Origin of the sequence: Streptomyces sp. DvalAA-43 (assembly GCF_900091725.1) — a bacterium.
Taxonomy (GTDB): domain Bacteria; phylum Actinomycetota; class Actinomycetes; order Streptomycetales; family Streptomycetaceae; genus Streptomyces; species Streptomyces pulveraceus.
Map to the genome: position 1 here is coordinate 1 of NZ_FMBW01000014.1, position 57446 is coordinate 57446.

General features: G+C 68.9%; 48 protein-coding genes and 4 pseudogenes (1 of these 52 running past the window's edge). 27 read left to right on the plus strand and 25 right to left on the minus strand.

Annotation, left to right across the window (positions count from 1 at the left end; genetic code table 11):
- On the plus strand, positions 1-4243 hold a 4243-nt coding region (locus tag GA0115234_RS03110), incomplete at its 5' end, for a non-ribosomal peptide synthetase (RefSeq protein ID WP_141718380.1).
- Positions 4244-4446: 203 nt separating this feature from the next.
- Here GA0115234_RS03110 and lgt read toward each other — a convergent pair.
- Entirely contained in the window at positions 4447-5427 is a 981-nt protein-coding gene (gene lgt, locus GA0115234_RS03115; protein WP_093539280.1) for a prolipoprotein diacylglyceryl transferase, read from the minus strand.
- Positions 5428-5690: 263 nt separating this feature from the next.
- Complete coding sequence (locus GA0115234_RS03120) at positions 5691-7208, minus strand: alpha/beta fold hydrolase (RefSeq protein WP_093539281.1); 1518 nt, start codon at positions 7206-7208, stop codon at positions 5691-5693.
- 343 nt (positions 7209-7551) lie between these two features.
- Between GA0115234_RS03120 and GA0115234_RS03125 the strand changes: the two genes are divergently transcribed.
- Positions 7552-8277 carry a hypothetical protein gene (locus GA0115234_RS03125; RefSeq protein WP_093539282.1) on the plus strand — a complete coding sequence of 242 codons (726 nt, stop codon included), beginning with the start codon at positions 7552-7554 and terminating at the stop codon, positions 8275-8277.
- Positions 8278-8407: 130 nt separating this feature from the next.
- Here GA0115234_RS03125 and GA0115234_RS03130 read toward each other — a convergent pair whose 3' ends face one another.
- Positions 8408-8791 (minus strand): VOC family protein, encoded by a 384-nt coding sequence (locus GA0115234_RS03130; protein ID WP_093539283.1) that lies wholly within the window; start codon positions 8789-8791, stop codon positions 8408-8410.
- Positions 8792-8931: 140 nt separating this feature from the next.
- Positions 8932-9531 (minus strand): ArsR/SmtB family transcription factor, encoded by a 600-nt coding sequence (locus tag GA0115234_RS03135; RefSeq protein ID WP_093539318.1) that lies wholly within the window; start codon positions 9529-9531, stop codon positions 8932-8934.
- Positions 9532-9650: 119 nt separating this feature from the next.
- On the opposite strand from GA0115234_RS03135, the gene GA0115234_RS03140 reads away from it, so the two are divergent.
- Positions 9651-9923 (plus strand): hypothetical protein, encoded by a 273-nt coding sequence (locus GA0115234_RS03140; protein WP_093539284.1) that lies wholly within the window; start codon positions 9651-9653, stop codon positions 9921-9923.
- Positions 9924-10061: 138 nt separating this feature from the next.
- On the opposite strand, the gene GA0115234_RS03145 is transcribed toward GA0115234_RS03140, so the two are convergent.
- Positions 10062-10814, minus strand: coding sequence for an aminoglycoside adenylyltransferase family protein (locus GA0115234_RS03145; RefSeq protein WP_093539285.1), 753 nt, complete (start codon positions 10812-10814; stop codon positions 10062-10064).
- Positions 10815-10947: 133 nt separating this feature from the next.
- On the opposite strand from GA0115234_RS03145, the gene GA0115234_RS03150 reads away from it, so the two are divergent.
- Entirely contained in the window at positions 10948-11184 is a 237-nt protein-coding gene (locus GA0115234_RS03150; RefSeq protein WP_093539286.1) for a hypothetical protein, read from the plus strand.
- Positions 11174-11431 carry a hypothetical protein gene (locus tag GA0115234_RS03155; protein ID WP_093539287.1) on the plus strand — a complete coding sequence of 86 codons (258 nt, stop codon included), beginning with the start codon at positions 11174-11176 and terminating at the stop codon, positions 11429-11431. Before GA0115234_RS03150 ends, GA0115234_RS03155 begins: the two co-directional genes overlap by 11 nt.
- A gap of 131 nt (positions 11432-11562) precedes the next feature.
- Here GA0115234_RS03155 and GA0115234_RS03160 read toward each other — a convergent pair whose 3' ends face one another.
- Positions 11563-11937, minus strand: coding sequence for a winged helix-turn-helix transcriptional regulator (locus GA0115234_RS03160; RefSeq protein WP_093539288.1), 375 nt, complete (start codon positions 11935-11937; stop codon positions 11563-11565).
- 77 nt (positions 11938-12014) lie between these two features.
- On the opposite strand from GA0115234_RS03160, the gene GA0115234_RS03165 reads away from it, so the two are divergent.
- Positions 12015-12425, plus strand: a complete 411-nt coding sequence (locus GA0115234_RS03165; RefSeq protein WP_093539289.1) for a RidA family protein — start codon at positions 12015-12017, stop codon at positions 12423-12425.
- 136 nt (positions 12426-12561) lie between these two features.
- Here the strand turns inward: GA0115234_RS03165 and GA0115234_RS03170 are convergent, their stop codons facing one another.
- Positions 12562-14094, minus strand: coding sequence for an amidohydrolase family protein (locus GA0115234_RS03170; RefSeq protein ID WP_093539290.1), 1533 nt, complete (start codon positions 14092-14094; stop codon positions 12562-12564).
- A gap of 386 nt (positions 14095-14480) precedes the next feature.
- Between GA0115234_RS03170 and GA0115234_RS03175 the strand changes: the two genes are divergently transcribed.
- Both GA0115234_RS03175 and GA0115234_RS03180 read left to right on the plus strand, forming a co-directional pair.
- Complete coding sequence (locus GA0115234_RS03175) at positions 14481-15200, plus strand: 2-phosphosulfolactate phosphatase (protein ID WP_093539291.1); 720 nt, start codon at positions 14481-14483, stop codon at positions 15198-15200.
- A 328-nt stretch (positions 15201-15528) separates the two neighbouring features.
- A complete protein-coding gene (locus GA0115234_RS03180; RefSeq protein ID WP_093539292.1) occupies positions 15529-16320 on the plus strand; it encodes a DUF2785 domain-containing protein in 792 nt (263 codons plus the stop codon).
- A gap of 186 nt (positions 16321-16506) precedes the next feature.
- On the opposite strand, the gene GA0115234_RS03185 is transcribed toward GA0115234_RS03180, so the two are convergent.
- The 3 genes from GA0115234_RS03185 to GA0115234_RS03195 all read right to left on the minus strand — a co-directional run bounded on the left by GA0115234_RS03185 (position 16507) and on the right by GA0115234_RS03195 (position 20058).
- Entirely contained in the window at positions 16507-17790 is a 1284-nt protein-coding gene (locus tag GA0115234_RS03185; RefSeq protein ID WP_093539293.1) for a hypothetical protein, read from the minus strand.
- A gap of 343 nt (positions 17791-18133) precedes the next feature.
- The gene (locus GA0115234_RS03190; protein ID WP_093539319.1) at positions 18134-18814 is read right to left on the minus strand and encodes a class I SAM-dependent methyltransferase; all 681 of its coding nucleotides are present in this window, start codon (positions 18812-18814) and stop codon (positions 18134-18136) included.
- A 497-nt stretch (positions 18815-19311) separates the two neighbouring features.
- The gene (locus GA0115234_RS03195; protein WP_237541053.1) at positions 19312-20058 is read right to left on the minus strand and encodes an alpha/beta fold hydrolase; all 747 of its coding nucleotides are present in this window, start codon (positions 20056-20058) and stop codon (positions 19312-19314) included.
- A 418-nt stretch (positions 20059-20476) separates the two neighbouring features.
- On the opposite strand from GA0115234_RS03195, the gene GA0115234_RS03200 reads away from it, so the two are divergent.
- Both GA0115234_RS03200 and GA0115234_RS03205 read left to right on the plus strand, forming a co-directional pair.
- Positions 20477-20653, plus strand: a complete 177-nt coding sequence (locus GA0115234_RS03200; protein WP_237541054.1) for a hypothetical protein — start codon at positions 20477-20479, stop codon at positions 20651-20653.
- Between the two features lie 149 nt (positions 20654-20802).
- Positions 20803-21372: a GNAT family N-acetyltransferase gene (locus GA0115234_RS03205; RefSeq protein WP_093539320.1), complete on the plus strand. Its 570-nt coding sequence runs from the start codon at positions 20803-20805 to the stop codon at positions 21370-21372.
- 370 nt (positions 21373-21742) lie between these two features.
- Here GA0115234_RS03205 and GA0115234_RS03210 read toward each other — a convergent pair whose 3' ends face one another.
- Positions 21743-23086: an MFS transporter gene (locus GA0115234_RS03210; protein ID WP_093539321.1), complete on the minus strand. Its 1344-nt coding sequence runs from the start codon at positions 23084-23086 to the stop codon at positions 21743-21745.
- A 472-nt stretch (positions 23087-23558) separates the two neighbouring features.
- Between GA0115234_RS03210 and GA0115234_RS03215 the strand changes: the two genes are divergently transcribed.
- A complete protein-coding gene (locus tag GA0115234_RS03215) occupies positions 23559-25262 on the plus strand; it encodes an amidohydrolase (RefSeq protein ID WP_093539295.1) in 1704 nt (567 codons plus the stop codon).
- A gap of 31 nt (positions 25263-25293) precedes the next feature.
- Positions 25294-26070, plus strand: coding sequence for a helix-turn-helix transcriptional regulator (locus GA0115234_RS03220; RefSeq protein ID WP_093539296.1), 777 nt, complete (start codon positions 25294-25296; stop codon positions 26068-26070).
- A 55-nt stretch (positions 26071-26125) separates the two neighbouring features.
- Here GA0115234_RS03220 and GA0115234_RS03225 read toward each other — a convergent pair whose 3' ends face one another.
- The 3 genes from GA0115234_RS03225 to GA0115234_RS03235 all read right to left on the minus strand — a co-directional run bounded on the left by GA0115234_RS03225 (position 26126) and on the right by GA0115234_RS03235 (position 30416).
- Positions 26126-26686, minus strand: coding sequence for a hypothetical protein (locus tag GA0115234_RS03225; RefSeq protein ID WP_141718381.1), 561 nt, complete (start codon positions 26684-26686; stop codon positions 26126-26128).
- A gap of 209 nt (positions 26687-26895) precedes the next feature.
- Positions 26896-28989 (minus strand): DUF6351 family protein, encoded by a 2094-nt coding sequence (locus GA0115234_RS03230; RefSeq protein WP_237541055.1) that lies wholly within the window; start codon positions 28987-28989, stop codon positions 26896-26898.
- Between the two features lie 284 nt (positions 28990-29273).
- Positions 29274-30416 (minus strand): mandelate racemase/muconate lactonizing enzyme family protein, encoded by a 1143-nt coding sequence (locus GA0115234_RS03235; RefSeq protein ID WP_093539298.1) that lies wholly within the window; start codon positions 30414-30416, stop codon positions 29274-29276.
- 234 nt (positions 30417-30650) lie between these two features.
- On the opposite strand from GA0115234_RS03235, the gene GA0115234_RS03240 reads away from it, so the two are divergent.
- The 8 genes and pseudogenes from GA0115234_RS03240 to GA0115234_RS03275 all read left to right on the plus strand — a co-directional run.
- Entirely contained in the window at positions 30651-31652 is a 1002-nt protein-coding gene (locus GA0115234_RS03240; RefSeq protein WP_256088586.1) for a LacI family DNA-binding transcriptional regulator, read from the plus strand.
- A 134-nt stretch (positions 31653-31786) separates the two neighbouring features.
- The gene (locus tag GA0115234_RS03245) at positions 31787-33127 is read left to right on the plus strand and encodes an ABC transporter substrate-binding protein (protein ID WP_161275559.1); all 1341 of its coding nucleotides are present in this window, start codon (positions 31787-31789) and stop codon (positions 33125-33127) included.
- A 7-nt stretch (positions 33128-33134) separates the two neighbouring features.
- Complete coding sequence (locus tag GA0115234_RS03250) at positions 33135-34085, plus strand: carbohydrate ABC transporter permease (RefSeq protein WP_093539301.1); 951 nt, start codon at positions 33135-33137, stop codon at positions 34083-34085.
- Positions 34082-34960 (plus strand): carbohydrate ABC transporter permease, encoded by an 879-nt coding sequence (locus GA0115234_RS03255; protein WP_093539302.1) that lies wholly within the window; start codon positions 34082-34084, stop codon positions 34958-34960. The genes GA0115234_RS03250 and GA0115234_RS03255 overlap by 4 nt, the downstream gene beginning before the upstream one ends.
- Positions 34961-35135: 175 nt before the next feature.
- Positions 35136-37427, plus strand: a complete 2292-nt coding sequence (locus tag GA0115234_RS03260) for a hypothetical protein (protein ID WP_093539303.1) — start codon at positions 35136-35138, stop codon at positions 37425-37427.
- A gap of 12 nt (positions 37428-37439) precedes the next feature.
- Positions 37440-39662: an FAD-dependent oxidoreductase gene (locus GA0115234_RS03265; protein ID WP_093539323.1), complete on the plus strand. Its 2223-nt coding sequence runs from the start codon at positions 37440-37442 to the stop codon at positions 39660-39662.
- 25 nt (positions 39663-39687) lie between these two features.
- A complete protein-coding gene (locus GA0115234_RS03270) occupies positions 39688-40554 on the plus strand; it encodes an NAD-dependent epimerase/dehydratase family protein (protein WP_237541057.1) in 867 nt (288 codons plus the stop codon).
- Between the two features lie 112 nt (positions 40555-40666).
- Positions 40667-41198, plus strand: a pseudogene (locus tag GA0115234_RS03275) (phosphotransferase); the annotation flags it as partial.
- Positions 41199-41841: 643 nt separating this feature from the next.
- Here GA0115234_RS03275 and GA0115234_RS03285 read toward each other — a convergent pair.
- Positions 41842-42558 (minus strand): TetR/AcrR family transcriptional regulator, encoded by a 717-nt coding sequence (locus GA0115234_RS03285; RefSeq protein WP_093539324.1) that lies wholly within the window; start codon positions 42556-42558, stop codon positions 41842-41844.
- 102 nt (positions 42559-42660) lie between these two features.
- Between GA0115234_RS03285 and GA0115234_RS03290 the strand changes: the two genes are divergently transcribed.
- The 4 genes and pseudogenes from GA0115234_RS03290 to GA0115234_RS03310 all read left to right on the plus strand — a co-directional run bounded on the left by GA0115234_RS03290 (position 42661) and on the right by GA0115234_RS03310 (position 46498).
- Positions 42661-43839, plus strand: coding sequence for an FAD-dependent monooxygenase (locus tag GA0115234_RS03290; RefSeq protein WP_093539305.1), 1179 nt, complete (start codon positions 42661-42663; stop codon positions 43837-43839).
- Between the two features lie 553 nt (positions 43840-44392).
- Positions 44393-45190, plus strand: coding sequence for a DUF5707 domain-containing protein (locus GA0115234_RS03300; protein WP_093539306.1), 798 nt, complete (start codon positions 44393-44395; stop codon positions 45188-45190).
- A gap of 271 nt (positions 45191-45461) precedes the next feature.
- On the plus strand, positions 45462-45671 hold the full coding sequence (locus GA0115234_RS43175; RefSeq protein WP_237541058.1) for a hypothetical protein: 210 nt from the start codon (positions 45462-45464) through the stop codon (positions 45669-45671).
- A 192-nt stretch (positions 45672-45863) separates the two neighbouring features.
- Positions 45864-46498 (plus strand): annotated as a pseudogene (locus GA0115234_RS03310) (HD domain-containing protein).
- Positions 46499-46546: 48 nt separating this feature from the next.
- Here GA0115234_RS03310 and GA0115234_RS03315 read toward each other — a convergent pair.
- Positions 46547-46744, minus strand: coding sequence for a hypothetical protein (locus tag GA0115234_RS03315; protein ID WP_141718383.1), 198 nt, complete (start codon positions 46742-46744; stop codon positions 46547-46549).
- Positions 46745-46994: 250 nt separating this feature from the next.
- Here GA0115234_RS03315 and GA0115234_RS03320 point away from each other — a divergent pair.
- A protein-coding gene (locus tag GA0115234_RS03320) for an IS5 family transposase (protein WP_107405769.1) occupies positions 46995-47871 on the plus strand; the annotation gives its coding sequence in 2 pieces (ribosomal slippage) (positions 46995-47777 and positions 47779-47871; 876 coding nt in all).
- Positions 47872-47920: 49 nt separating this feature from the next.
- Here GA0115234_RS03320 and GA0115234_RS03325 read toward each other — a convergent pair.
- From GA0115234_RS03325 to GA0115234_RS03365, 9 genes and pseudogenes are all read right to left on the minus strand, one after another.
- Positions 47921-48685: a GNAT family N-acetyltransferase gene (locus tag GA0115234_RS03325; protein ID WP_093539308.1), complete on the minus strand. Its 765-nt coding sequence runs from the start codon at positions 48683-48685 to the stop codon at positions 47921-47923.
- 772 nt (positions 48686-49457) lie between these two features.
- Positions 49458-49844 (minus strand): hypothetical protein, encoded by a 387-nt coding sequence (locus GA0115234_RS03330; protein WP_093539309.1) that lies wholly within the window; start codon positions 49842-49844, stop codon positions 49458-49460.
- 158 nt (positions 49845-50002) lie between these two features.
- A complete protein-coding gene (locus GA0115234_RS03335; protein WP_093539310.1) occupies positions 50003-51316 on the minus strand; it encodes a serine hydrolase domain-containing protein in 1314 nt (437 codons plus the stop codon).
- Positions 51317-51598: 282 nt separating this feature from the next.
- Positions 51599-52090, minus strand: a pseudogene (locus GA0115234_RS03340) (IS110 family transposase); the annotation flags it as partial.
- A gap of 242 nt (positions 52091-52332) precedes the next feature.
- Entirely contained in the window at positions 52333-52998 is a 666-nt protein-coding gene (locus GA0115234_RS03345) for a DUF4232 domain-containing protein (protein WP_093539311.1), read from the minus strand.
- A gap of 111 nt (positions 52999-53109) precedes the next feature.
- A pseudogene (locus GA0115234_RS43180) lies at positions 53110-53312 on the minus strand (kynureninase); the annotation flags it as partial.
- 187 nt (positions 53313-53499) lie between these two features.
- Positions 53500-54267 (minus strand): FAD:protein FMN transferase, encoded by a 768-nt coding sequence (locus GA0115234_RS03355; protein WP_093539312.1) that lies wholly within the window; start codon positions 54265-54267, stop codon positions 53500-53502.
- Positions 54260-54694 carry an FMN-binding protein gene (locus GA0115234_RS03360; protein WP_093539313.1) on the minus strand — a complete coding sequence of 145 codons (435 nt, stop codon included), beginning with the start codon at positions 54692-54694 and terminating at the stop codon, positions 54260-54262. The genes GA0115234_RS03355 and GA0115234_RS03360 overlap by 8 nt, the downstream gene beginning before the upstream one ends.
- A gap of 10 nt (positions 54695-54704) precedes the next feature.
- The gene (locus tag GA0115234_RS03365) at positions 54705-56069 is read right to left on the minus strand and encodes a ferredoxin reductase family protein (protein WP_093539314.1); all 1365 of its coding nucleotides are present in this window, start codon (positions 56067-56069) and stop codon (positions 54705-54707) included.
- A gap of 173 nt (positions 56070-56242) precedes the next feature.
- Here GA0115234_RS03365 and GA0115234_RS03370 point away from each other — a divergent pair, with 173 nt between their 5' ends.
- Together GA0115234_RS03370 and GA0115234_RS03375 are read left to right on the plus strand one after the other, a co-directional pair.
- On the plus strand, positions 56243-56977 hold the full coding sequence (locus tag GA0115234_RS03370; protein WP_093539315.1) for a response regulator transcription factor: 735 nt from the start codon (positions 56243-56245) through the stop codon (positions 56975-56977).
- Positions 56974-57446, plus strand: the start of a protein-coding gene (locus tag GA0115234_RS03375; protein WP_093539316.1) for a sensor histidine kinase. The gene runs 952 nt beyond the window's last position; only the first 473 of its 1425 coding nucleotides appear in the window; its start codon is at positions 56974-56976; the stop codon falls past the right edge of the window. Before GA0115234_RS03370 ends, GA0115234_RS03375 begins: the two co-directional genes overlap by 4 nt.

Consider the following 57446-nt stretch of genomic DNA (forward strand, 5'->3'; position numbering starts at 1 on the left):
CGACCGGCGCGCCCTGCCGGCCCCGGACCGCACCACCGCCCTGGAAGTGTCCTACCGGGCCCCGCGCACGCCGGACGAGCAGCTTCTGTGTGAGACGTTCGCCGACATTCTGAGCCTTGAGCGGGTGGGTATCGATGACAACTTCTTCGAGCTCGGCGGGCACTCCCTTCTCGCGGTGACGCTCACGGAGCGGTTGCGTTCGCGCGGCATGTCCGTGTCGGTGCGGGCGTTGTTCCAGACGCCGACGCCCGCTGGTCTGGCCGCGGCTGACGGGGCGGGTCCGGTGTTCGTGGTCCCGGAGAACCGGATTCCCCGTGATGCCACGGTTCTGACGCCGGAGATGGTGACGCTTGCCGAACTGACCCCAGCCGATCTCGACCGGATCGTCGAGGCGGTTCCGGGTGGTGCGGCGAACATTGCGGACATCTACCCGCTGGCGCCGTTGCAGGAGGGGATCTTCTTCCATCACCTGCTGGATGCGGAGCAGGGCCGCGATGTGTATATCGTGCCGACGGTGCTGGGGTTCGATTCCCGGCAGCGCGTCGACGACTTCATCACCGCGTTGCAGCACGTCGTCGACCGTCATGACATTCTGCGCACGGCGGTGCTGTGGGAGAACCTTTCCCAGCCCTTGCAGGTCGTCCAGCGGCAGGCGACTCTTCCCGTTCACGAAGTGACGCTCGCACCCACCACCGACGGCGACACACCGGCCCTGCTGCTCGCGGCCTGTCCGGCATCGATGGACATCCGACTGGCACCGATGATCGACGTGACGATCACCCAGGACACCCGCGACGCCGACGGGGATCGTTGGCTGATGGCGTTGCGGACCCATCACCTGACCCGTGACCACCAGGCGCTGGAGATCCTCCTCGACGAGGTACGCGCTCACCTGGAACACCAGGAGGCGGGGCTTGCCGAGCCTGCTCCGTACCGTGACTTCGTCGCGTACTCGCGCCTGGCCGTCTCGCAGGAGCAGCACCGCGCCTACTTCGAGCGGGTCCTCGGCGACGTAGAAGAGCCGACCGCCCCTTACGGTGTCATGGACACCCATGGTGACGGCAGCGGCACCGGCGAGGCCGTACTGGCACTTGCCGCGGACACGGCCGAACGGCTGCGCGTGCAGACGCGCCGCCACGGCGTCAGCGCGGCGGCGTTCTTCCACCTCGCCTGGGCGCGGGTGGCTGCCGCGACGACCGGCCAGACCCACCCCGTCTTCGGCACCGTTCTCCTGGGCCGCATGGACGCGGGCGGGACGGCCCATCGCACCCCCGGCCTGTACATCAACACGTTGCCGATCCGGATCGACGCGACCCAGACCCTGGACCAGGGCCTGGGAACCGTACAGGCCCAGCTCGGCGAACTGCTCCGGCACGAGCACGCCCCCCTGGCCCTGGCACAGCAGGCCACGAGCCTCCCGGCCCAGAGTCCGCTGTTCACCTCACTCCTCAACTACCGCCACAGCCCGGGTGCCGCAGACGGCAGGACCGGCCTCGCGGGCATCAAGCTCCTGTACGGCCATGAGCGCACCAACTACCCGCTCACGGCGTCGGTCGACGACACCGGCACCGGGTTCCGGCTCTCCGTACAGGCCGGTCACCCGATCGATCCCGAGACGGTCTGCGGGCTGCTGCACACCGCCATCGAGAACCTGGTCGGTGCCCTGGAGGAGCGCCCGGACACCCGGCTCGACCGGATCGGCGTCCTCGACGACTGGCAGCACGAACAGCTGCTCACCACCTGGAACGACACCAGGTCCGAGGTTCCGGCCGCGACGATCCCGGAGCAGTTCGAGGCGCACGTCGCACGGACGCCGCAGGCGGTTGCCGTGGTCGCCGACGGGGTCGAGGTGTCGTACGCCGAGCTCGACGCGAGGGCGAACCGCCTTGCGAGACTGCTGGTCTCACGGGGTGTCGGCGCGCAGTCGCTGGTTGGTGTCTGCCTTGAGCGCGGGGTCGAGCTGATGGTGTCGCTGCTGGCGATATCGAAGGCGGGCGGCGCGTACATGCCGATCGATCCGGCGTACCCGGCCGACCGCATCGGCTACATGCTGGCAGACGCGGCGCCCGTGATGGTGCTGGCTTCCTCGGGCACGGCGTCGGTGCTGCCGGATTCCGCCGTGCTGGTGGACGCGCCGGAGACAGTGGCGGAACTCGCGGGCCTGGACAGCGGTGCGCTGGTCGACCGCGTGGTGAGGACTGCGGATGCGGCGTACGTGATCTACACCTCCGGTTCCACGGGCCGGCCCAAGGGCGTGTTGGTCTCGCACACAGGTGTGGCTAGCTTGGTGGCGGGTCAGGTGCGCTACCTGGGGGTCGGTGCCGGGTCGCGGGTCGGACAGTTCGCCTCGGCGGGCTTCGACACCTTCGGCTGGGAGTGGTTCATGACTCTGCTGACCGGTGCGACCCTGGTGGTGATCCCGCAGGACCGGCGTCTGGGCGAGGCGTTGCCGCGCTTCCTCGCGGAACAGAGCGTGACGCATGTGACGCTGCCGCCGGCCGTTCTGGCGACGCTGGACGAGCGGTCGATCGCCGAGGACGTGGTCCTGGTGACCGCCGGCGAGTCGTGCCCGCCGGATGTGATGGTGCGCTGGACGCGGGGTCACCGCGTGTTCAACTCCTACGGCCCGACCGAGACGACGGTGGATGCGACGCTGTGGCGTTGCGATTCGTCGGCGGGAGAGGTGTCGATCGGTTCGCCTGTGGTCAACACCCGGGTGTTCGTGCTGGATGAGTTCCTGGCCCCGGTCCCGGTGGGCGTGGCCGGTGAGATGTATGTGGCCGGTGCCGGTCTGGCACGCGGTTACCTCAACCGTCCGGGTCTGACGGCGGAGCGTTTCGTGGCCTGTCCGTTCGGTACCCAGGGCGAGCGGATGTATCGCACGGGTGACCTGGCGCGTTGGCGTGCGGACGGGACGCTGGATTACCTGGGCCGTACGGACGACCAGGTCAAGATCCGTGGTTTCCGTATCGAGCTGGGCGAGATCGAGGCGGCGCTGCTCGACCGGCCCGGTATAGCCCAGGCCACCGCGATCGTCCGCGAGGACATCCCCGGCGACAAGCGGCTGATTGCCTACGTCGTGCCCGCCGAAGGCACGGCCGCGGCCACGGACACCGTGGACACGTCCGGGATCCGGGCCGATCTGGCGGCGGTGCTGCCGGACTACATGGTCCCGTCCGCGATCCTCGTACTGGACACGCTACCGCTGACGGTCAACGGCAAGCTCGACCGGCGCGCACTGCCCGCCCCGGACCACACCACCGCACTGGAGGCCTCCTACCGGGCTCCACGTACGGCGGACGAGCGGCTGGTCTGCGAAGTGTTCGCCGAGGTGCTCGGCCTGCCGCGGGTCGGCATCGACGACAACTTCTTCGAGCTCGGCGGGCACTCGCTCCTCGCGGTGACGCTGGTGGAGCGGCTGCGCTCAACGCTCGGAGTCGCGCTGGGGATCCGGAACCTCTTCGAGACCCCGACAGTCGAGTCCCTCGTGCGCGGGCTGAGCCGACCGTCCGGCGTCGGCGGGCTCAAGGTGCTGCTTCCTCTTCGAGCGGACGGAACTCGGCCGCCGTTCTTCGCGGTGCACCCTGCCGGTGGCCTCAGCTGGTGCTATGCGCCGCTGACCGGGATCATGCCCGAGGAGTGGCCGCTGTACGGCCTTCAGGCACGCGGCCTGAGCGAGGAGGGTGCGCTGCCCGGCTCCGTCAAGGAGATGGCCGCGGACTACATCGAGCAGATCCGCCAGGTGCAGAAGACCGGTCCGTACCACCTGCTGGGCTGGTCCCTGGGAGGCGTCGTCGCACACGAGATGGCGGTGCAGTTGCAGGAGGCCGGCGAGGAGGTTGCCGCGCTGGTGGTGCTCGATGCCTATCCGTCGGTCAGCCTGGAGCAGGGCGTCGACCAGCACGAGCAGCTTGAGGTGGTCGACTGGACGGACGCCGTCCTACGGGTCGGCGAGCGCTTCGGGCTCGACCTCTCCGACGAGGAGCTCGCCCTGGCCGAGGGCGTGCGGTCCAACAACGTCGCCATCGCCACCACACACATTCCCCGTGTGTTCCAGGGCGACCTGATCCATGTGGCGGCTCTGCTGGGCAAACCCGCAGGGGCGGCACTGGGGGACCGGTGGAAGCTGTACGTCACCGGAGAGGTGGTGCAGACCGCCCTGCCCTGCCAGCACCACGAGCTGGCCCAGCCGGAGGCGCTGCGTTCGGCCTGGGACGCGACAACGCGGTGGTTCGAGCGCTAGAAGCGGACGGCACGGGCCCGCCGTTCAACCGGCGGGCCCGCTAGCCATTCGTCCACTGGCTTGGCACCAGTTCACCGGCTCGCCGTCCGCCTGCTGGATTGGCACCAGTACGTCATCCGGGAATCCTGGAAACGCCAAGGCCGGTGGTTCCGTGGTGGAGGAATCCACGGAACCACCGGCCTTCTGCCCGGCTGCGGGGGAAGTCAGCCCTTCTCGGTCTTGACCGCCGTTCCCCCGGACTTCTCGGATTCGGAATCGGATGCGGACTCGGAGTCGGTTCCGGACTCGCTGTCGTCCGCGTCCTTCTTCTTGAGGTCCGCCTTCTTCTCGTCCTTCGGTCCCTCATCGTCCGAGTCCGACTCGGCCGCCGCTGCCGTCTCCTGAGGCTCCACGATCTCCTCGCGGCCCGGTCGCACCTTCGCCGAGACCACGAAGTACACGACGGCGAGGATGAAGACGAAGATCGCGGTCCAGACGTTGAGGCGCAGGCCCATGATGTGGTGCGCCTCGTCGATCCGCAGGTACTCGGTCCAGACGCGCCCGGCGCAGTAAGCAGCGACGTACAGCGCGAACGCCCGCCCGTGCCCGAGCTTGAACTTCTTGTCCGCCCAGATGACGAGCAGCCCGACACCGACGCACCACAGCGACTCATAGAGGAAGGTCGGGTGGAAGGTGCCGTTGTCGAGGCCGTTGTCGATCTTCAGGGCCCACGGGACATCGGTCGGCTTGCCGTACAGCTCCTGGTTGAACCAGTTGCCCCAGCGGCCGATCGCCTGCGCGATCACGATGCCGGGGGCGAGCGCGTCGGCGTAGGCGGGGAGCGGGACTCCGCGGCGGCGGCAGCCGATCCAGGCGCCGACCGCGCCCAGCGCGATCGCCCCCCAGATACCGAGGCCGCCCTCCCAGACCTTGAAGGCGTCGATCCAGTTCTTGCCTTCACCGAAGTAGAGCTCGTAGGTGGTGATGACGTGGTAGAGGCGGCCGCCGACAAGGCCGAACGGCACCGCCCAGATGGCGATGTCGGCGACGGTGCCGGGCTGTCCTCCCCGCGCCCGCCACTGCTTGGAGCCGATCCAGATGCCGACGAAGACACCGATGATGATGCAGAACGCGTAGCCGCGCAGCGGAACCGGTCCGAGATGGATCACACCGGTCGAGGGGCTGGGAATATAGGCAAGGTCCATGGCGGACCCAACGCTACCCCGCCGACTGTGTGCCGGGTGAAGCCGCCTCGCAACGTATGAGTAACGACACACTCGCGCCCGGAACGGCGAGCCAGACTCGCGCAACTCCCCTTGGTGCAAAGGGTTCTGACCGGAAATGATGTTCCCGCCAGGCGTGTACGGAGAACGGTGGGTGGCTGCCCGGCGGACGGTGCGGTCAAGCGTTCCGTGACAACGGGAAGCCTCCCACTCTTCGGGTCAGCCCTTCGGGCCAGTCCCTCGGGTCAGCCCTTCGGACTGGTGAGGTAGGTGTCGATCACTCGCATCGCCTTCTCCGTCCCGCCTCTGCGGTAGAGCCAGTGACCCACGACGTCCATCGTGAACAGCGAAGCCTTCGGGAAGGAGTTCGCCATGCGCTGCGCGCCCGGCAGCGGAGTCGCCAGGTCGTGGCTGGCGTTGGCCACGAGGACGGGCGGGAGGTCGCCCTTCGCCCGGACGGGGGCGGCCTTGGGCGGCATGGTCCAGCCCTGGCAGCCGAGGACGGTGTCCAGCGACTGGGCGTTGTAGCGGACGTGTGGAGCGGCCTTCGCGACCCTCTTGCGGATGGCCAGGTACTGGGCGTAGTCGCGGATCCGGAAGTCGTAGTCCCGGCACAGGACGAGTTGTGAGGCGGAGTCGGTACCGGCGGCGATCCAGTAGACCTCGCCCTTTCCTGTGTACAGGGCGGCCAGCTGCTCTGCCGTCACCTCCGGGCTGCCCTTGCCGAGTGCGAAGGTGAGAAAGTCGGACAGCTTGTCGGCGTCGACCTTGGTCCGCGTCGGCCCGTTCGGGCCCGGGTCACGGAGTGTGCCCGCGTCGGCGCGGGCGAACAGCTCGTCGGTGACGGCCGTCAGGTCCTTGCCCTTGAGTGCGCAGGCCGCGTCCTTCTTGCACCAGGCCGCGAGCCGCTTCAGGGTGTTGTCGATGGTGACGCTTCCGTCGGTGAGATAGCGCTCGGCGTCGGGTCGGCTCGGGTCCATCGCACTGTCGAGGGCCAGTGCGCGCAGCCTGCCCGGGAACAGACGTGCGTAACGCTCGCCGAGGAACGTGCCGTAGGAGTGGCCGAGGAAGCTGATCCTGCTTTCGCCGAGGGCGGCCCTGATCGCGTCCATGTCGCGGGCCACGCTCTCGCCGTCCATATGGGAGGCGAGCGGCCCCGTCCGCTTCAGGCAGCTGTCCGCCAGCCGGCCGTTCAGGGTGCGCATCCGTTCGAACTCGACCGCGTTATGGGGGCGGGTCGGGACCGAGTCGGCGATCGACTCGTCGCACTCGGCGTTCTGGCTGCGGCCGATGCCGCGCGGGTCGAAGCCGATCATGTCGAAGCGCTGGAGCATGGCCGGGGTGTAGCCGCTGATGGGGTCGTCCGCGTACAGCGCGTCATCGGAACCGGGCGCTCCGGGGCCGCCCGGGTTGGACATCAGGACACCGATCCGCCGCGCGGGGTCGGTGGCCGGGTAGCGGGCGACGAAGATGCCGACCTTCGGGCCCTTCGGCTTCGACCAGTCCAGCGGCACCTTGACCGTCGCGCACTGCGCCTTCGGGCTCGGGTCGGGGTACGGCGGTTCGGCCTCGGGGCAGGCGCCCCAACGGATCGGCGGGACTGGGGCGGTGGCGCCCGACGACGCTCGGGCGAACGCCGGGCCGGGCACGACCAGGGCGGCCGCCGAGGCGGACAGGGCCAGGAGTACGGCGGTGGTGGCCCGCCGTACTCCTGGCTTCGGGATGGTGTTCGTACGCAGGCACTTGCGCGGGCTCTTGTTCATGCGCGTCACTGTTTCGGCCCCGTATGACGGTGCCTCCATGAGCACATGGTGAGAACGTAACAAGGCATTCCGGCCGACGTGTTCAGGATCGGCCGTCCACAGCGGAACCACTGGTTCACCCCCGGTTCCGAGTACGCCTCCGGCGCACGGTGCACGAGGCCTACCTGCACGCCGCCCGGCTGACCACCAGCCTGCCCGAACAACGCCACCTGCTCAAACGGGCCGACCGGCTCTCCCGAACTGCTGCGGCACGCGCCCCGGTCGGGCCGTGACGCCGCGGGCCGGCGGAGGTCGATATCCCTCGGGTGCTCCCGGTGGAGGGCCACTGCATAGGATCCGGCGCATGGGTTTCTATGATCTTCGATGCGCCGTCACCGGGATCAGTCTGCGCGGGACCGACGCGGTGGCCGTCGGGCTGATGGCGACCGAGGGCGGGTACCGCCCGGTCACCCTCGGCATCTCCGGCTGCTACAACCGGCTCGGCTCCATCGACGGCATCGAGGAAGACCTCAACACCGACCTGGTGTTCGCGTACTTCTCCCGCAGTGCCCGGGGCGGTGACTTCATCACGGACACGGAGTACGCCGACGCGTACGGCGATCCACCGCGGGACATCGAGGCTCTGCTGAGCTACTTCGAACGGAACGTCAGCGACTCGTCCGAGGTGTGTCCGGCGGCGACCCTCTTCGGCCGCCGTGTCTTCTCCGCGCTCGTGGCACGCCCCGTGTGGCACGCACTGGCCGATGCGTTCGCCCCGGCCGACGGTACGCCCGAGGCCTGGTGCGGGGAGGTCTTCGGCGATGGGCCGGAGCCCGAGGAGATGTACCGGGGCCGACGCGCGGAGTTGGTCCCCCACATCCGCGCGCTGACGTCGGTGAACCGCTTCCTCGGTGCTCGGGGAACAGGCTGGACCCTCCCCGATGATGATGAGATCGGCAGTCAGCACTTCGGCTCCGAGATGCGGGAGTTCCTGGACGGGGCCCGCGCGCGCCTCCGGGACGTCCCTTCGGCACTCGGGGCTCTCGACGTGTACGCCGAAGAGGTTGGCGAGCTACTCGAAGACAACTGAGACAACGGAGACAACCACGACAGCTGAGGCGACTGGGGTGACCGAGACAGCTGAGACGCCTGAGACAGCGGAAGCCACCGGGACGGCCGCGTGGCCAGCACAGCTGCGCGGCCAGGGTGGCGCGTGAACTTCAGGAATTCATGGCGGCCCGGTCGGACTCGCTGCGAAGAACACAGAATTCATTGCCTTCGGGGTCGGCAAGAACGGCCCAGCCAGAGCCATCGGGATTCCGGTGGTCGGTGACCAAGGTGGCACCGATCCCCAGCAGCCGTTCCACCTCCTGCTCACGCGAGGTCTCAGGACGCAGACACAGATGAATCCGGTTCTTGACCTTCTTGGGTTCGGGCACCTGGTTGAAGTACAGCATGGGCCCCTCCGTCAGCAGCAGCTGAGTCTCCCGAGCACCCGGCCTGTCCTCCGGGTGCAGTGGCCGACCGGTCACCCTGCTCCAGAACCGGGCCAGCTCGTAGGCATCCGCACAGTCGATCGCCACGTTCTGCACCACCGAAACCATGCGTGCCAGCCTTCCTGATCCCCGCTCCGGACGCCATTGGCCTGAGGTCATCGGTCTGCGGTCATCGGCCGTGCGCCCCGGATCGGGCGCGCATCACCAGCGTAGTGGGCCCCGCCGACACCACTCGGTGGTTCCTGCCGTCACAGCTCCTCGCACGGCGGCGCCGCGGGCCTGCCGCCGTCGTCGGGCAGCATGACCAGGCGTACGGCCATCTGCCGTGCGTCCGGCGGGTGTTCGCCGGGTGCGCTCGTGTACTTGCGCAGCAGCGCCTGGTACTCCTCGGTGAACGAGGCCACTTGCTCCTTCGTCATCCGCAGACCGGCGCGGTAGATCTGGTTCCACCCCGCCGAGGCGTCGTATCCGGCGTACGCCTTCACGACCAGGTTCAGGTCATGGGCCATCTTGAGCGCACCGAGCTTCACGGCGGCCTCGCGCTCGTCCTCGGTCATCTCCAGACCGGGCGGCGTGAAGATGTTCGTCATCAGCGACTTCCACCAGCGCTCCCGCCCGGTGGAACGCTCCTCGATCTCCGCGATCAGCTTGAGGTCGGCGAGCTTGCGCAGGTGATAGCTGGTGGTGCCGGTGGATTCGCCGAGGGCCTTGGCGACGCTGGTGGAGTTCGCCTCGCCGTGCTCGCCGAGATAGCTCAGGATGTCGCGGCGCACCGGGTTGGACAGCGCCTTGTAGAAGGCCTTGAGGTCCGGGCCGGTGAGCACTCTCGTCTCGGGACGCTCGACCATGCCCGCCAGCATAGTGCAGAACTTCTCTGCAATCATTGCAGAGACTGTTTGCAGAACTTCTCTGCAATGATTACCGTGGTCCGGGAGGCGCCGCCGGGTGCCGGGATTCGGGGGGACCCATGTCTGATTCGCTGGATGCCCGGACACGGGACGAGATCGACGACCAGGTGGCGGAGGCGTTCGACGCCTATCTGTCCGACCGCCTGACGGAACGGGGGCCGCTGCGCACCGCCCTGACCGCGGGGCGCGGTGCCCGGGTCGTCCTGGGCACGGTCGCCCTCGGCGCCCTGGCAACGGCGCTCGCACCGGGCGGTGCTGCCGCCGTCTACTGGATCTGGGGCGTGATCGCGGCGATCGACATCACCTGGCTCCGGGCCGCCCACCGGCGCTGACGGCCCGTGGGCCCGTAGGCGGCACGGCCCGCGCGGAAGGCGGGCCGGGAACGACGAGATCCCGTCCAGTCCTCTGACCGGACAGGATCTCGTGTGCGTGGTGAAGATGCCCGAGCCCGTGCCGGAGCCGCACCCCTGTCAGCGCAGTTCGTCGATACGGATGAGGACTTCGTTCACGTACGGGCGCACTTGTGCCGTCAGTTCGTGACTCCAAGTCTCTTCCGCGTAGTGGCAGTTGCGGTACAGATACCTGGCGTGCTCCAGGACAGGACGGTGTTCCGGAGGCAGGCGGGAGAGAGCCCAGTCCGCGGCTGCGTCCTTGGGCTCGATCCTGCCCGTGGCGAGGGTTGCCCAGACGCGGGCCAGGGTCAGCAGGACGTTACGGGTGTCGTCGGCCAGGCTGTCGAGGAGCTCGGGGATGCCCGCGACGCTTGCCCGGACGAGGTCGGTGTGCGGCACGGGGTCCAGGAGCTGGGCGGAAGGTGGTCCGGTGAGAGGGCGGTCGCCGGCCAGGGCCATGGTGAGCACAAGGGCCAGGTCGGGCATCGGGCCGGGCTGCGGAGGCCCGCTCTCCCGAAGCTCTTCGCGGAGCCACTCGCCGTACAAGAAGTCCCCGACCGGCGGGAACCGCCAGGGGCGGACCTCGGACTGGACGACGACGGTGAGTTCGACCGGACGGACGGTGGCCGTGAGGCCGGAGATCTCCAGCAAGCCCTCAAGGAGCGCCCGCCGCTTCCGGCCGTCCAGGCTCTGCCGTGTGACGGCCAGGATGTCCAGATCGCTTGCCGGGTTGAGGCGCCCGAGCACGGCGGAGCCGTGGAGGTACGTGCCGAGGAGATCCGGCGCCAGGACGCCGCGGACGAGCCCGACAACCTGCTTGAGTTGATCCATTACGTCAGTGTCGGACACCACCCGGGACCCGTCGTCCGCAGCCCCGGGGCCGGATCGCCCGTAACGGGGGTCCCGAGGCCCGGCCCGGCGATACGGTGGTGACACAACGCCAGATGACAGCCAGGAGCCCCGGATGAGCCAGCAGCCGGCCAGCGCGCCCGTGCCCGACCGTCAGCCCCTCGACGAGCACGCCGCCGCGTCCGTCCGCGCGTACGCTGCCGACCAGCGCGCGAAGGTCGATGTCCTCGCCTCCGTGCTGGAGGACATCGCCGCGAACGGCTATCCCTCGCCCGAGACCGGCATGCCGTGGGAGACGGCCCGGGACGAGCACCTGGCCCGTCTCGCGGAAGAGCGGCCTCGTGTCGCCTGAGCCCGGCCCGCGCCGCTCGCACGTCATCACGGTGGAGCCCGCGCTCACCCAGCTTTCCAAGCTCACCGCGGGCGAGACGCACCGCCTGGACCGCGCGATCGTCGCGATCAGCGTCAACCCCGAGCTGGGCACCGAGGTGCCCGGCACCCTGCTGCGCGACTACACGGACGAGATCGACGGCGTACGGGTCATCTACTTCGTGACGGCCCTGAAGACGATCACGATCGTGGCGTACATCGAAGCCTGAGAACCCAACACCAGGCGCAGTGCCCCGGACCCGTTTCTCTGGAGCCTGACGCCCATCGAGTCCCACCCCACTCCACTCCACCCCCAGCCCTACCCCCTTCTGCCCCCGCCCCGAGGCGGGGGAAGAAGGGGTCAGAAGCCTGTTTCCTCTTCCCGGGTGTCGAAGTCTTCGCGTGCGCGTGTGATGGCGGGCATGTTCTGCGAGGCCCATGCCAGCAGCATGTCGATGGGCGGCCGAAGGGTCTTGCCGAGGGGCGTGATCCGGTATTTGACCGCTACCGGGCGGGTGGAGACGACCTCGCGCCCGACCACGCCGTTCCGTTCGAGCCGTCGAAGTGTCGCGGTGAGCGACTTCTGTGTGACCTGGGGGATGGCCCGGCGCAGTTCGTTGAAGCGGCACGGGCGTTCGCAGAGCTCGTTGAGGACGCTGAGCGACCACTTGTCGAGGATCTGGTCGAGCAGTTCGCGGTGCGGAGGGGAGATGCGGAATTCGTCGTCGGTATCCATGGCGAAACCTGGTCTCGTTGAAGTGTCCTTCTTCCACTAGGTAGCTTACGGATACCTAGTTCAAAGGAGAAACACCCATGACCGTTCAGCACTTCACGCCGGAAGGCATGCTGCAACCGGTCCCGTACCACCACGTGGCCGTGGGCACCGGGTCGAAGCACGTCCATGTCAGCGGACAGGTCGCACGCCGGGCCGACGGGACTCCGGTCGCACCCGGCGACCTGGCCGGTCAGGTCGCCCAGGCACTGCGCAACACCTCCGTCGGCCTGGCGGGCGCGGACGCGTCGTTCGCGGACGTGCTGCGCCTGACGTTCTACGTGACCCGGTGGAGCCCGGAGAAGATCGGCGACTTCATGGCCGGTGTGGAGGCCGTCGCCGACGAGATCGGACTCCGGCTCCCCATGCCACCGGCCTCCCTCATCGGTGTCGAGTACCTCTTCGAGCCGGACGTACTCGTCGAAGTCGAAGCAACCGCACTGCTCGGCTGATCCCTGAGACGGACGCTGCCCGGCCTCGTCCTGACGCGGTCGCCGTCTTGAGGGCGTGAAGACTTGAGGGCTTGAAGACTTGAAGAGGCGACGCTGGCCGGCCCACCGCCGCCCCGCGAGGACGGGCGCCGGTCGGTCAGTGGGCGCAGATGTGGGGAGCCGCTACGCCCGTCGCCGGGGGCTCGCTCGCGGCAGCGGCGCGCGCCACGTCGGCCAGCAGGCGCAGGCGCTCCGCCCGGTCCAGATAGCGGCCGTCGACCAGGACGGAGTGGATCCGCTGCGTATGCCGGATGTCGGTGCGCGGGTCCGCGTCCAGGACCAGCAGGTCGGCGCGGTCGTCCGGCAGGCCGAGCATCCGGGCGGGCGCGGTGGTCACCGCGTGGAGCACGTCCCGCGTGGGCAGCCCCGCTTCGACGAGCAGTTCCAACTCGTGGTGGAGGGCGAAGCCGGGAACCGCGTAGCCGGTGCCGGTGTCGGTGCCCGCGATCAACTGCACACCGGCCCGGTGGAGTTCCGCGACGAGGTGCAGCCGGTGTTCGTAGATCCGGTGGATACGGGAGACGTCCTGCGCGGTGCGACCTGCGGTCAGGGAGGACCAGATGGTGGGCCAGGACTCGGTCAGCCAGCCGGGCAGGTACGCGAACTCCGGTGAGTCGGTGGGCAACTGGTCGGTGCGCTCCAGCGAATGGTGGACGGTGAGGGTCGGGACGACGCGGGTTCCATTGGCGGCGAGCCGGTCGAAGAGGGCACGGGTACGGCCGACGTCGTACGTCTGCACCGCCTCCCACTCCACCGCGTGCACCTGCCGGAACCAGCTCGCGTAACGCTCGAAGCTGGTGCCGAGGGCGGGGTCGATACGGATCTTCGCCATGGCCCGCCTGATCTCGGCCTCCCGGGCCGAGGTGGCGAGGAGGAGGGCGTGCAGGTGCTCGATGGACTGCTGCCCGGTGTCGCTCGCGCGGGCGATGGGAAGGGTGTCGGGGCAGTGGCCCGCGTGACGCAGACCCTGCCGACGGGACTCGTCGGCGATCGCCTCGTACGCCTCTGGCGTGAGCCGCGAGTACACCTTGACGAAGTCCGCACCGCTCGCCTTCGCCTCGCGCACCGCACGGCGCGCGGACGGGGCGTCGGCGACCTCGACGACGCGATCGCCGGTGTCATTGGCCCACAGTGAGGGCCGCCCGTCGATGATCGAGCTGGAGATCACCCAGCGCGGGCCGAGGAGCTTGCCCGCGCGGACCTTGTCACGCCACTCGTGGTGCAGGGGGCTGCCCCACATCTCGCGGACCGCGGTCACACCGTTGAGCGGGAAGAGGGGCGGCAGCACGGTCTCGGGCCCTTGGTTGTGGACATGGGACTCGACGAGGCCGCCCATGACGATGTACTTGCCGGTCAGGTCGTACGTCGTCGTCCCGTGCGGAATCGGGACCTCGGCCGAACGGCCCGTACGAATGATGCGGCCGTCGCGTACGAGCACGGTGCGGTCGGCGCCCGCGCCCAGGACGGTGGCGTGGGTGAGAGCGATGGTGTTGCCGGGGTGCTGACCGGAGGCAGCCGTCGTACGGTCCGGAGTCGTGCGGGGGACGGCCGCCGCGGGCGGTGCGGCGGACAGGAGGGCGCCGCCGGTGAGGGCGGCCGAGGTGGCGAGGGCTTCGCGTCGAGTGGACATGGCACCACTCTGGTCCGGGCCGGATCCTTGGTCACTGGCGCCAGGCAGTGGGTACGGGGTGCTGGTGGCACCACCATGGGGAGTGGCACCACCATGGGGAGTGGCACCACCACGTGAGCGGCCCCATCGGCCGGCGGGACGTGCACTCCGGAAACCCGGGACTCCGGAACCCCGAAACGTCGGAACCCTGAAACCCCGGAACCTCGGCACCTCTCGCCGAAACACAACACCCTGCGGCTTCGACGACCCGGTTCGGAGGGCGGGACGCGGCCGAGGACTCCGGGCAGGCACCGAGGCCCTCCGCAGCTGCGGACGCGGCGCGGCCCTTCCGACGACAGCCCGCCCACTCGTGCCTCTCGGTGGTCCAGAGGCGTCAGAATGGTGCGATGGACCATCACTTCGTGGGCATACCCGAGTTGACCGGCGCTCCCCGCGTCGCTGTCGTCATCGACGTCATGCGCGCCTTCACCGTGGCCGCCTGGGCCTTCTCGCGTGGTGTCGAGAAGATCGTCCTGGCCTCGACGCTGAGCGAGGCACTTGCCTTGAAGGAGAGCCACCCGGGTTGGCTGGCGTTGAAGGACGGAGCTCCGGCAGCGGGCTTCGACGCGGTGAACTCACCTGGCCTGCTCAGGTCATGCGATTTCACCGGCCGCACGCTGGTGCAGAAGACGACGGCAGGGACCGTGGGCGCGTTGGCCGTCGCGAACGCACCGCTGGTCCTGTGCGCGAGCTTCGTGGTGGCCGGCCCGACCGCGCGATTCCTGCAGACCAAGGATCCCGGCCCGGTGACGTTCGTCATCACCGGCGAGGACGGCCGGGCCGACGAGGACCTGGCCTGCGCTGAATACATCAGTCGATCCATGGCCGGAGGCGAAGTCGAGGCGGCCCCGTATCTCGACCGCGCGAGGACTTCTCGTGCCGCGGCCGATCTTGCCGGTGGACTGCGGAGCGGATACCACCCCGACGATGTCGATCTCTGCTTGGAAATCGACAGGTTCCCCTTTGCGATGATGGCTCGCCAGGAAGAGTCTCTGACGGTGCTCCGTCCCGTTACGGTGCCTGACATCCCGGATGCCCGATACCTGACTTCACTGGGCGGCACCTGACTCCACCGGTCGGAACCAACCGGGAACCCCGTCCGGTAGGCCGCCGGAGTACCGGACGAGGACCTCATCCACTGGGGTGTGGCGCGAGTTCAGCCGGTGAGAGCTTCCAACGAATCCCGTCTCCGGGCGGCCGCCTGTGCTGGACACACACGATCATCGGCTTCGCGCGCTGGACCGGGCCGCCGCGCATCATCCTGTCCGGCGCCGACGGGCAGGGTCATGCGGGCGCAGGAACTACCGTGTCTGGCCGGGAAGTTGACAGGTTGGGGTGGATACCCGGACATAATTCACAGGCGCGCGGCCGCGGGAAGGACCTATTCTGCCCGCCATGACCGACTGGAAGAGTGTCGAGGCCGCCGACTGCGCCGTGCCCACCGACCGGCCCATGGACGACCTCGTCCGCGAGCTGTCCCATGCCCTGGCGGATCCCGATCCGCTGATCCGGGACGGCGCGCCCTACACCGTCCTCGCGACCTGGATCGCCCGCGGGACGATCGGGACGTCCCGGCGACTGGAGCTGGGGGACGAGATGGCCACCCGGTTCACCGACCCGCGGGTCGAGGCCCGCACTTTCGCGCCCCTCGTGCTCGACATGCTGGTGGCCGCGGGGGACTTCAAGGGCGGCTGGGTGGACGCGTTCGAGCGCTGGTACCCGGCGGAGCAGGATCTGCGCGGCCACGACGAGACGCTCGGCTGGCTTCACGCGGTGGCGCACGGCGCGGACCTGCTCGCCTGCTTCGGTCGCCATCCCGAGGTGGCGCCGGTGCGGATGCTGGACCTCGCCGCCGCTCGGCTGACGGCGCCCACCGACCACGTCTACGACCAGATGGAGGACGACCGCCTGGCTCGGGCGATCGCCCGGGTCCTCACCCGCACCGACCTGAGCGAACGCGACGCCGTCGGCTGGCTGGACGAGATAGCCGACCGCTTCGGGGCCGACCGCATCAGCACCCCGGTGCCCGCTCACCTCAGCAACTGCCTGCGCACCCTGCGTCTGCTCTACATCCTCGCCGACCGAGGCGTGCGCCCCACCAGCGAACTGCCCGCAGAGCCCCTCCACCACCGCGACGCGGTCAAGTCGGCCACCGCCACCGTCCTCGACCGGATCGTCAGACGCTGACCGACGGCACCCGGTTCCGCCGGGCGGACCGGCGTGCACGCCCTCCACGGACGACGCGGATGATGCTGATCGCACACACCGGCCTCGTTCCCCGCCGACGGCGCTGTACTGCACTGTGCTGCACTGCGCTGCGCTGCGCGCGCCGATCACTTCCGCTTCAGCGCGGCCGGCCGCAGCTCAAGCTGGTCAATGGGCTTCCCCCAGGCAGCTCAGGGCTTGGCGGAAGTCATCGAGGGCGGGCCTGAACTCGTGGACGGCGGCGTGGAAGGTCGATCGGTCGATCAGGCCCCTGGCCAGTTTTCGCCTTCCTTCCGCCGGGTCGTGCTGAGACAGCCGGTGGGCCAGGGTCACCCCGCCGTCGAACAGGGAGCGCACGTGCTCCGCGAACAGATGGGTGCGCTGCTCCCAGTAGACGGCGGAGCGGACGGTGAGGACCCGATGCAGGCGGACCAGCTCGGCCAGATGCCGGTCCGGATCCTCGGTGGCTCGCGGAGCGAGAGCGTCCACCTCTTCGCGGAGGGCATGACGGCTGTCGAAGTAGCGCCGCTTGGCATCGGGTGACCACCACATGGGCGCCGCTCCCGACGGCGGACGCGGCTCGCCGGGCGCAGGGCGATCGCCTTCGGCACCGGAGATGGTCAGCAGCACCGCCCAGAACGACGTCTGATAGCCACTCCAGGATTTTCGCTCACCGTTATCGGCCAACTCCGTCAGCAAGGCGAGTGCCTCTTGCCGCACGAGGGCCGCCTGCTCGCCTCGGCCATGGGTGTCGAGCATCTGTGCGTACCCGATGAGCGAGTAGAGATGGCAGGCCATCGGGACGCGGTCATTCGCGGCTTCGACCGCTTCCGTGCTGACGAGAGTCCCGAACGCGGCGAGTGCTTCACCGGACCGGCCGGCGTCATGGAGAGCGGCGATCCACTCCAGGAGTGACCAGGCGAGACTTCCGTCGCCGGGCCCGTTGGGCAGGATCGCTGCGACCAACTCGGTCATGGCATCGGCAGCCTCCGCGTACCGGCCTTCCCCGGAGAGACCGGCAGCCCATTCATGCAGCCCCTTGACCACGAGGTGTCCGGACCGTTCGGCCTGTGCACGGCCCATGGCGAGCATCTCGGCGCGCATGGCGAGCCCTGCGGCGCGCCGACCCAGGTCGTACAGCTCTCTCTGGCAGGAGTTGAGGGCCCCGTACAGAACATCCGCACGGGCAGGTTCGGCCGGATCGATGGCCCGCGCCGCGGCCACCGCCTCCTCGCACAGCGCGAGACAGGCCGCATGCTTCTTTCCCGTGCCGGTGTCGTAGCTCAGGCGTTGCAGCGCCCTGGCCAAGAGCGGCAGGTATGAGGCGGGGCTGACCTGAGCGAGCACCCGGTAGGCGTCGACTTCCTCGCGCGGCGTGCGGCGTCCCGACGCGAGCAGCACATTCCGCGCCCGCATGATGTCGTCCTGATCGACTTTCCCCGAGTGATTCATGACGGAGATTCTGGGCGCCTCGGAGGAGGCCGGACAAGGCTGGTCACCTGTGCCGTTCCTCCTACGAAAACGCCCTCTGACCTGTCATGATGGATGTGACATCACTTCCCCGGGGCGCCGGGTGCTGAGCTTCCTGTATCGATGGGCCTCGAAGGAGATGTCGACGGTATTGCCGCAGCGGATGCCACGGCTGCACCACCCGGTACTCCCGTGGCCCGCCCCGGGGCCGGAACTGCCGCATCTTCAGCTGGATATACGCCCCCGCACGGCGTCAAGGGCGTCCGAGGAGAAGGCCCGGTGCGGATGGGCGTATGTTGCGGGGGCCTGCCGCGAGCGAGGGGTCTCAGCGCAGTCGGCGCGCGCGCAGCACCAGGTCGTCGGTATGGTGCGCGCCGGCACCGCCCTCGGGTGTCACCCGTGGCCGCTGCTCGTTCACCTCCACCTCCCAGTCGTCGTCGAGCAGAGCGGTGACCATCGAGGGCCAGACGTAGTCGGCCGGGTCGAAGCCGCTGTCGTTCGCGTGCTGGTTGTCCATCCCCGCGTGGTGGACGAGCAGCAGTACGCCGCCGGGCGCGACGGCCGCGAGCAGTGCTCGCTCGGCTGCGGCGTCGGGGGTGCGCAGCAGGGCCGGGTACTGCGCGGAGACCAGGTCGAAGGAGGCCGGCGGGAGCATCGCCTCCGTCAGTGCGGCGTGTACCCAGCGAACGGCGAGGCCGGCGTCCCGCGCGTGCCCGGCCGCCCGCTCCAGCGCCACGCCCGAGACCTCGACCGCGGTCACGTCCCAGCCGTTGCGCGCGAGCCAGACGGCGTCCGCGCCCTCGCCACAGCCGACATCGAGCACCCGCCCGGGGGTGAGCCCGGCGGTCTCGGCCACGAGCGCACCGTTGGGCCGGCCACTCCACAGCTGTTGTCGGTCGGCGTACCGGCTGTCCCACTCCGCCCGCACGGCGGGGTCTCCGACGTATCCGTCGACAGGCGAGGGGGTGTCGGACATAGGTGTTCCTGCTGCGATGTTGTCGGTCACGGGCCCACCGTCGCCCATCGCGTTCGGGTCAGGCCACTTCTGTTGCCGGTCCGGCAAAACGGTGTCCAGGGGGACGGCTGACCTGCCGCAGCCAAGGCTGAACGCTTCTCATCGCAGGCTGAGTGCCGAACGGAGCGATGGCTCCCGAGGCGGAGGCGCTGAGTGCGGCGCTGAGGTGAGTACCCATGCTGTCTGCAGGAGTTGAGCCCGTCACGCACCCGATCCGGCCTGTCCGGGGAGTGGGACTCGCCGAAAGGTCGGTGAGACGGAGCTGCTCCGACTCAGCCCACTCAAACGATGAGACACGATCCCCACCACCTGCGGATCGGTGTCCAGAGGAGCGAATTGACCCACCTGCTCGGCACGATCGTTGAAGCCGAGTCCGACCCCGTTCGGCGCGAGTTCCTGGAAGGGTTCCCGGAAGGCTTCGCGCTCCTTGACGGTGTCTGGAAGCAGGTCCTGAGGACGGAGCGGAGACCGTCGACCTGCCACACACGTCATCCGCGTGCGGTGGCCATCTTCTCGATCTCGCTGAGAACGAGGCCGGGGCGCTCGCTCGGGATGTCGTGCGAGCTGCCCTCAGCGGTGACGAGTGTCCGGTCAGGGCCGGCCTTCGCGAACGCGGTGGCGGCGTCCCGCCAGAGCTGGGCATCCTCGGGGGACCCGTCGAACGGGGTCTTCTCCGACACGATGACGGTGGCGGGGACGCTGCCGGGCCAGGAGACCTGGTGGTACGCCCGGTGCATCGGTGCGTAATTCTCCGCGGTGGCGATCAACTGACGGTTCTCCTTCGTGGAAGGGTCCGCCTTCGCCGCATCGACCTGCGGTTTGTTCGCGGCTACGAGACGGGCGATCTCCTTGTCGGTGTAGAGCTCCGGCAGGCTCGCGTCGACGAGCACCGCACCAGAGACCAGCCGCGGGTTCGCGCGGGTGAAGTAGGTCGCGACCTCGCCCGCCTGGGAGTGTGACACCAAGATGACATTCCGGGTGACACCGAGTTCGCGCAGACCGATCTCCAGATCGCTGACGGCGCTCTCCACCTTCCAGGGGCCCGGCACCTCGTCACTGTCACCGAGCCCGGCCCGGTCGTAGGTGATGATCTCGGAACCGGTGGCTGCCGCGAGCTTGGGAACCAGATTCTTCCAGTACGAGGAGTCCAGGCCCCCGCCCGCGTCCAGGACGATGGCGGGAGAATGGCCGGGAGTGACATGGAACGCCAGACGGCGGCCGTCGTCATTGATCATATGCAACGTCGGGTCGGCTGCCGGTTTCGAAGCCGACGCGGTCGGCGCCGCTGAAGCCGACGAGGCGGAATCCTCCGGAGCGGAAGCGCCGGTTTCGCTACAGGCCGTGAGTGTCCCGGCAGTGACGGCCAGGAGGAGCATCGTTGGCAGCACCCGGCGTGCGTGTCGGCGAGGCAGGAAGTTCGTCATCGGGGGTGGTCCTCCGGGATTCGTTGGTGCGGCTGTGCTGAACGAGCACCATCCTCGGCGTATCCGACTCCTCGATCGATCCGGCTACCACGATGATCGCAGGGGCCGTTTCGGCACCGCGCGCAGTGGGGCTGTCCCCCTTGGCCTCCCCGACGTAGTGGCTGCGCAGCGCGTTCCGTCGCATGATGCCCTGACCACGGCCGCAGGGGATCGGAGGCAGTCTCCGAGCGTGTTCTTCACCTTCCGTCCGCGTCGTAGGGTTCCCGCGAAGGCAAGAGAACTCGGCGAGACCCTCGCCCAACTGGTCGACGAGGCCGAGGAAAATGCAGAGGGCCAGCCCGTGCACGGCGTGTTGGTGGCGCTCTACCAGCAGTCTCTGCCGGCCAGCACCACCAGTTCCGCCTAGGAGCGTGGGTCGGTGAACAACTCCTGGAATGCCGCGCCTCGTGGTGGGGTGGGGCTGTCGGGCTGCTGTTGAAAAGGCGTGGCTGCCCGTCAGTTGTGATGCGACAATCAGTCCGCATCTTGATCCACATCCGCGTTCCGGAGGTTCGCATGGACGTCGCCTCGCTGCTGCCGTTGACCACGGCCCGGTTGTCGCTGCGTCTGTTCACTCCCGGCGACGTCGACGACCTGTACGCCTACCAGAGCCTGCCGAGCGTGGCGCGCTACTTGTACCGGCCGCCGCACACGCGGGAGCGCAGCGAGCAGGTTGCGGCCGAGCGCGCGGCGCACTCGGTTTGGTGCGCCGACGGGGACAAGCTGGCGCTTGCTGTGTGCCGACGCGATGAGCCCGGCGTTCTTGGCGAGGTGACGCTCACCCAGGCCGATGCCCGCGCCGCCCAGGCCGAGATCGGCTGGACTCTCGACCCACGTCACGAGGGGCACGGCTATGCGACCGAGGCGGCCGTGGCGCTGGCCGGGTTTGCCTTCGACAGGCTCGGCGTGCACCGGCTCTACGCACGGCTGGATGTGGAGAACACCGGGTCCGTGCGGGTCTGTGAGCGCCTCGGGATGCGTCGGGAGGCGCACCTGGTCGAGAACGACCTCGACGGGGATCGCTGGGGCAGCGAGTACATCTACGCGGCACTGGCCGCGGACATGGGCGGTCAATCAGGCAGTTGAGCCTGCCGGCGCCTGGACACCGACCCCGACTTCGCCGCGTGGTTCGAGCCGCTGTCGGACGGCATCCGCGAACTGGCATCGTGGACGCGGCCGCACTCCGGACTCGTGCGGCTTCAGATCGCGCTCACGGACTTGGCCGACTTCCTCGCCCCGGACTCCGACCGCTTCCCGGACCACCGCAGGTCCTGGCTGAGCCTGCTGTGAATGATCGAGACAGCTGTTCGTGGTGAACACCGGCCGCCGCCCGACCCGCCGCGACATGGCCGCACGCTTCGCGGACGGCGAGGTCGCGCGGCAAGTCGAGTGCTTCGCGGACAGCGAGGGCTGCGGCCCAGGTTGTCGATGGCACGGACCGCAGCCCTGGCCCGGGTCAGCCGAGCGGTCGCTCCGTCACCGCGGCGGGCAGGGAGATCCGCCAGGCGACGAGCCCGGCCGCGGCGAGGCCGACGGTGGCCAGGAGGCTGCCGGCGAGGAAGGGGTCGGTGCCCTCCAGGGCAGGAGCGAACCCGACGCCGACGCAGATCGTGATCCCGGTGGAGCCGCCCAGTTGGTCGGCGGCCCGCTGGATGCCGGAGGCGATGCCGGCGTCGTCCTCGGTCACTCCGGTCACCGCGACGTACTGCAGCCCGACGGTCCCGAGCCCCATCCCGGCGGCGATGAACACCATGGCGGGGATCATCGCCAGACCGGTGGCCTCGAAGTGGGAGACCAGGGCGATGGCGGCCATCGCAAGGACGGTGGAGCAGATTCCGGCCAGGACACAGACCCGTGCGCCCCACTGCCCGAGCAACCCGGGAACCAGTACCGAGGCCACGATCAGGGACACCGCCAAGGGCAGCATCGTCAGTCCGGCCCGGAGCGGGCCGGCGCCCAACCGGCCCTGGAGGTAGTAGGCGAACAGCAGGAACGACGTGGACAGTGCCGCGCTCAGCAGAGCGGTGGCAAGGTTGGCCAGGACGCGCGGTCGACTGCGGAAGAACCGCAGGGGCACCAGCGGGTTCCGTGACCGGCGCTCGACCCTGATGAACAGGGCCCCGGCGACTGCTGCGCCGACCAGTGCCACCGGCGGCAGCCAGGGCAGTGTGCTGTCCGCCTTCCCCGCTTCGACGACCCCGAGGGTGAACAGCAGCGGAGCCGCGATCAGCAGGAGCGAACCGGGAAGGTCCGAAGACATGGACTCGGCAGGTCGCTCACTGGGCACGAGGAAGACCGCCGCAGCGAGTACGACCAGGATGAAGGGCACCGACACCAGGAAGATCCACCGCCAGCCGAACAACTCGGTGACGATCCCGGAGACGACGAACCCGAGGACGAGACCACAACTCGCCACGGCCGCCCACACACTCAGCGCCCGTGACCTGCGTGGCCCTTCAGGAAACATGAGCACGATCACTGCCATCGCTGCGGGAAGAGCCAGCGCTTCACCGACGCCCTGCAGCAGCCGGGCTGTCACCAGCAGGATGAAGGACGGGGCGAGCCCGGCCAGCAGGGACGCGGTGCCGAAGAGAGCTGTGCCGAGCAGCAGGATGCGGCGCCTGCCGAGTACGTCGCCCAGTCGGCCGCCGAGCATCAGCAGCCCGCCGCCGGTGATCGTGTACCCGACCACGACCCAGGTCAGAGCGTGACCATCGACCCCGAAGTCGGCACCGATCGACGGCAAGGCGACATTGACCACGGTCACGTCCACCGCGATGAAGAACTGCAGCATGGCCATACAGCACAGCGCCAGCCACATACGCACGGGGGACGACGCGTCCCGGCGCGAGAAGGGAATGCCTGAAAACACCAAGTGCTCCGTTGCTCGGAAGAAGTCCCGAGCAGCACGGACGTGCCGCTCCGGTCCAACCACGAAGCGACAGAACGTTCAGCAGAAGTGAGACGAACGCCCCGCCGCTAGCGGAGCGTCCTCGTCACTGCGGCACAAGCCGCGCACGAACCAGCAGACATGAAGCCGATGCTACCGGAGCCGACAACAGGCGATCCCTCGGCGCCGTGCGACCCGAACGGCTCCGAGGACCGGAGCTCATGTACGTGAGGCCCACGACGGCCGAGCGGACAGACCCGACGCCGCCGCGGAGCGCGTATCGGTGGGATGACCGATGTGCGGGGGCGAGGGGTGCGGCCATAGTCCTCGGGAGATCGTTCGCGGGTGGCCGTGGCGCACCCGGTTTTCGAGAGGACCTTTCATGAGCACGTATGCGGATCTGGTGTTCGTCGGCGGGCAGGTGGTCACGGTCGACGCGGAGTTCTCCGTCGCCTCGGCCCTGGCGGTGACCGGCGGGGTCATCAGCGCCGTCGGCGGGCGGGACGACGTCGCGCCGCTCATCGGACCCGGCACCCGTGTTGTCGACCTGCGGGGCGCGACGCTGCTTCCCGGCATCAACGATTCCCATCTGCACGGATGCGCCTTCGGCATGGCGACGCCGCCGCTCTCCCTCGACCTCACTCATCCTGCCGTGTCCTGCCTCGCGGACGTGGCCGAGGTGGTACGGGAGGCCGTCGGGCGGGTTCCGGCAGGGCAGTGGATCACGGGACACGGCTGGGACACCGGCTATCTCGACGAGTGCGTCTCCGACCCGTCGCGGCTGCCCTCGCGGCGCGACCTCGACGCCGTGAGCCCGGACCACCCCGTCGTTCTGTACTCCTTCTCCGGACATGCCACCTGGGTCAACTCCAAGGCACTGGAGCTCATAGGCATCGACCGGCACACCGTCGCCCCGCCCGGCGGAGCCATCGTCGTGGACGAAGCGGGGGAGCCGACCGGGCTGCTCCACGAGGGGGCCCAGGCCCTGGTCCAGAACGTGCTGCCGCCGCTCAGCCGGCAGGAGCGCACCGACGCGATCCGCTCGACCCTCGCCACGCTCGCCCGCCTCGGCGTGACCAGCTACACCGAGCCCGGTCTCGGCCCCGGCGGCGACGGCATCATGCGGGGCGCACTCGGTGCGGAGACCCTCGACGTCTACCGCCGGCTGCTGGCCGACGGCGAACTGACCGCCCGCCTCGGCGTCCTGCTCCTGCCCACCGGCATGGCCGGCACCGCCGAGGAGTTCGCCCGCACCCTCACCGCCCTCGGCAAGCCCGGCGACACCGATCCGCGCCGCCTCGCGATCCACGGGGTCAAGCTCTTCGCCGACGGCATCGTCCCCAACAAGACGTCCTGGATGCACGAGCCGTACGTCGGCGGCGGCTGCGGCTCCCTGTGCGTCGGCGGCGAGACCGACACCGAGCGGATCGCCGAGATCGGCGCCATGATCCGGCATGCCCACGCCGCCGGGCACCAGATGGGCGTCCACGTCACCGGCGACCGGGCCATCGACACCGTCGCGGACGCCTTCGCCGCGGCCATGGCCGAGCACCCGCGGCCCGACGCGCGCCACTACGTCATCCACGGCGACTTCCTCACCGCACACAGCATGAAGGTGCTGGCCGCGCTCGGCTTCGGCGTGAACATGAACCCCACCATCAAGTGGACCGTCGCCGACATGGAGGAGGACTTCGTCGGCGCCGGACGGGCCGCGTACGCCTGGCCCTACCGTGACGCCATCGACGCCGGCGTACGGGTCGCCAGCGGGTCCGACGCCCCCGTCACATACCCGGACTGGCGCCAGGGCGTCGCCACCATGATGCTGCGCGAGTCGAAGGCCGCCGGCCGGGTCAGCGGCCCCGAGCAGTGCATCGGCCTGGCCGAGGCGATCCGTACGTACACGATCGACGCGGCCTGGCAGGACTTCGCCGACGACTGGAAGGGCTCCCTGGAACCGGGCAAGGTCGCCGACCTCTGCGTACTCGACGGAGACCTGCTCACCACCGACCCCCACGACATCCCGGAGATGCCCGTCGTCCTCACCGTCATGGACGGGCAGGTCGTGCACGACACCCTTCGCGATTGACGTATTCCGGGCACCTGATCATCCTTGGACGATGACAGCGGAGCGGAGCACGACGGACATCCTGGACGCGGCCGTTCATGTCCGCGAGGCCGCCAGGAGCGCCACGTGCGGCGCGACCGGCGTCGACACGGTCCTGGCGGCGCTGTCGGAGGTGGTGGAGTACGACCACGCCTCCCTGACCCGGTGGGACCCACTGCGCCGACGCCACACCACCCTCGCCGGGAGCTACCCGGACGACGCCACGGCCTACATCGAGACCCGTCTCCACGACGACCCGATGTTCTCCGTGCTCCGCAGTCCGGCCCGGGGCGGTCTCTGGCTCAGGGACGTCCCCGGGCAGCTCCTGGCGGCGTCCCCGGGCTTCCAGGACGTGCTGCGTCCGCTCGGCATCGAGGACGGCGTGGCCCAGTGTCTCTTCGCCGCCGACGGCCGGTACGTCGGCATGCTGAACGTCAGCACCCGTCGGCCACGGCGCACGCCCGATCCGGCGCGCGCCGTGGTCACCCTGCTGACCGAGGCCCTCGCCGCGGCCGTCGGCCCCTGCGCGGGCCCGCCGCCCGAGGAGAGCGTCACGGCAGATCCTGTCGTGGACGCGCGGCGGCCCGGCGGACTCTCGCCGCGGGAGGTCCAGGTACTGGCCGAACTGACCGTCGGCCGCACCAACCGGGAGATCGCCGAACGGCTGTACATCACACCGCGCACCGTGGGGACCCACATCGAGCACATCCTCGCCAAGCTCGACCTCCCCAACCGCGCGGCCGCCGCCGCCCGAGCCGTCGCCTGGGGAATCGAGCCCTCCTCCCGCTGACTCGCCGGGCGCCGCCGTCCGTGCGGCGAGCGGAGGTACCGGGCGGGCGGGGCCGCTACCCCGGGAAGGGGGCGACGGCCTCTCCGCCGGCCAGCGCGTTGAGCCGTGCGGCCGCGTCGTCGTCGAGGAAGAAGAGGGTCATGGCCTGGCCGTTGTGCCGGACATGAAAGCGCCGTTCCCCGTCCTCCAACTCGTCGATGAGATAGCCGACCACCATCAGGTCGGCCCAGTCGTCCCTGACGTCGATGGGCCAGCTGTTCCGCCGGCCGTTGGCCGTGTACTCGATCCACGCCTCCTCCTCGCCGAGGTCGACGTGGTCCCGCAGCTTGGACAGGGCGTCCGGCAGGCCGGCGATCCGGCACAGCTGCCGGGCGATCGCCACGTACGAACCCGGGCCACGGACGCACTCGGTGTCGAAGTGCCACGCCCGGTCGCAGAACCACCGCTCCCACGGCTCGTCCTCGACCGCGCAGCCCAGGGTGAACAGCAGCACGTCGAACGGCTTGCTCTCGTACTCCTCCCGCGGCGACGAGTACAGCAACTCGTCCACGGTCCGGCCGGCCGCGAGCGGCAGCCCCAGTTCCGCCAACCTGTCCAGCTGATCCTCAAGAAGCATGCCCGGGATCGTAACCGCCGCTTCGGACAACGCCTCCGGACCGGCCCGGTACGACCTGGAGGTGCACAGCTTCGCCCACCCGAAGGAGGACCCGAAGGAGGACAGGTGCCGACCTGGGCGAACACGGGGATCCACCGCCACTGGCATCGAGGCGAGAGTTCGCACCTGCCCGCACCTGCCCCTGCTTCGGGTCGTCTACCGCGAACCCGTCACTGCTGGTCGAAGGAGAGCCATGTACCGGCGAGGCCCTGCTGCCCCGCCCCGGGCTGGGACCAGTCGCAGACACCGGTTCGGAAGATCGACTTCAGATCCTCGAACTGGCCGTCGGTCACCGGCACTTCGTAGTCGGAGCGGACGACGGGACGCTTGCGGCACTTGACGATGTCGTTGGCCACATCCGCTCCGGCGACCATCCGCGGCGATGTCCACACCGGGTAGAGGGTGTTGCACTCGGTGTTGTCGATGCCCTCGACCTGGGGCTCCACGATCTTCTTCGCACCGATGCCACGGGTCCAGCAGGCGTCCGTGAGACCCTGCGGCTGGTTGCGGACGATCTTGTCGATGGGGGCGTCGTCGCCGGCGTCTCCCTTGATGCCGGTGAGCCACTGGTCCATGTCGGCCAGCATCCCGGCGAGAGTGAATCCGTGCCCGCTGGAGCGGGTGAGCATGACCTGGTTGGCGTGGGTGCCGTTGGCCTTGTCCAGGCGCGCCCGGGTGGAGAAGGACTGGAAGCGCATGTGCATGTCGCCGGCCGCCGCGTCGTCCGTGTAGTCGCGGTAGTCGATGATCGGAATGTCGGCGAGGCCGCCGCCGCCGTTCAGCAAGCGGCCCGTGCGGTAGGCGAGCCGTACCGCCTTGAGATCGGCGACGGTGCGCTCCGCGGCGGGCTTGGCGTCGTCGTCGAGGCCGCCGATGCGCCGGTTCAGGTCGATGAACTGGTCCATGTCGATCGTCCCCTTGTTGAGGGCGTCGAGTCCGTACTGGATACCGGTGTTGTCGAGCGGCCTGCGCGCCTTCCCGGTCTCCGGTACCTCGCCGTAGACGTTCACGGTGTGGCTGTAGACGTCACACCGGGCACCGTCCGGGTTGGTGTCGGGGTTGTAGCGCTGTCCCGCGGGCAGCTGGGCCGGGCAGAACACCGTGGGGTCGATACGGCCGCCGGCCCTGGCCAGGCTGCCGATGCTCTCCCACTTCCCGAACCCGGAGACCGCCCTCTGCTGCTCCTTGGTGAATGCGTCCGGCGCGACGTCCTTGAAGTAGTGGTTCAGGAGCCGGGCGTCGCTGAGCGTCTGGATCGTCCCGAAACCGACGTCGGGGAAGCTGCAGCCGGAGAGGATGCCGTCCAGCAGGCCCGGGTAGTTGTCGGCGATCTGGTGGGTCTGGTACGAGCCGCCGGAGCAGCCGTTCCCGATGGTGAAGGCCGGGACTCCGTACGTCTCCACGAAGTGTTCCTTGACCATGCTCATGGTCTCGGCGGCCAGCACGTCGTTGCAGTTGTTGCCGAAGACATTGAGCGTGGAGGACGCGACGGCGTAGCCCTTGCTCAGATACGTGTCGTTCATGATGCCGACGGTGTTGCGGCCCTGGACGTACCAGCCGCCGTCACAGCCCCCGCCGAAGCCGTACACGAGGCGCCCGTTCCAGCCCGGCCCACGCTCCAGCGGGTCGGGGGTACCGGCGTTCGGGTCGTACAGCACGGCCGTCTCGTAGATGCCGCGGTTGATGGTGCCGGTCTCCACGCGGACGATGTACGGCACCTTCTTGCCCGCGCTCGTCGTCGCGGTCGCCAGGTCGGCGGGCCGGGCGTTCTCGTCGGGCAACGGAACGAACGTGCCGGCCGTGGTGCGATACATGTAGTCGACGCGGGTCTCGACCGAGCAGTCCTCGTCGATCGGCTGCCCGAGGGTGGCGCCGGTGACCGTCTTGAACGCGGCGGTGTCACAGACGAACGGCTGCTCGTGCGGCCCGGAGAACATCGGCCCCGTGATGGGGTGGTTCTTCAGGGTCAGCTGTCCGGCGTCCGCGCCCTGGGCCCTGGCCGTGAGCCTGTTGTCGCCCCGGGTCAGCTCCTTCACCACGCCCATCAGCGCATGGTCGCCGGAGGGCCGGAAACTCGGGGTCACGTCCCGGCCCGCCACCTCGACCCGGACCGTGTCGGCCGCTATGGAGGCGGGCACCTCGACCCGTATCAGGGCGTCGTCCCCCGACACCGTGCCGGGCCGCGACGACACCACCGTCACCTGTAGCTTCTCGCGTTCCTGGCTGCCGGCCGGCGTCGCCGACACGCCAACCAGCACGCCCATGAACGCTATGCCGACCAGGCCCAGTCGGACCGGTCTCGCGGTTCTTCCGAACGACACGACGGAACTCGCCTCACTTTCTGGAGTCGGAGATCGTGCTCAGTGTGTGGATGCGGGCCATGGGCCCGCCGGGACGGTGATGCGAAGGTCCCGTTGTCAGGGGGTGCGCGGATCGTCAGGTCCGGGTACGCGCCGGGTGGCCGTGTGCAGGTCCTGCGCGATCCGGCTCAGGTCCGGACCCGTGCCGGTGGCCACGTCAAGCGCCCGCACCTTCCGGCCGCACGCGGCTACCAGTTGGTGAACGCCCCGTCCGCCGTGCGCAGGTGCGGGCGCTCGGCCGCCGCGGCCTGGTACCGCCGCGCCTCCTCCCGGTCGATGCCGATGCCGATGCCCGGCAGCTCACTCGGCTCCACCCGCCCCGGCAGGATCGTCGGCCGGGCGGTGAAGAGGGCGGCGATCGCCGGTTCGAGGTCGGTCTGGTGCTCCTGGACCGCCACATTGGGGCAGGCCAGGTTGAGCTGGAGCGAGGAGGCGGCGGTGACCGGGCCGAGCGGGTTGTGGGTGGCGAGCTTGATGTGGTGGGTCTCCGCCATCGCCGCGATCTTCTTCGCCTCGGTCAGGCCCGCGGCCACCCCGACGTCCACGCGTGCGTAATCGATGAGGTCGTCCTCGATCAGCGTCCTGAACTCCCATTTGGAGCCGTACTGCTCACCTGCGGCCAGTGGTACGCCGGTGCGGGCCCGCAGCATGCGGTAGCTGTCCGGGTTCTCACAGCGCAGTGGGTCCTCGACGAAGTACGGGCGGGCCGCCTCGATCTCCCGGCACAGGGTCAGCGCCTCCGGCGGATCCAGGCGCGTATGGACGTCCAGGATCAGCTCCACCTCGTCGCCGACCGCGTCCCGCACCTGATGGAAGAGGTCGACCGAGTCGCGCAGGCAGCGGCGGGCGTCAAGCGTGCCGTCGGCGTCGTGCGGCGAGGCGAACCGCAGATGGCGCCAGCCCTCGGCGACCAGGTCACGGCAGCGGTCCAGGAACCCCGCGCGGTCGTGGTAGCCGTCGCCGACATGCACATAGGCGGGTACGTGATCACGCACCCGTCCACCGAGGAGCTCGTGCACCGGTACGCCGAGCGCTTTGCCGCGGATGTCCCAGAGGGCCACGTCCACCGCTGCGATGGCGGCGCCGAGTATGCGGTCGGCCGGGAAGAACCCGCGCCGGAACATCACCTGCCAGAGGTGCTCGATCCGTCGCGGGTCCTCGCCGACGATCAGCTCCGCCAGGTGTTCGAGACCCCCCGCGACCGCCCGTTGGCGTGACCTGATGCCGACCTCGCCCAGACCGTGGATGCCCTCGTCGGTGTCGACCACGACCAGCATCATGCTGTCGCCGTGGTCGGGGAGAGTCAGCACTTCCAGGCCGGTGATCTTCATTCCACTCCTCTATGAAAACGTTCCCGCAATTTCAGTGCTGTTCTTGAGGGCACATCATCAGCAGTAGTCGGGCCGAAGCACAAGACCCGTGCATGCAGAAGGTTTTCCTGGATGAAATAGTCCTGACACGTGTCTTGACACGTCATGGGAACGTTCGCAAACATCAACCGAACTTGCAGGATCCAGATGCGAGACGACCGGGTTCCCCCGGCTCAAGCGACAAGGAGGCCGTCCGTGGCAGTCACGATCCGGGAGGTGGCGAGCGCCGCGGGCGTCTCGGTGTCGACGGTGTCCCGTGCGTTCACCGCACCCGGCCAGGTGCAGCCGACGACACGGCAGCGCATCCTCGACGCCGCGGCCGAGCTCGGCTACTCCGCCAACCCGGCCGCCCGTTCACTGCGCGGCAGCGGCACAGGGACACTCGGCCTGATCGTCCCGGACATCGCCAACCCGTTCTTCCCGCCGATCATCAAGGCGATGCAGGCCCGCGCCCGGCACCTGGGCTACACGGTCCTGGTCGCCGACAGCGACGAGCGCGAGGCGGACGAGCTGGCCGCCATCGCGGCCGTGTCGAAGCGGGTCGACGGCCTGATCCTGTGGGCCTCCACCCTCACCGAGAACCGGCTCCACGAACTCGCGGGCCGGATGCCGCTGGTGGTGGTGAACCGGCATGTGCCGGGCATCCCCGAGGTCCGGATCTCACTGTCCGCCGGCATCGCGCAGGCCGCCGAGCAGTTGAAGGCGTACGGTCATCGGCGCTGCGTCTTCATCAACGCGTCCCGCGCCGAGCTGAGCCGCGGGAAGTCCATCCAGGAGTCCTTCGAGGCGCTCGACCTCTCCCTGTCCGAGCTCGGCCCGTACGAGCCGCGGTTCGAGACGGGCGTGCACGCCGCCACCCTCGTCGCCGCCCACGAAGCGACGGCCGTGATCGCCCACAACGACCTGGTCGCCCTCGGTGTGCTGCACCAGATGGCCAACCTCGGAGTGAGCGTGCCGCGCGACGTCAGCGTCATCGGCATCGACGACACACTGCTCGCCTCCGTCTCCACCCCCAGCCTCACCACGATCAGGATCGACCCCGAGGAGATCGCCACGCGGGCGGGGGACCTCCTGATCGAGACGATCGCGAGCACGACAGGACGTACTGGACAAGGACGTGACGTCGCTGCCCCCTTCGTGGAGATCGGCTCCCGCCTGATCCCCCGCGCCTCGACGGGCCCCGCACCCGCCCACTGATCCACGGCGCACACCACCCCAACGAACAAAACACCGCAGTGCACTGCACCGCATTGCACCGCACCGAGCCCACTCCTGCCCTTCTTGGAGCCGTTATGCCCAGAAACTCCCGCTGTGCGGCCATACTTGGCTGCATGGCGCTGACCGCGACCCTCGCGGGCTGTTCCTCCCTCACCCCGAGCAGCGCCGGCGGGGACGGCGATCTCGTGCTGCGGGTGCAGGGCATGCCGCCGGCCACCGACAAGCCGGGGGTCGCCCTGTTCAAGAAGCAGGTGGCCGACTTCGAGAAGGCCAACCCGGGCATCAAGGTCAAGGGGTCGACCACGGTCTTCGACCCGCTGACGTTCTCCGCGAAGCTGTCCGGCGGCAATGTCGAGGACGTCATCAAGGTGCCGCTGACCGAGCCGCAGCGGCTCATCCAGCAGAAGCAGGTGCAGCCGATCACCGGGCAGCTCAAGGAGTGGAAGCACTTCAAGGAGTTCAACCCCCAGGTCCTCCAGCCGCTCACCGACAGCGCCGGCGACGTGTACGGCGTACCGCAGAATCCGTACGCCCAGGGCCTGGTCTACAACCGCGAGCTCTTCGAGAAGGCCGGCCTCGACCCCGACAAGCCGCCGACCACCTGGGCGGAAGTCCGGACGGCCGCCAAGAAGATCAGCGACAGCACCGGCAACGCGGGCTTCGTCCACGAGTCCAAGGACAACCAGGGCGGCTGGCAGCTGGCGATGCTGTCGTACGCCTTCGGCGGCGAGCTGGAGAAGGAACAGGGCGGCACGTACACCGCCACGCTCACCGGGGAGCCGACGAAGAAGGCGTTGCGGCTGCTCAGCGACATGCGCTGGAAGGACGATTCGCTCGGCAAGACCCTCCTCAACAACCAGAACGACGTGATCAAGCAGTTCGCGGCCGGGCAGGTCGGCATGTTCATGGGCAGCCCGGGGACGTACCGACTGGCGAAGATGCAGTTCGGCATGGAGAACACCGACGCCTTCGGAGCGGCCCCGATGCCGCAGTCCGGCGGCGACGCGACACTCACCGGCGGCGACATCTACATGGTCCCGAAGTCCGCCGACAAGAAGCACGCGGCAGCCGCCGTCGAGTGGCTGACCTTCGCCTACGCCAAGCCGCAGTACAGCACCGACATCGCCGCCGAGCAGGCCAAGGCCCTCTCCGCCGACCCGAAGTCCGCGGTGGGCGTGCCGACACTGCCGGTCTTCGACAAGAAGCGGCAGACCGAGATCGACGCCGCGATCAAGCCGTACGTCAATGTGAAGCCGCAGAACTTCAAGCCGTACATCGAAGGTCTCTCCACGCTGAAGCTGAAGCCGGAGCCGCCGTACCAGGCACAGAAGCTGTACACCGCGCTCGACCCGGTGGTCCAGGCTGTGCTCACCAAGCGCGACGCCGACATCGACGCCCTGCTGGCCTCGGCCGAGAAGGACGTCAATGCCAAGCTCGCCGCGGACCAGAAGTAGCCCGCCCATGGCCCTGCTCACTCCCTCCCGGCGCCCGGCCGCCGTGTCCAAGGAGCCCGTACCGCCGGCCCTGCCGCAGCGGCGGCGTGGCACCGGCGCCCGCAAACAGCTCACGGCCTGGCTGTTCCTCGTTCCCGCGCTGCTGGTCTTCGGGCTCTTCGCCTGGTGGCCGATCGTGCGCAGCCTGCTGATCAGCTTCCAGAAGACCAACCTGGTCGAACCCGCGGTCTGGGTCGGCCTGGACAACTTCCGTACGCTGTTCGACGATCCGCTGCTCGGCACCGCCATCGGGAACACGCTGTTCTTCGTGGTCCTCGGCCTGCTGATCGGCTTCCCGGCGCCGCTGATCCTGGCCGCGATCATGTCGACGGTGCGGCGCGGCGCGGGCGTCTACCGCTTCCTGGTGTATCTGCCGGTGGTCATCCCGCCGGTGGTGGCGATCCTGCTCTGGAAGTGGTTCTACGATCCCGGAAGCGGGCTCTTCAACAACGTCCTCGGCAAGGTCGGGCTCGGCCCTTACTCGTGGCTGGAGTCCTCCGACAGCGCCATGCTCTCGCTGGTCCTTGAGGCCACCTGGGCGGGGATGGGTGGTGCCGTCCTGATCTACCTCGCGGCGATGGTCGGCATCCCCGGCGAACTCTACGAGGCCGCCGAGGTGGACGGCGCCGGGATCTGGCGGCGGATCTGGCACGTGATGCTGCCCCAGCTGCGGTCCGTCATCGGACTGCTGCTGCTCGTCCAGCTGATCAACACGGTGCAGGTCTTCACCGAGCCGTACATCTTCACCGGCGGCGGACCCGAGAACTCCACCCTCACGGTCCTGCTGCTGATCTTCCGGTACGCCTTCCAGGACGGCGAGTACGGCCAGGCCGCCGCGCTCTCCTTCCTGATGGTGCTCACCCTCGCCCTGCTCTCCGCGGTGTATCTGCGGGCCACCCGCAGCTGGAGCACGTCATGACCACGCTCACCACCTTCGTCTCCACCAGCGACCGCCAGCGCCCCGGCGTGCGCGCCGCGGTCCGCTCCATCCAGGTGTTCACCCTGATCCTGCTGCTGCTCATCGGCATCGGACCGCTGTACTGGATGGTCAAGGGCGCGGTCTCACCGCCCACCGAGCTCACCACTCAGCCCCTGGCCCTGTGGCCGGACCGGCCGGCCCTGGGCAACTTCTCGGCGGCGTACACCGATCTGAGTGTCGGCCGCTATCTGATGAACACCTTCCTGGTGGTCGGCGGATCGTGGTTCGTGCAGCTCTTCGTCTCGGCCACGGCGGGCTTCGCCCTTTCGGTACTCAGGCCGAAGTTCGGCAAGGTCGTCTACGGAGCGATCCTCGCCACGATGTTCGTGCCGTACACGGTGAACATGGTCAGCCTCTTCATGACCGTGATCGATGTGCCGTTCCTGCACATCAACCTGGGCGACACCTACTGGGCGATCTGGCTGCCGGCCGGTACGAACGCCTTCACGGTGCTGCTCGCCAAGCAGTTCTTCGACGCCCTGCCGAAGGAGCTGTTCGACGCGGCGCGGGTCGACGGGGCGAGCACCCGGCAACTGCTCACCAAGATCGTGCTGCCCATGAGCAAGCCGGTGCTCGCCGTGATCAGTCTGCTCGCGGTGATGCACTCCTGGAAGGACTTCATCTGGCCGCTGGTGGCCATCACCGACCCCGAGAAGCAGCCGATCAGCGTCGCTCTCGCCCAGCTCGCCACGCAGGCTCCCCAGGACCAGCTGATCGCCGCGATGGTGCTCGCCGTCGCCCCGCCGGTGCTCGTCTTCGTCGTCTGCCAGAAGTACATCGTCGCCGGGCTCGGCTTCACCGGAGTCAAGGGCTGAGTCCCTCCGGAGCCGACGGCCGGGCCCCGGTTCCCCCACCGCACGTTCCGCTCCGGAACACGCGGAGCATCCGGAACACGCGGAGCATCCGGAACACGCGCAGCATCCCGAACACGTACAGCATCCCGAACACGTACAGCATCCCGAACACCCCGAACAAGAGAAGGGCACCTCCATGTCAGTCGCCCGCCGCGGATTCATCCAGGGCACGGCCGCCGCCACCGGCGCCGCCCTGCTGCCGACCGTTCCCGCGTACGCCGCGGAGCCGGTCACCATCGAGGCCGACGGCATCATCCTGGTCGGCCGGAGCGACGGCAGCGTCCTCGTGCAGGACGGTGCGGGCACCGACCGCATCCTGCTCAGCCACTTCATGATCAAGGACACCGCGCTCGGCCAGCAGCGCACCTTCGGCGGTACGCCCGCCCGGATCACGCTCCCCGACGGGCGGCCCGCGATCCAGATCACGTACACGATGGCGAGCGGCACGCCCGGAGTCACGGTCCGCGGAATCTTCGACGTCACCCCTCGCAAGGCACACATGAAGTGGGAGGTCGGCGGCTCCAGCACGCTCACACCGGCCGGCTTCATGTTCTCCCGCACGGTGTACGGAGCGAGCGCGGCGGAGTCGTACGAAGCACTGACCGTCTGGGAGCGGGACGCCCGGGGCGGCATTCCGTACGAGGTGAACGCGGGCGGCGCGTACGTGGAGACGTGGGCGGGCTCGAAGGGCTTCTTCTGCCTCTCGTCGACCAACCCCGCGAACACCAACGCCACGTGGATCCATTCCCCCGGTTCCTCGACCGGCGCGAGCACCGCGGTCACCGAGGCCGATCTGGTCCTCGGCGATCTGCGGCCGCGCGGGGCGGGAGCGCTCGCCGCCAAGAGGCCCCTCGGCGTGGAGGTGTGGACCGACCAGCCGTTCAACCTCTACCAGGCGGCCGGGCAGACGATGACGCTCAAGGCGCAGGTCGTCAACGGCTCCGCCGCGGCCAGGAAGGTGACCCTGACGTGGTGGGCGCGGGACTTCGGCGGCAGGAAGATCGCCGGTGGAACGCTCTGCAGGAGCCTCGCGGCGGGCGCCGCCTGGGATGCCGCCTTCCCCGTCATCTCCCCCTCGCAGAACATCGTGTTCACCCAGGTGGAGGCGGTCAGCGGCAGTGACAGGGCGCTGGCTCGCACGAATCTGAGCGTGCTCCCGGAGTTCGCCTACAAGGCGGGCAAGGAGTCGATGTTCGGCCTCGCCAACTACCCCTGGCTGCTCAAGCCCGGCAAGGACGCCGTACTCGCGCTCGTCAAGACGCTCGGCATCAAGTGGATCCGCATCGCCTACGCGGGTGCCCCGGGCATCGACATCGCGACTCTGGACGCGAACGGCATCGGACACAACGTGGAGCTCAGCGGCATCCCCGTGGGCGGTGGCCCGGAACAGATCGCGGCCTGGGCCGACACGAATGTCGCCAAGGCCCTGGACGCCGAGGCCGCGTACTTCGAGGTGAGCAACGAGGTCAACCAGCCCTGGATGTCGGGCCGCGGCGCCGACGCCTACGTCCGGGACGGTCTGCGCCAGGTCACCACCCGCCTCGACGCGGCGGGCTCGCGGATGAAGGTCATGAACGCCGGCCTCGGCGGCATGGACTACGTATGGACCAAGAACTTCCATGACGCGGGCGGCTGGGACCTCATCGACGCCTTCGCCTTCCACCCCGGTCGCGGCAACTTCACCCCCGACTTCGCGCCGCCGCCCGAGGAGTGGACGCAGGGGCCGTCCGGCTCGTACTGGAACTTCCTCGGCGCACTGCGCAAGGCGAACCAGGTCCTGGAAGAGTACGGCGGCGACAAGGAGCTCTGGCTCACCGAGGCGTACGCACCGACCCGGCCCAACGCGTGGTGGAGCGACACCTACCGGCACGCCGCCGAGAACACACTGCTCACCCTCGCTCTCGCCAAGTCCGAGAAGGTGCGCGCCGTCAACTGGTACCAGCTGCACGACTCGGTGCTCTACCACCCGCAGGAGGCCGACCCGGCCAACCCCGAGTACCACTACGGCCTGATGAACCGCGACACCAGCGCCAAGCCCTCGCTCCTCGCCTTCGCGACCGCCGCCCGGGTCCTGGACGAGGCCGAGTTCGTCCGGCACCTCGCCTTCGCGGACCAGGACATCAAGGGGCTCCTCTTCACCACACCCGGCGGACCGGTGTCGATCCTCTGGAGCCGCAAGGACGGATACATCCTCAACCCCGAACACGGCGAGGATGCCTGGTACGCGTCGCCGGAGCCCTGGATCGACACCTGGACGACCAGGACCGCGGTCGTCGCCCACTCGGGGACGGTCGACGGCACGGTGCGGGAGCTCAACTGCATCGGCCAGGAACGCACTCTGAAAGCCTCCGGCGGCAAGGTCACCCTCACCCTCGACGGTGCCCCGCGCATCTATTACGGTCTCGCCGCCAATCCCGACTGGAAGTAAGTGACGTACGACATGAGGAATGAAACCGCAACTCACGACATCACCGTCGTCGGCGGCGGCCTGGCCGGGGTCTGCGCGGCGATCGCCGCGGCCCGGCTCGGCCGGAGCGTCGCGCTGATCAACAACAGGCCGGTGCTCGGAGGCAACGCCAGCAGCGAGGTCCGGGTCTGGGTGTGCGGCGCGACCGGCCACGGCAAGAACCACCATGCCCGTGAGGGCGGCATCATGGGCGAGCTGCTCGTGGAGAACCAGTTCCGCAACCCGGACGGGAACCCCTACTACTGGGACGCCGTGGTCCTGGACGCCGTACGGGCCGAGCCCGGCATCACGCTCTACCTCAACACCGACGTGCGCGAGGTCGACGCCGAAGGCCCGGACGAGGCCCGCCGGATCACCTCGGTCACCGGCTGGATGATGGGCTCGGAGCGGCGGATACGTTTCGAGAGCTCCCTCTTCCTCGACTGCACGGGAGACGGCCTGATCGGCCACCTGGCCGGCGCCCACCACCGCATCGGCCGGGAATCGCGCACCGAGTACGACGAGGCATGGGCTCCGGAGACGGCCGACGACATCACGCTGGGCTCCACCCTCCTCTTCTATACGAAGGACGCCGGTCACCCGGTCAAGTTCGTGCCCCCGAACTTCGCCAAGGACATCACCCGGACCTCCATCCCGCAGCGCCGCATCATCAAGGCGGGCGACAACGGCTGCGCGTACTGGTGGATCGAGTTCGGCGGCGAGCTCGACACCGTCCACGAGAACGAACGCATCCGCGACGAGCTGTGGGCGGTGATCCACGGCATCTGGGACCACATCAAGAACTCCGGCGAGTTCGACGCGGCGAACATGACCCTGGAGTGGGTGGGCTCGGTCCCCGGGAAACGGGAGTACCGGCGCTTCCTCGGCGACTACGTGCTCCACCAGGGCGACATCCTCGGCCAGACCGAATTCGCCGACCGGGTCGCCTTCGGCGGCTGGTCCATCGACCTGCATCCGCCGCAGGGCATGTACGCCACCGAGGCAGGTGCCAGACAGCTCTACGCGGACGGCATCTACCACATTCCGTACCGCAGCCTCTATTCGGTGAACACCGAGAACCTGCTCTTCGCCGGGCGCAACATCTCCGCCAGCCATGTCGCCTTCGGCTCGACCCGCGTCATGGCGACCTGCGCCACGATCGGCCAGGCGGCCGGCACGGCGGCGGCGCTCTGCGCCACCGGGAAGGTCACCCCGCGCGAACTCCCCGTACCCGAGCTGCACCGGGCGCTGCTGAGCCAGGACGCCTCGCTCATCGGCCTCGCCTCGACGGACCCGGAGGACCTCGCCCTGCGAGCGACGGTCACCGCATCGTCCACCCTGAGCAGCCTGGCGGTCGAGGACTCCGACGAGCCGTGGCCGCTCGCGGCGGACGCCGGACTCGTCCTCCCCGCGGACCCGGACCTCTCCGGGGTGGAGCTGCTCGTCGACGCCGACCGCGACACCGAGATCGTGATCGATCTGTACGACCCCGAACTCGGCCAGAACTACGTCCCGCGCCGCCTGGTCGCCTCCACCACCCTGCCCGTCGCCGCCGGTGCCCGGCAATGGCTCAAGACAGGCCTGGACTGGTCCCCCGAGACCCCGCGCAACGCCTTCCTCGTCATCCGCGCCAACGACGCCCTCGCCCTGCACCGCTCCGACCGCCCGACCCCCGGCGTCCTGTGCTTCACACGGGTCCCGCTGCGCCCGACGGACGAATCGCCGCAGCCGCTGCGCGAGTGGACGGACACGGGCCTGCTGCGCCGCACCTTCTGCTTCCGTACGGGAGAGACCGCGGCCTACTCACCCGCCAGGGCCACCGACGGCTATGCCCGCCCGTACGCGGGACCGCACATGTGGGTCTCCGCGCCACTGGCGGACGACCCGTCTCCCTGGCTCCAGTTGGCCTGGCCCGAACCGGTCGCCCTCGGCCGGATCGAGGTCATCGCCGACGACGACGTCAACGAGGACCTGATCAACCTGCACCACCACCGCACGCCCTTCGACACCCTCCCCACCCTCCTTCGCGACTACCGCGTCGAAGCACTGGATACTGACGGCACCTGGCGCGTCATCGCCCGTGCGGCGCAGAATCGGCGACGACGCGAGACGCACAGGCCGGCGGAACCGGTCACCACATCGGCGATCCGGGTCGTCGTCGAAGCCACCAACGGGGCGGCGTCCGCGCACGTCGTCGCCGTGCGCGCCTACGAGTAGAAGCACGACGCAGGAGAGTGACTGGATGGTCCGAAGAGCGATGGTCACCGGGGCCGCCGGGCGGATCGGGCGAGCAGTCCTGACACTGCTCGCCGAGCGCGGGATCGAGGCCAACGCCCTGGTCCTCGACGATCCCGGTGATCTCGCGGCGCGCCTGGTCGTGACCGGTGACGCCGCCGACGCGAAGACCGTACGGGCGGCTCTGGAGGGCGCCGACGCGGTCATCCACCTGGCGGCGATCCCGACTCCCGCGCGCAACACCGCATTCGAGGTCTTCGCGGGCAACAGCCTCTCGACCTTCACCGTCCTGGAAGAGGCGGGCCGGGCCGGGATCCGGCATGCGGCGGTGGCGAGCTCCTGGGGTGTCACGGGCCTGCCCTGGACGGACGCCGAGGATCCGCATCCACCGTACGCACCGGTCGACGAGGCGATGGCCTCCCAGGTGGCCGACCCCTACGGCCTGTCCAAACAGGTCGACGAGCTGACAGCGCAGATGATGGCACGGCGGCACGGGATGAGTGTGGTGTGCCTGCGCTATCCGTACGTGGGCGGATTCGAGGAACGGCTGCACGAGCACGCCGCCCGGCTCACGGCCGACCCGGCCGCGGGGGCAAGGGACCTGTGGACGTACCTGGAGGTCCATGACGCCGCGAGGGCCGCGCTGCTGGCCTTGGACGTACCCGGCCGCGCGGCCCACTCGGTACACCTCTGCGCCCCCGAGATCATCGTGCCGTACCCGACGGAGGAACTACTGCGCCGCTACCACCCCAGCACCGTGCTGCGGCGCCCGCTGCCGGGTCGCACGGCGCCGGTCGACACCTCGGCCGCGCGCAGACTGCTCGGGTTCACGGCACGGAACCTCCTCGGTCACGGGGCGGTCACACCACAGTGAGATCACACCGAACCGCCACAGAACGGAGAAGAGCAGGACGTACCCCGAGACCGAGTGACGTACGCGACGCCTCCATACCTCCGACCCGTCGAAGGATCCAAAGGTCACACCCGTGAGCATCCGTACGACGCATCACGCTCTCCTGAGCCGTCTGCTGCCCGACGACGGACTGGACGACCTCGCAGTACGCCAGGGGCAATTCCACACCGTGGCCATGGGCTCGGACCGTGTCGTGTGCCTGCCCCGCACCCGGGCAGGCCCGGTTGCCCGAGCGTGCGGCCGCACTGCACGCACTCGCCGACCTCGACCTCGGCTTCCGCGCACCCGAGCCGCTGCGCCAGCGCGGCGCCCACGGCACCGACGAGGCGCCGTTCCTGGTGCTCGACCGCATTCCCGGGGAACCGCTGGAGGCCGACGCACTCGACGATTCCCACGTGGTCGACACCGTGGCGGCGCAGTACGCCACGCTGCTGTCCGGTCTGGCCCGTGCCGGCACCGACGAGACGGTACGAGCAGTTCTCCCTCAGGCACCAGAAGGCCGGTGGCGGCTCTTCGCGGAGAACGTGCGCGTGGAGCTGTTCCCGCTCATGTCCGACAACGGGCGCTTCCGGGCCGAGCGGGAACTCGCAGCACTCGACAGCCTTGGCCTACCTGATACCTGACTTCCACAACCCGACCGGGATGTGCATGCCCACCGGCGTGCGCCAACAGCTCGGGCTCGCGTGTCCCACGGTCGTCGACGAGACCATGACCGATCTGGCTCCGGACGTTCGCCTACGCTCTTGCCACCGCCACCGCCGCCGACCACACGGTCCGAACCGCCCTCGCCACCAGGTGCGCCACGGAGCATGACGCCATAGTCCGTGCCGCCCTGCTTCTCGCCGCCGCGGAGACCACCCGGGCCCACGCACATCCGCCGACCGTCTGGTGGTTCCGTGAGCGGTGGCGAGGCCGGACAGAGGCCCCCGAAGTCCGCCTGGCCGCGGCGATCGGCCGGCTCCGTCTCACGGACGAACCCGCCCCCGAGGGCCTCCACCAGACCATCGACACCTTCGCCACAGACGAACGCGCGCACGCCATGGACGCCCTGCCGTGGATGAACGCCGCCGCCGGATCCGGTGAACCTGGACTCCGGCGCTGCATCCGCTGCATGCTCCACCGCGAAGAGCCCGAACCGTGCGGCGACCCCTGGGCCTTCTCGCTTTGAGCGACTGGCCTCGGCCCCGTTCGTGCATCGAGGTTGTCCACCGGGGCCAGCAGCGGTGCTCGACTGCGCGGGCGGCTGGGTCAGTTCGTCCTCTGGGTGATGAGTAGGCCCAGACCATCCAAGATCCGGTGCAGGCCGAACTCCAGTGCCTCGTCCTGACCGCCGGACTCAGCCGCTGAGGCCAGCGCGGCGGTAAGGGCGGGGTATCGCTCGCCGTGCGCCCGCATCAGCTCCCCGAGTGTGGCGGCGAGCTGAGCTTCAGGGCTGCCCTCAGGACCCGCTGCGCGAGCCTGGAGGGCGATTCCGCGCACATGGCCGGTCAGTAGGACGACGGCGTCCATCCGCTCGGCCCCTGTGAGGCCCGTGTTGTCCAGTGCGGCGAGGGCCTGCTCCATCCAGGCCAGCTCCTTGGGGCCTATGACTCTCGGGCCGACGGTTGCGTCCAGCAGCCATGGGTGCCGGTGGAAGACGGTGCTCAGGTGGCGGGCCCAGCCACCGAGTTGCTCGCGCCAGTCGCGACGCGGCTCGTTCGGCGGCGGGGCCCCGCCGATCGCCGTATCCACCATCACCGCGACCAGCTCGGCTTTGCCGGGCACGTACCGGTAGAGCGCCATCTTGGTGACGCCGAGTAGCCCGGCCACCCGCTGCATGGACACGGCGGCCAGCCCCTCCGCGTCGGCGATCTCGATGCCGGCCTGCGCGATGCGGTTCAGGCTGAGTGCCGGCTTGGGGCCGCGTTTTGGCTTCGGGTGCGGGCCCCAGAGCAGCCGTACCGCCTCGCTCTGCTCGTCGCTCACCTCTCTGCTCCCATCTTCGTCTTGCAAGCCCTTGAAACTGCGTCTATCGTACACATAAATAATCAGTGTCTGGCGGACACAGTTTTTTTGAGGAGTGGTTCCATGGGGAAGAACGTCCTCATCTCCGGTGCCGGCGTCGCCGGTCCGGCGCTGGCCTACTGGCTCGGTCACTACGGCTTCAAGCCCACGGTGGTTGAGCTGGCACCGGCCCTGCGTGACGGCGGCCAGGCCGTCGACTTCCGCGGAGAGGCACACCTGACCGTGCTGGAGCGCATGGGCGTCCTCGCGGAGCTGCGCCGGATCCAGACCGGCGGCAGAGCGATGCGCTTCGTCGATGAGCGCGGCCGACAGTTGCTGCACCTGCCGGCCGAATTCGCCGGCGGCGACGTGGAGGTGCTCCGCGGCGACCTGGCCCGGGTGCTCTACGAGCACAGCCTCTCCCACACCGAGTACGTCTTCGGCGACTCGATCACCAGCCTCACCGAGACCGCTGGAGGCGTACAGGTCAGCTTCCAGCACAGCACGCCGCGCGAGTTCGACCTCGTGATCGGTGCTGACGGACTGCACTCCAACGTGCGCCGGCTCGCCTTCGGCCCTGAGGAGAGGTTCGTCCGCCATCTCGGCTACTACGCCGCCACATGGCAGCTGCCCAACTACCTGGGCGTCGGGCGAGGCTCGGTCGGCTACAACGCGCCGGGCCGGCTCGCCAGCGTCGGCGGTGACCACCGGGATGTGGCGAAGGCCAGGGCGTTCATCGTCTTCGCAGCGCCCCGGCTTGCTTACGACCGCCATGATCCGGAGCAGCAGAAGGCACTGATCGCCGACGTCTTTGGCGGCCTCGGCTGGGAGGTGCCGCGGCTGCTTGACTCCCTGCAGTACGTCCCGGACTTGTACTTCGACTCGATCAGCCGGGCGGACGTCGATGCCTGGTCCACGGGACGGATCGGCCTCGTCGGAGACGCCGCCTGCGGTGCCACCATCGGCGGCATGGGCGCGGGAACCGGCGTGGTGGCCGCCTATGTGCTGGCCGGTGAACTCGCTTTGGCCAATGGCGACCACCGTGCGGCCTTCACTCGGTACGAGAGCACGCTCCGTAGCTATGCCCAGGGCTGCCAGAAAGGCGGCGACCGCACAGGAAAGTTCCTCGCTCCCGGAACTGCCGCCGGTCTCCGCATCCGTAACTGCCTGCTGAGCGTGAACTTTCTTCTGAACTGGATGCTCAAGGAAGGGAAGAAGGTCGGCACCATTGCCTTGCCCGACTACCAAGCCAAGCTCAGCTAGTGCTGTGAGTACATAGGTTCGCCGGGTCGGCGGTCGTGGCGGTTGGATGCGCGGTGACGTCCGATCCGACCGTCGGAGGTGCGGTGGCTGAGCCTGTCCGTGTGCGCAGACCGACCGATCAGGAGGGGCAGAAGCTGCAGCAGGTCGCGCTGATCCCGAATGAGGACGGCAGCTCCGCCAACTCACGCCGGAGCCGCTCGACATCCCCGACTTCACACCCTCAAGGTGCCCACCACCAGGCAAGACCACCCAAGGTGACGAAGCACTACTAGGGTCTCACTCGGGAGGGAGCAGGTCCGATCGGCGTAACCGCGCCGCCGCGGACCACCAGGTCCTCCACGACCATATTGAGCGGTACGGCAAGCACTCGGCAGATTCGTCGCGGACGGCGGAGCTGGCCAGGGACCGCTGGGCCGACTGACGGGGCGGAGCGGGGGAGTGGCCGCCTCGAACCGATCTTCGCGACGATTTCATCCTTGTGTACAACCTTTCACGTTTGCCCCAGGTCTGGTCTGTCGGGTCAGTAGATCCATAGACCAGATTTGGGGAACAAATGCGTATTCGTGCCACTGTGGCCGCTGTCTCCGGCGCCCTGGCCTTGTCCGCCCTCGCCGTGCCGGCCTCTCAGGCGAGCAGCCCTTCGTTCGCGCTGACGCGGGCGGACGCCGCCCCGGTGATCAGTAAGGTCGTCGTGAACGGTGGAAAGCCGATCGTGCTCGGAACCACCGCCACCAAGAAGGTGGCGGTCTCCATCACCGCCTCCCACTCCTCAGGCATCGACGACGCCCTCGTCTACCTCTGGCGAGGACGAGCCAACAACCCGAACCTGTACGACTTCGGGTTCCACCCGGACGCGGACCGGGCCAGGTGCAAGGCCGCGAGCTCCACGACCTCGACCTGCACCCTTACCATCACGGTCGATCCCGGATACCTGTGGAACACCAACGCCACGACCTGGCGGGTCTACGCCGGCGCATGGGCCAAGGACGGAAGCGCCACCCTCAGGGACTCGTTCTCCTCGGTCAGGTTCCAGCGGCTGTCGCGACTGACCGTCAACGCCTCCCCGGAGCCCGTGAAGAAGGGCCGAACCCTCACGGTCACGGGCAAGCTGGACCGGGCCAACTGGGACACCCGTAAGTACGCGGGCTACGCGTCCCAGTCGGTCAAACTCCAGTTCCGGAAGAAGAACAGCAGCACATACACCACCGTCAAAACGGTGAAGGGCTCCAACACCGGCACGCTGAAGACCACGGTCAAGGCGGTGGAGGACGGCTACTGGCGCTGGAGCTTCGCCGGTACGGCCTCGACTCCCGCAGTCAACGCCACTGGTGACTTCGTCGACGTGAAGTAGTCGCGCAGCGCACGGCAGCGAGAGAACCGAAGGGCCCGGCAGGCCGTGGGCTTCGGCGGGGACACTGGCCGCCTGGACGTTGCCCCCGATGTTCCGGCGTACCCCGCCAGACCCTGTACCTGGCGGGGTACGAAGACGCGCCCGACACCTTCGAACCTCCGACTGGCTGGCCCACCAACAGCGGACCGAGCCCCCTGACGGCTGGCTGACGAACTGGCTCAACTCCCGTTCGGTCGCAGCCGTCGCCGCCAGACAGGGCGACCGCGACCGGATGGGGTACTTCATCACCACAACCCTCGCCGACGACGACGCGGGCGAGACGGCGAACCCCAACTACTGGGCGTACTGGACCGGCGAGACGCCTCACATCCAGCTGTCCGACGATTTCATCACGGCCTCGACTCCGGGCTCGTGGCCCGGCGACGGACTGATGCGTCCCCTCGTACGCGGCATGACCCGGACCACGGCTTCTTCGACCTGAACGTCCACACTCTGTGCACTCTGCTCACCGCCCGACCGAATCTTGCTGCGCCCCGGAGCACCGGCCGGGAACGAGCTACGGGCTTCGCTCCCCGTGCTGTTGGAAGGCCGGGAGCTCTCGGCGCGGGCGCGTCGGGAGCTGGAGGGCATCCGGTACGCAATCCGCCTCGCCGAGGCGTGAGAGGAGAGGGTCGTGGCTGACGACCTGTCCGCGGTGGGCCGTTTCCTGTACGAGGCCGGCACGCTCAAGCAGACGCGGCGCACCGGCTGGTGGATGGCCGGGGTCCGCGATCCCGAGAGTGTGGCCGAGCACTCGTGGCGCACCTCGTTGACCGCCACGATCATCGCGAAGCTGGAGGGTGCCGACCTTGCCCGAGCCGCCGACCTCGCGGTGTGGCACGGCACGCAGGAGAGCCGGACCGGGGACGTGAACCACCTCGGGAAGAAGTACGCGCCTGCCGGCGCCCCACAGGAAGTGACCGCTGATCAGACGGCCGGCATGCCTGAAGTTCTGGCTTCGGAGTTCCGTGACCTGATCGCGGCGTACGAGGCCGAGGAGACCGCGGAAGCCGTCTGCGCCCGCGACGCGGACAAGCTTGAGTGCCTGCTCCAGGGCAGGGCATCGAGTACAAGGCGCAGGGGTACGAGAACGCCCAGCGGTGGATCGACAACAGCCGCGGACGGCTCATCACCGGGACCGCGAACCGGCTGGCCGATGAGCTGCTGTCGCAGGGAACCATCGACTGGCTGCGCACCGCCCTGGGCGAGGGCAAGGAATCACCGGATGCGCAGAACGATCCCTGCCTCGATCAGAGCCGCAAGGCGTGATCTCCGCGCGGAGGGGGAGAAACGGAACGGCTTCCGAGGCGCAGCGCGTTACTCGGGCTTCGGAAGCAGGACACGCAGCCGTGGGTAGCGAATGAGCAGATGGGCGAGATGGGTGCTGAGGAAGCCCGGCCTGAGCACGGCGGCGGTGTGAGTGTCCCAGAAGTTCGCCACGGTGCGCTTGGCGTGGGCGTGGGCCGTCTCGGACGGCTTTGTCTCGTCATGTTCGGGAAGGTGCCGACCGTACACGGGGATCACCTCGACACCGGCGTGAGCGTTTTGGCCGTTCTCTTCCAGCTCTTGCCGTCACGGTCAGTGAAAACGGCGTACTGGACCTCTGCTACGGCCAGGACTTTCCCCACCATGGTCTCTTTGCCCCTGTCCAGCCGGCCCACCCAGGAGATCTCCCTGTCGATTTGTTTCGGTGAGTAGACGAGTTCCGTGCAGGGTGCTAGGCCGTGTATCGAAAGTGGATCTTGAGCGAGAATGATCTCGGTTCATGGGGCGGGGAGATCTCACGGACGAGCAGTGGGCGATGCTGGAGCCGTTGTTGCCGAAGGGTACGAGGACCGTGCAGCCGCCCGTCTGGCCTCGGCGGCAGTTGATCGACGGCATCAGATTCCGGGTCCGTACCGGTGTGCCGTGGCGAGATGTGCCCGTCGAGTACGGACCGTGGGGCCGGGTCTATGACCTCTTCCGCCGATGGCAGCGGGACGGCACCTGGCACGGGGTCCTCACCCGGCTCCAGTTCCTGGCCGACGCAAAGGGTGCGATCACGTGGGACCTCGGCGTCGATTCCACGGTGTGCCGCGCCCATCAGCACGCGGCCGGAGCTCGGGTGCGAGGCGACCTGCAGAAGGAACCGCCGGGTGGTGTGTTCACCGAGCCCGGTGATCACGGGCTGGGACGCTCGCGCGGCGGGTTCACCACCAAGCTGCACTTGGCCGTCGAGCAGGGCCAAAAGCCCATGTCGATCGTGGTCACGGCCGGGCAGCGCGGGGAATCGCCGCAGTTCGAACCCGTGCTGGAAAAGGTCCGCGTGCCCCGCATCGGGCCGGGACGACCGCGCGTCCGACCCAATCGAGTGCGCGCTGACAAGGTGTACGCCTCCCGCAAGAACCGCGCCTACCTGCGTCACCGAGGGATCCGCTGCACCATCCCGGACAAGGCCGACCAGGCGCGCAACCGCAAGAAGCGTGGCTCCCGCGGTGGCCGGCCACCCGAGTTCAACGCCGAGGACTACAAGGCTCGGCATACCGTCGAGTGCGGCATCAACCGCCTCGAAAAGGAACCGGGCTGTGGCCACGAGATACGACAAGCTCGCGGGCCGCTACGAGGCCACTGTCCTCGTAGCGGCCATCAATGAGTGGCTGTGACCGGTTCATTCAGGGATGGCGGACGGACAGCCCGTGGTGTCTTGGCGGTTCAGGGGGTAATGGCATGTTCGGCGAACTGGCCGCAGGAGCGGAACCCCAGGCGGCGGTAGACGGGCTCGCCGTCGGCCGATGCCTGCAGGACCGCGATGCGGTGGTCTCGCTCGCGGGCCGTACGGAGGGCCGCGAGCGTGATGGCGCCGCCGTAGCCGCGCCGGCGGTGGGCGGCCAGGGTGGAGATGTTGTAGATGCCGGCGACTCCCGCGTGGTGGAACACCTCGGCGGAGCAGACCGGACGGTTCTCCACGTAGCCCACCAGGTACCGGGCCGGGCAGGTCGCGGCCAGTGCCTGCGAAGCGGCCTGGGCGAAGAAGCGTCGGACGGTTTCGGCGGGTGGATTCCAGTTCGCGGCGAGGACCGTGGCGTAGTCGGCGAGCTGTTCGGGCGTGGTCACCGTCCGGATGTCCAGTCCCGGGACGGCGGGAGGCGGCAGGGTTTCGTCCAGCTCGGCCCACATCGCCGTCTCGCGTTCGGACACCGGCAGACCGGCCGCCGTCAGGCGGGCAGTGAGGTCCGCCGGCGTCGAGGCAGGGCCCACCCACCAGGAGAAACTTCGGCCGGTGCCGGCCAGCGTCCCGGCGGTCTCGGTGATGCGGGCCGTAGCGTCGGCGGCGGTGAAGCGGGCCGCGGCGACGATGTTGAACGTGTCGTCGTCCAGGCCGCTGTCCGCGACCAGAAGGTCATCGGTCTCTGTGACGGTCGCGCTGGACATACTCCGGTGCAGATGACAGGCGTGTTCCGCCAGGTTCCATTCCATCCTGTCCGTCAAGTCGGCTTCGTCAGGGAAGTGATTATTCATAGCGATTGATCCCAGCACGACCGAGCGAAGATCGCATGCCATTTTAGGCAGTGTCACGCCGGCGACCAGCACTTTCGATACACGCCTAGGCGCGTCGTTGCCAGCGCATATCGAACCACCGGGCCGACCACTTTGCCGGGCCAGGGGTTCGGCTCAAGTCGTTTCCCCGCGTCCATAGCCACCAGAGCCGACGGGACTGGGTCTGCAGAGCGGTTCTGGACGTGCAGCGTCCAGTTTTCCTCCGTTCCTTCAACCCAGTAGGAGAAGGTCACTGCTTGAGCCCGAGCCTCGTTGGCGGAGTCCTCCCTCGACTGCTGCAACTGATCTGCTGAGACCAGAGTTCCGTAGTACGTGGCGATACCCGTGAAGACCAGGCCGCCGACACCACCAACGACAGTGAGCACTGCGCCGATGCCGACTCAGGGAACTCGGCGCAACCAGCGGCGCGATGGCTCCTCAGCCTCAGCGCGAGCACGTGGCCTTACAGCGTCGGGTGCTGGGCGTTGTCTTGCCAGGCGGAGCCTCGCGTGCCTATGCGTACCGGTGTCCCGCGCATGACCTCCTTGCTTCGTTGAGGACATGGACGCGGAATCGCGCTGAATGGCCGCACTTCACCCCTCACCCGCCGCCGTCATGCTCCGCAAACACGACGAACAGGCCGCCGCAATCGCGGTTCTCCCCGCCTGACCGTCCGGTTGGTCCCGTTGGGCCTGACGGACCAACCGGAGCGTCAGCGGGGCGTCTCGGCGGGCAGCACGTTGATGTACGGGTAGGGGTAGCCCGGGTCCTCGAACCGGGTCATCACCCGGTGACCGAAGTCGGTCAGGATGCTGATCACGGCCGACGTCAACGTCGCGGCTGCGCCGAACACCTGCTCCTTCTCCTTCCCCTCCGACTCCGAGTGAGCGACCTCGCCTGGCACGTACCAGGACAGCGAGACGCCTGGCCCGGGGCCGCCGAGGCTCAGCGCCACCCCGGCGTCCACGTGGGAGTCCTCGGAGGTGCCCAGGTCGACGACGCCCACCGGGACACCGACCCTGGCGAGGTCGGCTATGACCGTCGCCGCCAGTTCGGCGTGCGGATGACCGTCGCACGTAGCGGACGAGAGCCGGGACAAACGTCTCGGGGGCCTGACGCCCCGGCCTATCCGCCGCCTGGCCGACAGGTCGTCATGGACTGAACTCGGGATTTGTACCGGGCGGGTATCAGGGGTCCTGGGCCGTGATCCAACTCCCGTTTCAGCCCGACGAGCTGAGTCTCACTGAGCTGATCGGTTCAGCGCAGGACCGCCGCCCAGGGCTCCGGGGAGAGGTCGGCGCCGGTGAGTACTGTGGGGGTTGGTGTAGCCGACAGAGCCGCTGCCGGGGCTGCGGCGTACGCCGGGCACAGAGCGCCGATGACGTAGCGGTTGAGGGCGTCGTCGATCGGGCTCGGCTCGAAGCCGGTGCCGTCCGCGTCGATCCGTTGGTACTTCATCAGATTCCAGCCCGCGGCCACCTGGCGCCTGCCGTCCGGACTGGCCAGCGCGATGGTGCCGGCACCGAACACCGCGCCGTCGTGGCCCCAGAAGCGGCCGCAGCCGGGGATGTCGACGGCGTACAGGCCGAGGCCGTAGTCCATGCCGTTCACCGACACCGTGCGCTGCATCTCCTTGAGTGCCGCTGTGCCGATCAGTCGGCCGGTCAGCAGAGCGCGGTAGAAGCGGTTCAGGTCGCCGGTGGTGGAGACGACTGCGCCCGCCGTGTAGGCCCAGGACATGTCGTAGACGCTGTAGTCGCGGGGCGGGTCGATCAGCCCGTAGAAGTTCTCGTACATCCGGGCGTGCGGGCCCTGGATGTCGGGGCTGCTCGGGTAGGAGGTGTGGTGCAGTCCGGCGCGGTCGATGACGTGCTGGGTGATGTACGTCTCTGGGTTCTGGCCCGTGACCTTGGCGAGGAGCAGTCCGGCGATGATGTAGTTGGTGTTGGAGTAGTGGCCGGGCTGGGCCCCGGGCGTTCCGGTGGCCGGGGCCGTGAGCCCCAGACGGACCAGTTCCTGAGGGCTGACGAAGCGGAAGCGCTCCTCGTCGAGGCTGGCCGTCGAGCCGCGCGCCAGGGACGGGAAGGCGCCGGTGATGTAGTCGCCGATGCCGCTGGTGTGGTTCAGTAACATCCGGACGGTGATCTGGCGGCCGCGCTGCCCGGGTATCAGGTCTGGCAGGTAGTCGCCGATGGGGGCGTTCAGGCGGATACGGCCGCGTTCGACCTGTTGGAGCACGGCGACCGCGGCGAAGGTCTTGCTGATGCTGCCCACTCGCTGTCGCATCCCCGGCTTCACTGGGCGGCCCGTGTCCACGTCGGCGACCCCTGAGGCGCCGGTCCAGCTCTGGGCGCCGTCGCGGACGCTGGAGTAGACGCCGTACATGCCCGCCTCGTGGACGGCGAGCAGGGAGCTGCCAAGCGCTGCCGGGTCCAGGGCCTCCCTGGGCGGGGATGACGGCGCGGACGCGGCGGCCGCACTGGGTCTGGCACCGGCTGAGGCCACGGGTGCGGCAGCGGTCAGTAACAGGGTGGTGGCGATGACGGTTCCGGTTATCCGGAGGATGCGCAAGGGGAGTCCCTTCCTTCGTGTCCGAATATATCCAGGTCATCCTGATCGATCATGTTCGTGATGGCGTCCTTCCTGGGGACGAGTTGTCGCCGGATCTCCTCCTTGTTGTCAAAGACGGCTCCGGCCTCCCCGGGAAACGCGATCGGGCCGGACCTGCGGCGGTGTATTTGGGCACGGCGCCCGAAGCGGCGGTGTCTCTGGTGCTGCCCTTGAGGTATCGCCCTCCGGGGCGGGCCCGGCGCCGGGTGCCGGGTGACGGAGCCGGGCGGGTGCTCGCGACGGCCGGCGGGCAGATGGGAAGATCTCAAGAAGTTGAGCTCGGAGCCGGTTGATCTGCCGGGTGCGATCGTTGACCAGGTCAGTGCGACGGGCGGTGAGAGTGCGCAGGTCGACGGCTATCTCGTCGCCGGGCCGCAGCAGACCGAGATCCTTGCGCATGCGGGCCTGGTCGGCGATGACGCAGGCGTCCTTCTCATCCGTCTTGCCCTGGTCCCGATACGCGGTCGACGCCTGGTGCACGGCCAGGCCAGTGATATAGACCATCGGCTGGTCGTGGCTGAGTAGCAGGCCGATCAGCAACGCGGCGCCACCGCGGTTGATGTCCACCGCCCACAGCGTCTCGCCGGAGAGCGCCAGCACGTCTGAGATCAGCTCCAGCAGAGCCGTCGCATCATTGAGGACTCGGCGTGAAAGCAGAGGTTCGCCCTGGGCATCCAGCACCACGCAGTGATGGTGTTCCTTGCCGATGTCCACTCCGGCCCAGATCTGGGGCACGGTCACCTCCGCCAGCTCGTCGTCCAACACAGGCACAGTCCCGCAGACGACCTCGCCGACGTTGTCCTACGAAGCGATCAAGTCGCGTATCTCAATGAGCGGTCGAGTCGTCGCGGGGCTCCGGGCGGCCAAGTTTTTTGAGCCATCCAACGGCGACAAGCTCATAGCCATAGCCAGAACCCCCGGGCCCGCCGATCTTACGAACGACCAGCTCAGACCCACGCTTGGAAGGTAGGACAGGCCTAGCCGGCCGTGAAGGCGCCGACCTTGAAGCTGTCGCCGCAGACGCTGAAGTAGCCGCCCGGCGAGCCGTCCGCCTTCAGCACGTTCACCGTGGTGTCCGGCTGCTTCGGCAGCCCGACCTTGACGGTGGAGGCGCCCATCGGGCAGGTGTCGCGGGCGGTGCCCTCGGTGTTCAGGTTGTTGTAGCCGATGTCCGCCGTCGCCGAGCCGCCCGCCGGGATGTCGACCGCGTCCGAGCCCTCCTTGGAGTTGTCCGCGGAGATCGGGCCAGCCTTGTTCTCGTCGTCGGTCGCGGTCACTGTCGTGGGACCGACGACCGTACAGGTGGCACCGGAGGTGTTGGTGAACTTGAGGGTGCCGTTGGCCGCCTGCTGCTCGGTGGCCTGGTGATCGCTCATGAGGAACTTGATCGAGACCGTCCGGAGGGTGCAGGCCGCAGTGGCGCCGCCCCCGCCCTCGGACGAGCTGTCGCCGCCGCTCGTGCTCGAGTTGCTCCCGGACGAGGCCTTGGGCGAAGCCGCGGTCGAGGCCGGGTCCGACGCGGGGGCGGACGAGCCGGCAGCGGCGTCGGCCTCGTCGCCGCTGTTGCAGCCGGTGAGCGCGAGCGCGGAAAGTGCGGCGAGCACGCCGACGGCTGCTATGCGGGTACGAGCACGAGTACGCATGAACTTCCTTCTTCTCCGTCAAAAACTAAGAGCCAACTGAGAAGACAGGATGATCTGCGAAACCGTACTGGTTGCATCTACCAGGTATAGGATCACCAAGTCCACACCACCTCAGCCCAAGATCGTCGCCAATACCCGCGCGGTCCGCTCCACTTCCGGGAACCTCAGGTAGAGCGGCGTGAATCCGAACCGCAGCACGTCAGGCGCACTGGAGTCGCCGACGAGACCCTCCGCGATCAGACGCCCCATCACCTCACCGGCGTCCGCACACCGCAGTGCGACCTGGCTGCCCGCTCGGCATGGACACCCGGTGTCATGACGTCGACACATGCGCAGGGATGCCGTTGATCAGGTCGAGTCCCACGGGGGCTCCTTCGGGGGTGGCGTTCAACGCTGGACAAGGGACAAGGCCGGGCTCCTGCGGCGGCTTCGGTACCAAGGCCGCCGCCTGCATGGGGAGGCGCCCCCTCCCTGCGCGCGGGGATGAGTCTGTGTCGCGCCTCATGACCCATAGCGGCTGAATCCTGGCGTGCGCCATTCCTGGCCGTCGGGCAGGACGGCCAGGGCTTCGTAGCCGTCCAGTGCCTCCAGCCATTTCCGGGCGCCGTCGCCTCGGGCGAAGGCTGCGGTGGCGTAGGTGTCGGTCGGCGTCAGGCGGGGGCCGATGAGGGTGAGGGAGGCAAACGTGGTGGCGGGTGTGCCGGTGTGGGGGTTGAGGATGTGGGCGCCGCGTTCGGCAGTGCCGGAAGTGGCGACGGCCAGGTCATGGCCGGCGGTGACGACGGTGGCGAGTTCGCCTGGGCGCAGGGGGTGAGTGATGCCGATGCGCCACGGGGTGCCGGGGGCTGCCTGGCCGCGGAGCTGGAGGTCGCCGCCGCCGTTGACACAGGTGTGGCGGGCGCCTGCTTCGTACAGGAGTTGGGAGGCGGCTTCGGTGGCCCAGCCTTTGACGAGTCCGGAGGGGTCGAGGGTGCCGGCGGGGACGACGCTGAACCAGCCGCCCGTGACGTGGGCGGCCTGGGCACAGAGTGACATGACTTCGCGGACTTCGGGCGGGCATTCGGCCAGGTGGATCTCGCCGTGGTCGAGCCGGCTGATGTGGCTGTCGGGCCGGTAGGTGGAGAACACGGCGTCGACGCGGTGGAGTTGTCGCACGGCTGCGGCGAGCGCGCGGTGGATGACGGGGGTGGGCTTGTCACGGATGTCGAAGGAGAAGACGGTGCCCATGACATGCTCGACGTGGCGCAGTCCGGTCGCGGTGTCAGGCATGGGCCTGGTCCAGGGCGCTCTGGAGGGACTGGATGTAGCCCTGGCTGGTGTAGCTGGCGCCGGAGACGGCGTCGATGTGAGCGCTCTGGGCTCCGAGCGCTTCCTGGGTGAGGCGGGGCAGGGCGTAGGCGGCGATCTCCTGGTCACGGCCTCTGCGGTCGGGGGCCTGGAGGACCTTGATCGAGGTGATCTTGCCCTGGTTGAGGGTTGCGGCGACCTGCACGGTTCCGTACTGGGTGTCGATGGGGTCCCCGGTGAACGTGCCCGTTCCGATGGATGTGCCCGTCGAGGTGCCTGCGGGAGTGTGCGAGGTCGTGGGGGAACGGGGAGCCGCCCCGGCCAGGGCGGGTAGCTGGTGGGGTTTGAGAGCGAGCAGGGCGGCGATCAGGGCGCTGATCCCGGTGGTGGTGAGGACGGCTCGGCGCATGCGGTTCTCCTCAGAACGCGAAGGACTCGTGGTGGATGCGCCGGGCCGGGACCCCGGCTTCGCGCAGGGCCCGGACAGCGGCCTCGGTCATGCCGGGCGGGCCGCACAGATAGACGTCGTGCGCGGCCAGGTCCGGGACCAGGGTGCTCAGGGCCCGGGCAGTGAGGGGTGAGGAGTATCCGGCCGGTTCGTCGACGATGTAGTGCACGGGGGCCCGTCGGCGGGTGGCTATCTCGTCGAGTTCACCGCGCAGGGCGAGGTCGGCGGCGCGGCGGGCACGGTAGACGAGGGTGACCTGGTCCGGAAGTGTCTCGAAGAGCGTACGCAGGGGGGTGATGCCGACCCCGCCGGCCAGAAGCAGGACCTTGGGAGCGGTACGGCGGTTCGCGGTGAAGCCGCCGTAGGGTCCCTCGGCCCACACCCGGGTACCGGGCCGCAAGCGGGCGAGAGCCGCACTGTGCCCGCCCGCCGTCTTCACCGTGATCCGCAAGTGGCCGGGGTGGGCGGGGGCCGAGAGGGAGTACGGGTTCGCGGTCCACCACAACCCCCGGGCCAGGAAGCGCCAGCGCAGGAACTGCCCCGGCTCGCCCCCGAGGTCGTCGAGGTGCAGGCCCGTGAGGTGGACGGAGACCACGCCCGGTGCTTCGGGGTGGACCGTGGCCACGCGCAGGCGGTGGCGCAGTCCGCGCCGGACGGGGACTGCGAAGCGGTACCAGGCGACCAGGGCCGCGACCCCGAGGAACAGTGCGTACCAGGCCACCTGTGCGAGGTGGTTGCCCACGAAGTCGGCGCCGTTGGAGAGCTGATGGCCGAAGGCGAGGAAGACAGCCAGGTAGGTCGCGAAGTGCAGGTAGTGCCAGGCTTCGTAACTCATCCTGCGGCGCGCCGCGCGGGCCGAGAGGATTCCTGTCATCAGGAACAGCAAGAAGCCGATTGTGCCCTTGAGGAGGTCGGGGTAGTGCAGGACGAGGGTGGAGGTCTGGCTCACCACGTTGCTGTGGGAGGCCAGTGAATAGCCCCAGATGATCAGCAGGGTGTGGGCGAGGGCGAGGGCGACGGTGCAGCGGCCGCCCCAGGCGTGCCAGCGGGCGAGCCGGTCGGTGCCGATGGTGTGGTCCAGAAGCGGCATCCTGGCCATGAGGGCCAGGAGGATCGCGCAGGCGTATCCGGCCAGGAGGCCGGTGATGCGTCCCGCGTCGGTGAGCCAGCCCGCCGGGCCGACGACCGCGTTCGTGTCGCTCCACCACAGGCCCAGCACCCCGGCGGCGCCGGCCCAGATCACCAGCGGCACCAGGTACGGGACGGCGCTGTGGCGTGGGCGCCGGTGGCGCATCCTGCGGCTCGCATACGTCGTGCTGGTGAACGTGGTGGTCATGGGACTCCTCCGGATATGGCGCACGCTCCGGCGTGGGGCGGCCAGCCTCACAGCCCGACCTCTGTGTACCTTCTGAAACGGTGTGGTCGATCGCTCTCAGCTCCGATTCAGAGGAAACTCAGAAACATGCCTCACCCCTGCCGTGGCCTGCGCCGGGGGATGCTGAAGGAATCATGGACGAGCCGCGTACGACATCGCTTCTGCACCGCCCCGACGGGGATCCCGTACGGATTCTCGTCGTCGACGACGAACCCGACGTCACCGATGTCCTGGCCGGAGTCGTGACCGGCGAGGGGTGGCTGGTCCGCACCGCCGCCGACGGGGCGACCGCACTCGCGACGGCCCGTGATTTCCGGCCTGACGCGGTGGTTCTGGACTGGATGCTGCCCGACCTGGACGGCCTCCAGGTCCTGCGGGCTCTCAGACGTGAGATGCCCAAGGTGTGTGTCCTGTTCCTGACCGCCCGCGACGCGGTCGAGGACCGCATCGCGGGGATCACCGCGGGCGGCGACGACTACGTCACCAAGCCCTACAGCCTGGAAGAAGTACTGGCCCGGCTGCGCGGGCTGCTGCGACGGGCCGGAATGACCGCCGAGCCGGGCACGAACCGGCTCACCGTCGGAGACCTCAGCATGGACGAGGAAGCCCGGGAGGTCCGGCGCGGCGGTGTCACCGTCGAGCTGTCCCGCACAGAGTTCGAACTCCTCCGATTCCTCATGCGCAACCCCCGCCGGGTCCTGTCCAAGGACCAGATCCTCGACCGGGTCTGGGCCTACGACTTCGGCGGCCGCGCCCACATCGTCGAGCTCTACATCAGCTACCTGCGCAAGAAGATCGACGCCGGACGCACTCCGATGATCCACACCGTGCGCGGCGTGGGCTACGTCCTCAGGCCGGAAGCCCCGTGAAACGCCTGCCGCCCCGCACTCTGCGCGGCCAGCTCACTGTCGGACTCGTCGCCCTGCTCGCCGTCGCCTGTCTCGCCGTCGGGATCACCACCGCCCTCGCTCTGCGGGGCTTCCTGATGGGGCGCCTGGACGAGCAGCTCTCCGCGTCCGGCGGCCGGTTCGCGGCCAGCCTGGAACACGAGGCCAAGCCCGATGCCGACAACCGCCCCGACACCCGGGGCCAGGCCGATGCGACCTTCGGCGCCCGCCTCCTGGACGACACCGTCACCCGGGCCGCCGTCGTCGACGACGCCACCGACCGGCCCCTCCAACTCACCCCCGAAGCTCACCGCACCCTGGCGGGAATCCCCGTGGACGGAAGCGGGCACAGCATCCGCCTCTCCGGTCTGGGCAAGTACCGCGTCACGGCTGTCCGGGGTGACGACCAGGACACCCTGATCACGGGCCTGCCCCTGCACCCGGTGGAAGA

Bases quoted from the DNA above. Each gene is read 5' to 3' on its own strand.
- lgt (WP_093539280.1), bottom strand. From the start codon at position 5,427: ATGGACCTTGCCTATATTCCCAGCCCCTCGACCGGTGTGATCCATCTC.
- GA0115234_RS03120 (WP_093539281.1), bottom strand. From the start codon at position 7,208: ATGAACAAGAGCCCGCGCAAGTGCCTGCGTACGAACACCATCCCGAAG.
- GA0115234_RS03125 (WP_093539282.1), top strand. From the start codon at position 7,552: ATGGGTTTCTATGATCTTCGATGCGCCGTCACCGGGATCAGTCTGCGC.
- GA0115234_RS03130 (WP_093539283.1), bottom strand. From the start codon at position 8,791: ATGGTTTCGGTGGTGCAGAACGTGGCGATCGACTGTGCGGATGCCTAC.
- GA0115234_RS03135 (WP_093539318.1), bottom strand. From the start codon at position 9,531: ATGGTCGAGCGTCCCGAGACGAGAGTGCTCACCGGCCCGGACCTCAAG.
- GA0115234_RS03140 (WP_093539284.1), top strand. From the start codon at position 9,651: ATGTCTGATTCGCTGGATGCCCGGACACGGGACGAGATCGACGACCAG.
- GA0115234_RS03145 (WP_093539285.1), bottom strand. From the start codon at position 10,814: ATGGATCAACTCAAGCAGGTTGTCGGGCTCGTCCGCGGCGTCCTGGCG.
- GA0115234_RS03150 (WP_093539286.1), top strand. From the start codon at position 10,948: ATGAGCCAGCAGCCGGCCAGCGCGCCCGTGCCCGACCGTCAGCCCCTC.
- GA0115234_RS03160 (WP_093539288.1), bottom strand. From the start codon at position 11,937: ATGGATACCGACGACGAATTCCGCATCTCCCCTCCGCACCGCGAACTG.
- GA0115234_RS03165 (WP_093539289.1), top strand. From the start codon at position 12,015: ATGACCGTTCAGCACTTCACGCCGGAAGGCATGCTGCAACCGGTCCCG.
- GA0115234_RS03170 (WP_093539290.1), bottom strand. From the start codon at position 14,094: ATGTCCACTCGACGCGAAGCCCTCGCCACCTCGGCCGCCCTCACCGGC.
- GA0115234_RS03175 (WP_093539291.1), top strand. From the start codon at position 14,481: ATGGACCATCACTTCGTGGGCATACCCGAGTTGACCGGCGCTCCCCGC.
- GA0115234_RS03180 (WP_093539292.1), top strand. From the start codon at position 15,529: ATGACCGACTGGAAGAGTGTCGAGGCCGCCGACTGCGCCGTGCCCACC.
- GA0115234_RS03185 (WP_093539293.1), bottom strand. From the start codon at position 17,790: ATGAATCACTCGGGGAAAGTCGATCAGGACGACATCATGCGGGCGCGG.
- GA0115234_RS03195 (WP_237541053.1), bottom strand. From the start codon at position 20,058: ATGATCAATGACGACGGCCGCCGTCTGGCGTTCCATGTCACTCCCGGC.
- GA0115234_RS03205 (WP_093539320.1), top strand. From the start codon at position 20,803: ATGGACGTCGCCTCGCTGCTGCCGTTGACCACGGCCCGGTTGTCGCTG.
- GA0115234_RS03210 (WP_093539321.1), bottom strand. From the start codon at position 23,086: ATGGCCATGCTGCAGTTCTTCATCGCGGTGGACGTGACCGTGGTCAAT.
- GA0115234_RS03215 (WP_093539295.1), top strand. From the start codon at position 23,559: ATGAGCACGTATGCGGATCTGGTGTTCGTCGGCGGGCAGGTGGTCACG.
- GA0115234_RS03220 (WP_093539296.1), top strand. From the start codon at position 25,294: ATGACAGCGGAGCGGAGCACGACGGACATCCTGGACGCGGCCGTTCAT.
- GA0115234_RS03225 (WP_141718381.1), bottom strand. From the start codon at position 26,686: ATGCTTCTTGAGGATCAGCTGGACAGGTTGGCGGAACTGGGGCTGCCG.
- GA0115234_RS03230 (WP_237541055.1), bottom strand. From the start codon at position 28,989: ATGGGCGTGCTGGTTGGCGTGTCGGCGACGCCGGCCGGCAGCCAGGAA.
- GA0115234_RS03235 (WP_093539298.1), bottom strand. From the start codon at position 30,416: ATGAAGATCACCGGCCTGGAAGTGCTGACTCTCCCCGACCACGGCGAC.
- GA0115234_RS03245 (WP_161275559.1), top strand. From the start codon at position 31,787: ATGGCGCTGACCGCGACCCTCGCGGGCTGTTCCTCCCTCACCCCGAGC.
- GA0115234_RS03250 (WP_093539301.1), top strand. From the start codon at position 33,135: ATGGCCCTGCTCACTCCCTCCCGGCGCCCGGCCGCCGTGTCCAAGGAG.
- GA0115234_RS03255 (WP_093539302.1), top strand. From the start codon at position 34,082: ATGACCACGCTCACCACCTTCGTCTCCACCAGCGACCGCCAGCGCCCC.
- GA0115234_RS03260 (WP_093539303.1), top strand. From the start codon at position 35,136: ATGTCAGTCGCCCGCCGCGGATTCATCCAGGGCACGGCCGCCGCCACC.
- GA0115234_RS03265 (WP_093539323.1), top strand. From the start codon at position 37,440: ATGAGGAATGAAACCGCAACTCACGACATCACCGTCGTCGGCGGCGGC.
- GA0115234_RS03270 (WP_237541057.1), top strand. From the start codon at position 39,688: ATGGTCCGAAGAGCGATGGTCACCGGGGCCGCCGGGCGGATCGGGCGA.
- GA0115234_RS03290 (WP_093539305.1), top strand. From the start codon at position 42,661: ATGGGGAAGAACGTCCTCATCTCCGGTGCCGGCGTCGCCGGTCCGGCG.
- GA0115234_RS03300 (WP_093539306.1), top strand. From the start codon at position 44,393: ATGCGTATTCGTGCCACTGTGGCCGCTGTCTCCGGCGCCCTGGCCTTG.
- GA0115234_RS43175 (WP_237541058.1), top strand. From the start codon at position 45,462: ATGGGGTACTTCATCACCACAACCCTCGCCGACGACGACGCGGGCGAG.
- GA0115234_RS03325 (WP_093539308.1), bottom strand. From the start codon at position 48,685: ATGGAATGGAACCTGGCGGAACACGCCTGTCATCTGCACCGGAGTATG.
- GA0115234_RS03345 (WP_093539311.1), bottom strand. From the start codon at position 52,998: ATGCGTACTCGTGCTCGTACCCGCATAGCAGCCGTCGGCGTGCTCGCC.
- GA0115234_RS03355 (WP_093539312.1), bottom strand. From the start codon at position 54,267: ATGCCTGACACCGCGACCGGACTGCGCCACGTCGAGCATGTCATGGGC.
- GA0115234_RS03360 (WP_093539313.1), bottom strand. From the start codon at position 54,694: ATGCGCCGAGCCGTCCTCACCACCACCGGGATCAGCGCCCTGATCGCC.
- GA0115234_RS03365 (WP_093539314.1), bottom strand. From the start codon at position 56,069: ATGACCACCACGTTCACCAGCACGACGTATGCGAGCCGCAGGATGCGC.
- GA0115234_RS03370 (WP_093539315.1), top strand. From the start codon at position 56,243: ATGGACGAGCCGCGTACGACATCGCTTCTGCACCGCCCCGACGGGGAT.